The sequence below is a fragment of the Dactylosporangium sp. NPDC005555 genome (assembly GCF_040605635.1).
GTDB lineage: Bacteria > Actinomycetota > Actinomycetes > Mycobacteriales > Micromonosporaceae > Dactylosporangium.
The window spans coordinates 1-57405 of the sequence record NZ_JBEXDG010000049.1 but is presented as its reverse complement, the minus strand read 5'-3'; the positions used below and the strand labels follow the sequence as shown (position 1 = coordinate 57405).

Annotated in this window: 49 protein-coding genes, 2 pseudogenes and 1 CRISPR repeat array (1 of these 52 only partly in view); of the genes and pseudogenes, 23 read left to right on the top strand and 28 right to left on the bottom strand. The window is 70.9% G+C overall.

Translation table 11 applies throughout. From position 1 onward, the window contains the following. The 4 genes in view from ABZS58_RS37965 to ABZS58_RS37950 are tightly spaced (at most 14 nt apart) and all read right to left on the bottom strand, a layout consistent with a single transcriptional unit that may run on beyond the window. A protein-coding gene (locus tag ABZS58_RS37965; protein WP_354788289.1) for a polysaccharide biosynthesis tyrosine autokinase crosses the window boundary here: on the bottom strand, positions 1 to 277 show its beginning. The gene continues 1145 nt to the left of window position 1, outside the view; 277 of the gene's 1422 nt are visible here — the first part of the coding sequence; the start codon lies at positions 275 to 277; its stop codon lies beyond the left edge, outside the window. Then, the gene (locus tag ABZS58_RS37960; protein WP_354788288.1) at positions 268 to 1689 is read right to left on the bottom strand and encodes a lipopolysaccharide biosynthesis protein; all 1422 of its coding nucleotides are present in this window, start codon (positions 1687 to 1689) and stop codon (positions 268 to 270) included. The genes ABZS58_RS37965 and ABZS58_RS37960 overlap by 10 nt, the downstream gene beginning before the upstream one ends. A 14-nt stretch (positions 1690 to 1703) precedes the next feature. Next, positions 1704 to 2867, bottom strand: coding sequence for a UDP-N-acetylglucosamine 2-epimerase (non-hydrolyzing) (gene wecB / locus ABZS58_RS37955; protein WP_354788286.1), 1164 nt, complete (start codon positions 2865 to 2867; stop codon positions 1704 to 1706). Further along, positions 2864 to 4111 (bottom strand): glycosyltransferase, encoded by a 1248-nt coding sequence (locus ABZS58_RS37950; protein WP_354788285.1) that lies wholly within the window; start codon positions 4109 to 4111, stop codon positions 2864 to 2866. The genes wecB and ABZS58_RS37950 overlap by 4 nt, the downstream gene beginning before the upstream one ends. 79 nt (positions 4112 to 4190) lie before the next feature. Between ABZS58_RS37950 and ABZS58_RS37945 the strand changes: the two genes are divergently transcribed. Together ABZS58_RS37945 and ABZS58_RS37940 are read left to right on the top strand one after the other, a co-directional pair. After that, positions 4191 to 5273, top strand: a complete 1083-nt coding sequence (locus ABZS58_RS37945) for a glycosyltransferase (RefSeq protein WP_354788284.1) — start codon at positions 4191 to 4193, stop codon at positions 5271 to 5273. Beyond that, complete coding sequence (locus tag ABZS58_RS37940) at positions 5270 to 6508, top strand: glycosyltransferase (RefSeq protein WP_354788283.1); 1239 nt, start codon at positions 5270 to 5272, stop codon at positions 6506 to 6508. The genes ABZS58_RS37945 and ABZS58_RS37940 overlap by 4 nt, the downstream gene beginning before the upstream one ends. 120 nt (positions 6509 to 6628) lie before the next feature. Here ABZS58_RS37940 and ABZS58_RS37935 read toward each other — a convergent pair whose 3' ends face one another. Continuing rightward, a complete protein-coding gene (locus ABZS58_RS37935; RefSeq protein WP_354788282.1) occupies positions 6629 to 7252 on the bottom strand; it encodes a hypothetical protein in 624 nt (207 codons plus the stop codon). A gap of 25 nt (positions 7253 to 7277) precedes the next feature. Beyond that, complete coding sequence (locus ABZS58_RS37930; protein WP_354788281.1) at positions 7278 to 9140, bottom strand: DUF4012 domain-containing protein; 1863 nt, start codon at positions 9138 to 9140, stop codon at positions 7278 to 7280. Between the two features lie 159 nt (positions 9141 to 9299). On the opposite strand from ABZS58_RS37930, the gene ABZS58_RS37925 reads away from it, so the two are divergent. From ABZS58_RS37925 to ABZS58_RS37910, 4 genes and pseudogenes are all read left to right on the top strand, one after another. After that, positions 9300 to 10361 carry a polysaccharide biosynthesis protein gene (locus ABZS58_RS37925; protein WP_354788280.1) on the top strand — a complete coding sequence of 354 codons (1062 nt, stop codon included), beginning with the start codon at positions 9300 to 9302 and terminating at the stop codon, positions 10359 to 10361. After that, positions 10358 to 11476 carry an NAD-dependent epimerase/dehydratase family protein gene (locus ABZS58_RS37920; RefSeq protein ID WP_354788279.1) on the top strand — a complete coding sequence of 373 codons (1119 nt, stop codon included), beginning with the start codon at positions 10358 to 10360 and terminating at the stop codon, positions 11474 to 11476. The genes ABZS58_RS37925 and ABZS58_RS37920 overlap by 4 nt, the downstream gene beginning before the upstream one ends. Next, positions 11473 to 12720: a glycosyltransferase family 4 protein gene (locus ABZS58_RS37915; RefSeq protein ID WP_354788278.1), complete on the top strand. Its 1248-nt coding sequence runs from the start codon at positions 11473 to 11475 to the stop codon at positions 12718 to 12720. Before ABZS58_RS37920 ends, ABZS58_RS37915 begins: the two co-directional genes overlap by 4 nt. Before the next feature lie 3 nt (positions 12721 to 12723). Beyond that, positions 12724 to 13698 (top strand): annotated as a pseudogene (locus ABZS58_RS37910) (O-antigen ligase family protein); the annotation flags it as partial. Positions 13699 to 13808: 110 nt separating this feature from the next. On the opposite strand, the gene ABZS58_RS37905 reads toward ABZS58_RS37910, so the two are convergent. Beyond that, positions 13809 to 14543: an acyltransferase gene (locus ABZS58_RS37905; protein WP_354788277.1), complete on the bottom strand. Its 735-nt coding sequence runs from the start codon at positions 14541 to 14543 to the stop codon at positions 13809 to 13811. Between the two features lie 191 nt (positions 14544 to 14734). On the opposite strand from ABZS58_RS37905, the gene ABZS58_RS37900 reads away from it, so the two are divergent. Continuing rightward, positions 14735 to 15034 (top strand): helix-turn-helix domain-containing protein, encoded by a 300-nt coding sequence (locus ABZS58_RS37900; RefSeq protein WP_354788276.1) that lies wholly within the window; start codon positions 14735 to 14737, stop codon positions 15032 to 15034. A 53-nt stretch (positions 15035 to 15087) separates the two neighbouring features. Here the strand turns inward: ABZS58_RS37900 and ABZS58_RS37895 are convergent, their stop codons facing one another. Next, positions 15088 to 16548: a glycosyl hydrolase family 18 protein gene (locus ABZS58_RS37895; protein ID WP_354788274.1), complete on the bottom strand. Its 1461-nt coding sequence runs from the start codon at positions 16546 to 16548 to the stop codon at positions 15088 to 15090. A gap of 235 nt (positions 16549 to 16783) precedes the next feature. Here ABZS58_RS37895 and ABZS58_RS37890 point away from each other — a divergent pair, with 235 nt between their 5' ends. Further along, positions 16784 to 17815: a Gfo/Idh/MocA family oxidoreductase gene (locus tag ABZS58_RS37890; protein WP_354788272.1), complete on the top strand. Its 1032-nt coding sequence runs from the start codon at positions 16784 to 16786 to the stop codon at positions 17813 to 17815. 148 nt (positions 17816 to 17963) lie between these two features. On the opposite strand, the gene ABZS58_RS37885 is transcribed toward ABZS58_RS37890, so the two are convergent. The 4 genes from ABZS58_RS37885 to ABZS58_RS37870 all read right to left on the bottom strand — a co-directional run bounded on the left by ABZS58_RS37885 (position 17964) and on the right by ABZS58_RS37870 (position 22443). Continuing rightward, the gene (locus ABZS58_RS37885; RefSeq protein WP_354788271.1) at positions 17964 to 18521 is read right to left on the bottom strand and encodes an SMI1/KNR4 family protein; all 558 of its coding nucleotides are present in this window, start codon (positions 18519 to 18521) and stop codon (positions 17964 to 17966) included. Between the two features lie 89 nt (positions 18522 to 18610). Beyond that, entirely contained in the window at positions 18611 to 19303 is a 693-nt protein-coding gene (locus tag ABZS58_RS37880) for a DUF4253 domain-containing protein (protein WP_354788270.1), read from the bottom strand. 26 nt (positions 19304 to 19329) lie between these two features. After that, positions 19330 to 21912: an MMPL family transporter gene (locus tag ABZS58_RS37875; RefSeq protein ID WP_354788269.1), complete on the bottom strand. Its 2583-nt coding sequence runs from the start codon at positions 21910 to 21912 to the stop codon at positions 19330 to 19332. Between the two features lie 21 nt (positions 21913 to 21933). Beyond that, positions 21934 to 22443, bottom strand: a complete 510-nt coding sequence (locus ABZS58_RS37870; protein ID WP_354788267.1) for a hypothetical protein — start codon at positions 22441 to 22443, stop codon at positions 21934 to 21936. A gap of 289 nt (positions 22444 to 22732) precedes the next feature. Then, a CRISPR array of direct repeats spans positions 22733 to 23139; the repeat unit is 28 nt; unit sequence GGACCATCCCCGCGTGCGCGGGGAGCAG. Positions 23140 to 23312: 173 nt separating this feature from the next. Between ABZS58_RS37870 and ABZS58_RS37865 the strand changes: the two are divergent. Then, positions 23313 to 24002, top strand: a pseudogene (locus tag ABZS58_RS37865) (IS6 family transposase). A 223-nt stretch (positions 24003 to 24225) separates the two neighbouring features. Here the strand turns inward: ABZS58_RS37865 and ABZS58_RS37860 are convergent. Together ABZS58_RS37860 and ABZS58_RS37855 are read right to left on the bottom strand one after the other, a co-directional pair. Then, positions 24226 to 24843, bottom strand: a complete 618-nt coding sequence (locus ABZS58_RS37860) for a hypothetical protein (RefSeq protein WP_354788266.1) — start codon at positions 24841 to 24843, stop codon at positions 24226 to 24228. A gap of 66 nt (positions 24844 to 24909) precedes the next feature. Beyond that, positions 24910 to 25698 carry an SDR family NAD(P)-dependent oxidoreductase gene (locus ABZS58_RS37855; RefSeq protein WP_354788319.1) on the bottom strand — a complete coding sequence of 263 codons (789 nt, stop codon included), beginning with the start codon at positions 25696 to 25698 and terminating at the stop codon, positions 24910 to 24912. A gap of 232 nt (positions 25699 to 25930) precedes the next feature. On the opposite strand from ABZS58_RS37855, the gene ABZS58_RS37850 reads away from it, so the two are divergent. Beyond that, complete coding sequence (locus ABZS58_RS37850; RefSeq protein WP_354788264.1) at positions 25931 to 27523, top strand: alpha/beta hydrolase; 1593 nt, start codon at positions 25931 to 25933, stop codon at positions 27521 to 27523. A gap of 354 nt (positions 27524 to 27877) precedes the next feature. Here the strand turns inward: ABZS58_RS37850 and ABZS58_RS37845 are convergent, their stop codons facing one another. The 3 genes from ABZS58_RS37845 to ABZS58_RS37835 all read right to left on the bottom strand — a co-directional run bounded on the left by ABZS58_RS37845 (position 27878) and on the right by ABZS58_RS37835 (position 31271). Next, on the bottom strand, positions 27878 to 29143 hold the full coding sequence (locus ABZS58_RS37845; RefSeq protein WP_354788262.1) for an IS1634 family transposase: 1266 nt from the start codon (positions 29141 to 29143) through the stop codon (positions 27878 to 27880). A gap of 123 nt (positions 29144 to 29266) precedes the next feature. Beyond that, positions 29267 to 29698, bottom strand: a complete 432-nt coding sequence (locus tag ABZS58_RS37840; RefSeq protein WP_354788260.1) for a hypothetical protein — start codon at positions 29696 to 29698, stop codon at positions 29267 to 29269. Positions 29699 to 29846: 148 nt separating this feature from the next. Then, positions 29847 to 31271, bottom strand: coding sequence for an NAD(P)/FAD-dependent oxidoreductase (locus ABZS58_RS37835; protein WP_354788258.1), 1425 nt, complete (start codon positions 31269 to 31271; stop codon positions 29847 to 29849). 628 nt (positions 31272 to 31899) lie between these two features. Here ABZS58_RS37835 and ABZS58_RS37830 point away from each other — a divergent pair. Next, complete coding sequence (locus ABZS58_RS37830; protein WP_354788257.1) at positions 31900 to 32658, top strand: SDR family oxidoreductase; 759 nt, start codon at positions 31900 to 31902, stop codon at positions 32656 to 32658. A 501-nt stretch (positions 32659 to 33159) separates the two neighbouring features. Here the strand turns inward: ABZS58_RS37830 and ABZS58_RS37825 are convergent. Next, positions 33160 to 33402 (bottom strand): hypothetical protein, encoded by a 243-nt coding sequence (locus tag ABZS58_RS37825; protein WP_354788255.1) that lies wholly within the window; start codon positions 33400 to 33402, stop codon positions 33160 to 33162. A 397-nt stretch (positions 33403 to 33799) separates the two neighbouring features. On the opposite strand from ABZS58_RS37825, the gene ABZS58_RS37820 reads away from it, so the two are divergent. Continuing rightward, complete coding sequence (locus tag ABZS58_RS37820; protein ID WP_354788254.1) at positions 33800 to 35083, top strand: ROK family transcriptional regulator; 1284 nt, start codon at positions 33800 to 33802, stop codon at positions 35081 to 35083. Between the two features lie 149 nt (positions 35084 to 35232). Here the strand turns inward: ABZS58_RS37820 and ABZS58_RS37815 are convergent, their stop codons facing one another. From ABZS58_RS37815 to ABZS58_RS37800, 4 genes are read right to left on the bottom strand one after another with little or no spacing between them, the layout of a single operon-like run. Continuing rightward, complete coding sequence (locus tag ABZS58_RS37815) at positions 35233 to 36114, bottom strand: ROK family protein (RefSeq protein ID WP_354788252.1); 882 nt, start codon at positions 36112 to 36114, stop codon at positions 35233 to 35235. After that, entirely contained in the window at positions 36111 to 37283 is a 1173-nt protein-coding gene (locus ABZS58_RS37810; RefSeq protein WP_354788251.1) for a sugar ABC transporter permease, read from the bottom strand. The genes ABZS58_RS37815 and ABZS58_RS37810 overlap by 4 nt, the downstream gene beginning before the upstream one ends. Next, positions 37280 to 37999 carry an ATP-binding cassette domain-containing protein gene (locus tag ABZS58_RS37805; RefSeq protein ID WP_354788249.1) on the bottom strand — a complete coding sequence of 240 codons (720 nt, stop codon included), beginning with the start codon at positions 37997 to 37999 and terminating at the stop codon, positions 37280 to 37282. Before ABZS58_RS37805 ends, ABZS58_RS37810 begins: the two co-directional genes overlap by 4 nt. After that, positions 37999 to 39072 carry a sugar ABC transporter substrate-binding protein gene (locus ABZS58_RS37800; protein ID WP_354788247.1) on the bottom strand — a complete coding sequence of 358 codons (1074 nt, stop codon included), beginning with the start codon at positions 39070 to 39072 and terminating at the stop codon, positions 37999 to 38001. The genes ABZS58_RS37805 and ABZS58_RS37800 overlap by 1 nt, the downstream gene beginning before the upstream one ends. A gap of 120 nt (positions 39073 to 39192) precedes the next feature. Here ABZS58_RS37800 and ABZS58_RS37795 point away from each other — a divergent pair, with 120 nt between their 5' ends. Continuing rightward, complete coding sequence (locus ABZS58_RS37795) at positions 39193 to 40392, top strand: ROK family transcriptional regulator (RefSeq protein ID WP_354788246.1); 1200 nt, start codon at positions 39193 to 39195, stop codon at positions 40390 to 40392. Between the two features lie 54 nt (positions 40393 to 40446). Here ABZS58_RS37795 and ABZS58_RS37790 read toward each other — a convergent pair whose 3' ends face one another. Next, on the bottom strand, positions 40447 to 43092 hold the full coding sequence (locus ABZS58_RS37790) for a hypothetical protein (protein ID WP_354788245.1): 2646 nt from the start codon (positions 43090 to 43092) through the stop codon (positions 40447 to 40449). Between the two features lie 76 nt (positions 43093 to 43168). Further along, positions 43169 to 44770, bottom strand: coding sequence for a family 20 glycosylhydrolase (locus tag ABZS58_RS37785; protein WP_354788243.1), 1602 nt, complete (start codon positions 44768 to 44770; stop codon positions 43169 to 43171). Positions 44771 to 44897: 127 nt separating this feature from the next. On the opposite strand from ABZS58_RS37785, the gene ABZS58_RS37780 reads away from it, so the two are divergent. Beyond that, a complete protein-coding gene (locus ABZS58_RS37780) occupies positions 44898 to 45071 on the top strand; it encodes a tyrosine-type recombinase/integrase (RefSeq protein WP_354788242.1) in 174 nt (57 codons plus the stop codon). 133 nt (positions 45072 to 45204) lie between these two features. On the opposite strand, the gene ABZS58_RS37775 is transcribed toward ABZS58_RS37780, so the two are convergent. Both ABZS58_RS37775 and ABZS58_RS37770 read right to left on the bottom strand, forming a co-directional pair. Then, positions 45205 to 46560, bottom strand: a complete 1356-nt coding sequence (locus ABZS58_RS37775) for a glycosyl hydrolase family 8 (protein WP_354788241.1) — start codon at positions 46558 to 46560, stop codon at positions 45205 to 45207. Continuing rightward, positions 46458 to 48026 (bottom strand): carbohydrate-binding protein, encoded by a 1569-nt coding sequence (locus ABZS58_RS37770; protein WP_354788240.1) that lies wholly within the window; start codon positions 48024 to 48026, stop codon positions 46458 to 46460. The genes ABZS58_RS37775 and ABZS58_RS37770 overlap by 103 nt, the downstream gene beginning before the upstream one ends. 338 nt (positions 48027 to 48364) lie before the next feature. Here ABZS58_RS37770 and ABZS58_RS37765 point away from each other — a divergent pair, with 338 nt between their 5' ends. Then, the gene (locus tag ABZS58_RS37765; protein ID WP_354788239.1) at positions 48365 to 48499 is read left to right on the top strand and encodes a hypothetical protein; all 135 of its coding nucleotides are present in this window, start codon (positions 48365 to 48367) and stop codon (positions 48497 to 48499) included. Then, positions 48481 to 48621 (top strand): hypothetical protein, encoded by a 141-nt coding sequence (locus tag ABZS58_RS37760; protein WP_354788238.1) that lies wholly within the window; start codon positions 48481 to 48483, stop codon positions 48619 to 48621. The genes ABZS58_RS37765 and ABZS58_RS37760 overlap by 19 nt, the downstream gene beginning before the upstream one ends. Positions 48622 to 48674: 53 nt before the next feature. Here ABZS58_RS37760 and ABZS58_RS37755 read toward each other — a convergent pair whose 3' ends face one another. Then, entirely contained in the window at positions 48675 to 49454 is a 780-nt protein-coding gene (locus tag ABZS58_RS37755; RefSeq protein ID WP_354788236.1) for a DeoR/GlpR family DNA-binding transcription regulator, read from the bottom strand. 110 nt (positions 49455 to 49564) lie between these two features. Between ABZS58_RS37755 and ABZS58_RS37750 the strand changes: the two genes are divergently transcribed. From ABZS58_RS37750 to ABZS58_RS37730, 5 genes are all read left to right on the top strand, one after another. Further along, the gene (locus ABZS58_RS37750; RefSeq protein WP_354788235.1) at positions 49565 to 50872 is read left to right on the top strand and encodes an alpha-glucosidase/alpha-galactosidase; all 1308 of its coding nucleotides are present in this window, start codon (positions 49565 to 49567) and stop codon (positions 50870 to 50872) included. Between the two features lie 79 nt (positions 50873 to 50951). Continuing rightward, entirely contained in the window at positions 50952 to 51830 is an 879-nt protein-coding gene (locus ABZS58_RS37745) for a sugar isomerase (RefSeq protein ID WP_354788233.1), read from the top strand. 74 nt (positions 51831 to 51904) lie between these two features. Then, positions 51905 to 53233: an ABC transporter substrate-binding protein gene (locus ABZS58_RS37740; protein ID WP_354788231.1), complete on the top strand. Its 1329-nt coding sequence runs from the start codon at positions 51905 to 51907 to the stop codon at positions 53231 to 53233. After that, complete coding sequence (locus tag ABZS58_RS37735) at positions 53230 to 54168, top strand: sugar ABC transporter permease (protein ID WP_354788229.1); 939 nt, start codon at positions 53230 to 53232, stop codon at positions 54166 to 54168. The genes ABZS58_RS37740 and ABZS58_RS37735 overlap by 4 nt, the downstream gene beginning before the upstream one ends. Continuing rightward, a complete protein-coding gene (locus ABZS58_RS37730; protein ID WP_354788228.1) occupies positions 54168 to 55001 on the top strand; it encodes a carbohydrate ABC transporter permease in 834 nt (277 codons plus the stop codon). Before ABZS58_RS37735 ends, ABZS58_RS37730 begins: the two co-directional genes overlap by 1 nt. Here the strand turns inward: ABZS58_RS37730 and ABZS58_RS37725 are convergent. After that, a complete protein-coding gene (locus tag ABZS58_RS37725) occupies positions 54982 to 55932 on the bottom strand; it encodes a sugar kinase (protein ID WP_354788227.1) in 951 nt (316 codons plus the stop codon). The genes ABZS58_RS37730 and ABZS58_RS37725 overlap by 20 nt on opposite strands. Before the next feature lie 271 nt (positions 55933 to 56203). On the opposite strand from ABZS58_RS37725, the gene ABZS58_RS37720 reads away from it, so the two are divergent. After that, a complete protein-coding gene (locus ABZS58_RS37720; protein WP_354788317.1) occupies positions 56204 to 56980 on the top strand; it encodes an endo alpha-1,4 polygalactosaminidase in 777 nt (258 codons plus the stop codon). A 195-nt stretch (positions 56981 to 57175) separates the two neighbouring features. Continuing rightward, positions 57176 to 57405: HAMP domain-containing protein (locus tag ABZS58_RS37715; protein ID WP_354788225.1), on the top strand; the 230-nt coding region annotated here is incomplete at its 3' end.

Sequence of the window (57405 nt, the reverse complement as noted above, 5' to 3'; positions counted from 1 at the left end):
CCAGGCCGATGCGCGGGTCGGCGGCGATCTTGGCGGCCAGCCGGTCGCTGACCAGCAGGCTGGCATAGGACTTGACCCGCTGCTGGGTGAACAGGTTGCCCTGGTAGGCGTCGCTGACCCCGCGGTTGGGTGTGGTGACGAAGAACGTCAGCGACGTCGCGTACCTCGGGGTCTGCGCCGCGCAGTAGATGTAGGCCGCCCCGGCCGCGAGTGCGACCGTGATGGCGACGCACCACCAGCGTTTGAGCACGACCTTGAGATAGCCGGCTACGAACACGTGCGCTCCCTTGCTGGTTGTCCGGGTCCGGTCGGTGCCGGTGCGTAGGCGGGGCCGGGCGCCGGCCCGGCGGTGCGGCGACGGTGACCCGGCTTCCGGGCGACGACGGCGCGGTAGCCGGCGGCGCAGGCCGGCAGGACGGTGACGGCGAACACCGCGGCGCTGCCGAGCGGCACCCCGGCCAGGCCGAGGTCGCGCACCAGGAGTGCCTTGGCGGGCAGCGACAGCAGCAGGTAGGCACCCCAGCCCGCGAGCTGCGGGCGCAGCAGCCCGACGCTGTTCTGCACCATGAACATCGGCGAGACGGCCGCCAGCAGGGCCGGCCACAGGGCGAGCAGGGCGACGACACCGGTCGGCAGGCCGTGGAAGTCCGGCGAGCGGATCCAGGCGGCGAGCAGCGGTTCGCTGGCGGCGACCAGGACGGCCGCCGCCGCGCCCACCAGACCGGCGCCGAGCAGGCACATGCGGCGCGTGGTGCGCCGCACCCAGGGCAGGTCGCCGCGGGCGAGCGCGTCGGCGTTGGCCGGCCACAGCGGAGTGTTGACGACGGTGACGACGAGGTTCAGCAGGATGAACATGCGGACGGTGACGCCGTAGTGCGCGGCGGCCACCGGGCCGAGCCAGCGCGCGACCAGGTAGCCGTCGATGCTGGCGGCGGTGGAGGTCAGCAGCGACAGCGCGAAGTAGCGCACGCTCAGGCGCAGCAACCCACCGGCGGCGCCGGGCTCCAGCACCCACCGTGCGGGCCGCAGGTCGGGCCGGACCCGCGTGAAGTAGTGCACGGTGTTGGCCAGGTTGCCGACGGGCGCGGCGGTCGAGGCGCAGGCGATGAGCGTGAGCGGGCCGGCGCCGGCGGCGGCCGCCCCACCGACCACCAGCACGGTCCAGGCGGCGGTGGCGGCCGACCATCCCGCGCTCCGGGCGGTGTCCTGCATGGCCAGCTGGATCTTGGTGATGAGCGAGAGGGGCAGGTTGACCGCGAACGCGCCGAAACAGACGACGAGGACCGTGGCGGCCTGGGCGCCGAGGCGGGCGTCGGTGACGCCGAACAGCGGGCCGACCGGCACGGCGACGCCGACGGTCATGACGCCGGCCAGCAGCACCGCGCCCGTGCCCGCGAGGGTGAGGTACGCGGCCGCGACGGCGCCGGTCGCGTCCCGCACCCCCGAGGGCGCCGCACGGTGCGCCGCCAGCCGGGTGAGCAGGCTGTTGCCCATGCCGAGGTCGGCGAAGAGGGCCACGCTCGTCAGCGCGGTCACCGCGACCCAGAGGCCGAACAGCGCCGGTCCGAGGTGGTGGAACATGACAGGCGCGACGATCAGCGACGCGACCGAACCGGCGCCCACGGCACCGAACGAGGCCGCGACACCGCTGACGAGCCGGCGGTTCCGGGTCGTCCTCGTCGTCGCCACCGCCTGCCCGACGGTCACCGGCGGCGGCCGGCCGTCTCGAGCTCGGGTGCGTGACGGCGCGGCGCCGGGCGGCGGATCCCGGCCCAGTCGTGGTGCCGGCGCACCGTGGACAGGATGATGCGCAGGACGCGGTGCGACGTGTCGTCGATCAGGTAGTCCGGCGGGCACGCGGCGGGTCCGGCGCCGGTGGTCGCGGACCGCACCGCCTCCACGACGCCGGCCGGGTCGAGGCCGGTGGCGGTGATCGAGCCGGCCTCGAGGGCCTCGGGCCGCTCGATCGAGTCGCGCAACGTGACCGCCGGGAAGCCGAGGATCGCCGACTCCTCGCTCACGGTGCCGCTGTCGGACAGGGTGCACAGCGCCGAGCGCTGCAGGCGGATGTAGTCGAAGAAGCCGAACGGCTCGTGGAAGGTGACGTCGTCGAGGTCGGCGTCGGCCCGGCCGGCGAGGCGGGCCCGGGTCCGTGGGTGGGTGCTCACCAGCAGCGGCAGCCCCCAGGTGCGCCGCACGGCGTCCAGGCTGGCGATCAGGTCGGTCAGCCGGCGCGGGTCGTCGACGTTCTCGGCACGGTGCGCGCTGACCACGAAGTACCTGCCCGGGGTCAGGCCGAGCCGGTCGACGACGGTGCTGGCCTCCACCCGGTCCCGGTAGTGGGTCAGCACTTCGCGCATCGGTGAGCCGGTGAGGTGGACCCGGCGCGGGTGCAGCCCTTCGGCGAGCAGGTTGCGCCGGGCGTGTTCGGTGTAGACGAGGTTGAAGTCGCTGACGTGGTCGACCAGGCGCCGGTTGGTCTCCTCCGGCACGTTGAGGTCGAAGCACCGGTTGCCGGCTTCCATGTGGTACACGGGGATGTGCATGCGGCGGGCGATCACCGCGGCGATGCTGCTGTTGGTGTCGCCGAGGATGAGCACCGCGTCGGGGCGTTCGGCCAGCAGCGCGGCCTCGGTGCCGACCAGCACGTCGGCGAGCATGACGCCGATCGAGTCGGTGCGGATGCCCAGTTCCCGGTCGGGGCGGCGCAGCCCGAGCTCGTCGAAGAACACGCCGTTGAGCTGGTAGTCCCGGTTCTGCCCGGTGTGCACCAGCACGTGCTCGACGGCGTGGTCGAGGCGGTCGATCACCCGGGACAGCCGGATGACCTCGGGCCGGGTGCCGACGATCGTGAGGACCTTGGTCACGCGTGCTCCCTGGTGGTGGCGGGCCCGGAAGCCGGCAGTGCCGCCGGCGGTCCCGGGTCGGTGAGGAACGCGGTCACCGGCTCGCCCCACCGGCGGTAGTCGAACCGGTCGCCGGCGGCGACCGCGGCGGCGCTCAGGTCACGCCACTGCGCGTCGGTGAGCGCGAGGGCCCGGCCGACGGCGGCGGCGACGTCCTCGGTCCGGGTGCTGGCCACGACGACACTGTTGCCGCCGTCTCGGAGCGTGTCGGCGAGGTCGCTGGTCAGGTTGGCCAGCATCGGGCAGCCCGCCGCGAGGGCCTCGGGGACCTTCGACGGGTAGCCGGCGTCGGCGTAGCCGCCGGGCGGCCGGACCAGGACCGAACAGTGCGACGCGGCGAGCAGCTCGAGGACGCGCCGGTGCGGCACCCGGCCGGCGAACTCGACCCGGTCGCCGGCCGCCGCGAGGGTGCCGGCGCGCAGGTCCGAGCCGCCGGTCGCGTCGGACGCGTCGAGCCCGGCGACGACGAGCCGGACGGGTCCCGGCCCGGCGGCGACGGCGGCGACGACGGTGTCCAGGAGGTCCTTGGCGCCGGGGGTTCCGGCGTACAGCAGCCGCAGCCCGGTGGCCAGGGACGGTGGCCGGGGTGGCGGGAACGCGGCGCAGTCCACCAGCGGCGGCACCCGCAGCACCGGGACGCGGCGGGCCGCGAAGCGCTGCTCCAGCGCGCGGGACGGCACCACGACGCCGTCGGCGAGCCGGCCGGTCAGGGCGGCGGCCCAGCGGTGACGCAGGAACCGCGGGTCCCATCGGCCGTGCCGGAACTGGTGCGGGTCGTGGCGTTCGGTGACGTCGACGGTGACCGGGCAGCGCAACGCGATCCGCAGTGCCGCCCACAGCCCGACGGTGAGCAGTGCGAGGGGCACCAGTGCCGCCGTCACGTCGCCGGGGCGGACCCCGGCGCGCCGCAGCGCGACGAGGACGCGCACCGGGCGGGCCGAGCGCAGCAGCAGCCGGCCGATTCGCGACGGCACCGGACCGCCCAAGGTCACGACCGTGAGTCCGGCGGTGTCCGGGGTACCGGCCGCGACGGTGCCGGCGGCGCCGTCGGTCGGCAGGGCCGTCGCGTCGTTGGCGACGGTGACCCGCCCACCGGCGTGGCAGACCGACCGCGCGAGGTGGAACAGCCGGTTCGCTGTCGCCTCGCCCTGCGGGAACCTGCTCGCGCTGATCGCGAGCAGGTGCGTCGGCCGGCGGGTGCTCATAAACAGCTACTATGAGTGTTTGTAGAGATACTTTGCGCTATTTCGGTCAAGATGTCGCTATGTTCGTTGGAGCGACGCCGTGACGCGGCCGGTCATCGTGCAGCACTACGCCGGCGTTCCCGGCGCCAGCGGGCCGGCCACCGCCGCCGAGCGGATCCTCAGGTCGCGCCTGGCCATGCAGTACCAGTTCGTGCCGATGCGGCAGCTGCGCGGCAACGGTCTCGTGGACGTCCAGCTGATCCGGGCCTGGACCCGTATGCTGCGCGAGCGGCGCCCCGACATCGTGCACATCCGGGGACTGCAGAACGAGGGCTTCCACGCCGCCGTCGCCACCCGCCTCGCCGGTTGCCCCCGCGTCCTGGTGACCGTCCACGGCACCGTGCGCGACCTGCAGTTCGGGCAGCGGGGCCTGCGCCGCAGGGCGTTGACCCAGCTCGCCGAGCCGTTCACGCTGCGCTGCGCCACCCACGTGGCCACGGTGAGCCAGCGGGCCGCGCACCGCGGCTTCCTGGAGCAGTTCGCCGGCAAGTTCGCCGGGGTCGTGCCCAACGGCGTGCCGGTGCCGAAGCCCAGCAGCCGCCGGCGGACCGCCGCCCGGCGCCAGCACCGCTTCACCGCGAACGACTTCGTGATGGTCACGGCGTCCAGACTGACCTGGGAGAAGGGGTACCGCTCCCTGGCCAATGCGATGCGGCTGCTGCCGCGCACCGAGCACCGCCGCCACCTGCTGGTCCTCGGCGACGGCGCGGACGCGGCGGGGATCCGCGCCGACTTCGCCTCCGTCACCGGCACCGAGGTCCGCTTCATCGGCCAGTGCAACGACGTGGCCTCCTATCTGGCGGCCGCCGACGTCTTCGTCTTCCCGACGCTGCACGAGAACCTGTCCAACGCCCTGCTCGAGGCGATGGCGCACGGCCTGCCCGCGGTCGCCACCGCAGTGGGCGGCAACGTGGAGATCCTCAGGCGCGGCGGCGGGCTGCTGGTGCCGGCCCAGGCGCCGGTCGCCATCGCCAACGCCGTCACCCAGCTCGAACGCGACCCCGCGGCACGGGAGCGGCTCGGCTCGCACGCCCGGCAGGTGGTCCGCGACCACTACAGCCTCGACCACATGATCGACACGCTCGACGGCCTCTACCGGCGGATGCTGGTGGACCGGCCGTGACCCCGGGCGCGCCGCCGGCGGTGACCCTGCTCGGGTTCACCGTCGGGGACGCCATGATGCGCGAGGTGCTGCGCCGCGAGCCGGCCATGCCGGTGCAGACGCACGCCTTCGCCTGGGCCGTCCTGGACGCGCTGCGCGCGGCGGAGTGCCGCACCACGGTGCTGTCCGTCCCGCCGGTGTCGACGTACCCGCGCTATCCGCAGCTGCTGTTCCGGGGCGGTACCCTGGCGGAGGACACCGCGGAGGACACCGCAGGGGACACTGTGGACGGTGCGCTGATCCCGTTCGTGAACCTGCCGCTGGTGCGGCACGCCACCCGCTTCGTCGGTGGCTGCCTGACCGGACTGCCCGCCCTGCGCCGCTGGCGCAGCACCGTGCTGCTCGTGCACGGCGTGCACTCACCGTTCCTCTGGCTCGGCGTGCTGGCCCGCGCGGTGACCGGCACCCGTGTCGTCGCGGTCCTGACCGACGCGCCCGGCGTCCGCCTACCGGGCGAGCACCGGGTGCTGACCGCGCTGCGCCGCCTCGACGTCGCCGTGGTCCGCGCGGCGCTGCGCCGCTACGACGGCGTCGTGTCCGTCACCGAGGACCTCGCCCGCGACTTCGCGCCAGGCCGCAGATCGCTGCTCATGGAGGGCATCCTGAGCCGCCGCCCCGAGCCGCCGGCACCCGCCGCCGGGAAGCCGGGGGCGACGTTCGACATCGCCTACGCGGGCGGGCTGAGCCGTGACTACGGCGTGGACCGTCTCGTCGAGGCGGTGCGCGGGATGCCCGATCCCGGCGTCCGGCTGCTGCTGTTCGGCCGCGGCCCGCTCGACCCCTGGCTGCGCCGGCAGGCCGCGGCCGATCCGCGCATCGCCGCACCCGAGTTCGTGCCGCGCGAGTCGCTGGCGGAGCGGCTGCGCACCGCCCGGGTCCTGGTGAACCCCCGCCCGGCCGGCGGGGACCTGGCCCGTTACGGGTTCCCGTCGAAGCTGCTGGAATACCTGGCCACCGGCGTACCCGTGGTCACCACCGCACTGCCGTGCATCCCGGAGGCGTACCGCGCCGGCATGATCTTCGCCGAGACGGACACGGCCGCCGGTCTCGCCGGCGCGATCGCCCGGGTGCGGGCGCTGCCGGCCGCCGACGCCGCGGCCATCGGCGCGAAGGGCCGTGAACTGCTCCACGACCGGTGCGGCCCGGCGCGGCAGGGACAGCGGCTGCGCCGGTTCTTCGAGGAGCTCGGCCGGTAGGCACCGCTGCTTCGCGGAGGTCGGCCGGCAGGCATCGCGTGGCCGCGCCGGTGCGGGCTCGCGGACACGGCCGTGGTGCGGGCACGGGGGCACCGGTGCGGCGCCCCCGTGCCCGAGCGGTCACTGCGCCGTGCGGCGCCGCCTCGACTGGCGCACCAGGACCGCGCCGAGCAGGATCGCGACGAACCCCGTCGACAGCAGCCCGGCCCAGTGCCCGGCTCCCGGCCCGGTGACCGCCAGCGAGTCGCTCGACGAGGACGACGACCCGGCCCGGATGATCACCTCGGCGGTGAGCAGGTTGCCGGTGATCGAGCCGGTCGCCGTGAGCACGTACCGGCCGACCTCGCGGGCCCGCACGGCCAGCAGGAAGGCGCCGAGACCGTCGGCGACGACCGTCTCCTGCGTGGTCCCGGCTGCCTGTACGGCCACCGGGGCCGCCTCCGGCACACCGGCGACGTCCGCCAGCCCGGCCGTGCGGACGGTGCCGGTGCCCTCGGTGTAGGCCGCACCGGTGGCGCTCTCCGTCAGCCTGAAGCGCTCGATCGTCACGGTGATGGTCTCGCCGGGCCTGAAGCCGGAGCCGCCGAACGACACGGATCCACCGGCGGTGACCACGGACTTGTTGACGCCACCGGTGACCGCCGTCGGCGGATAGTTCGGATCGGCGGCGTGCGCGGCCGCTGGCACACCCAGCAGCCCGGCCGCGACGACGACCGCCGCGGTGAACAGACGAACTTGCATCATGGTGCATCCCTCAGGGTAGGCAGGTTCAGCAGGTGGACGTCACCGGTGCCTGGCCGGGGCCCGGTGCCGGTGCGGTGCGGATGGTCCAGCCGTTGACGGTCGGGGTCGTCCACAGTTGTGGTGTCAGCGCTTGCGTCTGCCTCCCTTCGGCGGTGCCGGCGTCCAGCAGGGCCACCAGCGTCCGGGTGGCCCCCGGCGCGATGTCGACGGTCGCCATGCTGACCTGACGGGACCGCTCGAATCCGCTGGCGACCGCGATCTGCCGGCCGTCCAGCCGTGCCTCGGCGAGGCCGCCGCCGGTCGGCGCGAACAGCGACACGTTGAGCCGCATCGTGTACGGGTCACCGGCGAGTCCCAGTCCGAGCACGTAGGCGGGCAGGCCGGACGGCGGCACCTGGGAGGTGAACGTGGTCTCCACCCGCAGCATCCGGCGGTTGCGTTCGGTCACGCAGGCGACGGGCGTGAGCGCGACGGTGGTGCGCAGGTAGTAGTTCAGCTTCGCGCCGCTGCCGTCGTTGAGGAAGATCCCGACGTTGGGCCCGGCCTCGTCGCGCAGCGGCAGCCGGCCGGCGACCGGCAGCCGCTCGATCTGCGCCTGCTCGCCGGGGTGCGCGCTCCACAGCAGCAGGCGGCGTTCCTGCGCCATCTGCAGCACCGCGGACAGCGCCGCACGCGGGTCGAGGCGGCCGCTCACCACGGTGTCGAAGACGGCGCGGGCCGCGTCGGCGAAGTAGTCGTTCTTCTCGGCCGGCGAGCCCGGCCGCGTGTAGGCGTCCGAGAGCAGCAGCCGCACCGCGTTGGCCGACGACAGCCGCCCGTCGGCGCCGGCCCCGGCCCGGAAGGTCACCGGTCCGGTGGCGCGCAGCAGGTACGACAGGGCGACCGGGTCCAGCGCGATGGCGCCGTCGACCGGCCGGCCGCCCCGCCGGCGGTGCATCTCCGCGGCGAGCGCCGCGGCGGTCGGGAAGTCCGGCGTGAGGTTGACGTTGGCCGCGAACCTGCCGATCCGGTCGCCGTACAGCGCTTTCAGCTGCGGGTCGAGCGGCAGGACCGGGGCGTCGAAGGGCCGTGTCATGTTCGCATTGCCCTGCTCGACGATCGACAGCGCACCACCGGCGAACCGGACCACCATCCACGCGCCCGGCATCCCGCCGGTGGCACGCAGTTCGGCCGGGTTCTGGAACAGCACCAGCCAGGTCCGCGGCTGGTCGGCACCGAGGACCGCGGGCAGCACCCGCAGCAGCGCCGCGCCGGCCGAGACCAGCGCCGCGGCGCGGTCGAGCTGTTGCTGGACGGTGCGCACCGGAGCCCGCAGCTGCGGCAGGAGCGCGTCCGGGTCGATCCGGGCGACCCGTGTGTGCGCCTGCCGGGCGGCGGCCTCCGCCCGGTCCAGGGAGCCCGCGGCCGTCAGGCCACCGGAAAGACCGCCGGTCGGGTCACGGGGCAGGCCAGCGCCGGTCAGCCGGTGCGTCGTGTCGAGGACGGCGGGCAGGACGTCGGTGGCGACCTGGTCGAGCGCGGTGACGACGTCGGTGACGGCGGCGAGGTCCACACCGAGACCGGGAAGCCGGGTGCCGGCGCGCCAGCCGGGGCCGCCGACCTCGTGGCGGGCCGCGGCGGTCTCCCGGCGCAGCGCCGCGACGAGGGCCCGGGCCTCGTCCGGGTCGGCGCTCATCACGGCGTGCTGCAGCGTCGCGGTGAGGTCGGCGGCGCGGCGCAGGTGGGTGTAGGTGCGGGCGGCGTGCGCGCCGAGGCCGCCCACGACGGCGATCGGCACCAGGGTCAGCGGAACCAGCGCCGCGATGATCCGGTGACGGCGCTCGACCGCCCGCAGCAGCCGGCCGGTCACCGTCATGGTGTCCGGCCGGTCAAACAGGCGAAGCGCCATGTAGCCCGCATATCGCCACGGTACTGGTATATGGGACGTACGTGATCGTTTCTGCGGAAGCCTAGATAGCGCGCTTTCAGTACAGACCAGCATTTCCGGGTGTAAAGCCTGAAAATATGCAAAAGTATGCGAACCAGATCGTCGGGGGGTGGAGTTGACATGAGCGCGGCAACGTCCGGTCGCCGGTTCCTCATCACTGGAGGCACGGGCTCGTTCGGGCAGGCCATGGTCGCCCGCCTGCTGGCCAGCGACGTCGAGGAGGTCCGGGTCCTCAGCCGCGACGAGACGAAGCAGTCCGTGATGCGGGACCGCTTCAACGACCCCCGGCTGCGCTGCCACCTCGGCGACATCCGCGACCCCGACAGCGTGCTGCTCGCCTCGCGCGGCGTCGACTACGCGTATCACGCCGCCGCGCTCAAGCAGGTGCCGTCCTGCGAGTTCTTCCCGCTCGAGGCGGTGCGCACCAACGTGCTCGGCAGCGCCAACCTGGTCGAGGCGTGCGAGCGCAACGGCGTGCGCACCGTCGTGCTGCTCAGCACCGACAAGGCCGTGCGCCCCGTCAACGCGATGGGCATGAGCAAGGCCATCATGGAGAAGCTCAGCCGCGCGCACGGCCGCGGCAGCCGCGACGCCGGCACCGTGGTGACGATCGTGCGCTACGGCAACGTCATGTATTCCCGCGGCTCGGTCATCCCGCTGTTCATCGAGCAGATCAAGACCGGGCGGCCGCTGACCGTCACCGACCCGCGGATGACACGCTTCCTCATGTCGATCGAGGAGTCCGTCGGGCTCGTCGAGCACGCGTTCACCCACGGCCGTCCCGGCGACCTGTTCGTGCGCAAGGCCGGCGCCGCCACCATCGGCGACCTCGCCGAGGCCGTCGCCAACCTCTTCGGCGCCCCCGTCGCGACCGCCGTCATCGGCGCCCGGCACGGCGAGCGGCAGCACGAGACCCTGGCCACCGCCGAGGAGCTCGCCCACGCCGAGGACCACGGCGAGTACTACCGCATCCCGGTCGACGGCCGTGACCTCAACTACGTGCTGCACCAGAGCAACGGGCACGGGCACACCAACGGGCACGCCCTCAACGGCGCCCCGTCCGACTACGACTCCAGCAACGCCCGCCGGTTCACCGTCGCGGAGCTCGAGACGCTCCTGATGTCCCTGCCGGAGATCCGCGCCGAGCTGGCCATGTCCCGCGCCCTGATCGGTGTCGCGTGAGCGACCCGTTGAGCGGCATGGCGGGGGACGTGGCGGTTGTCGGGGCGTCGGGGTTCCTGGGCTGGCACCTGCGGGTTCTGATGCGCGCGAGGGGCCACCCGGAGCCCCGGATCGTCACCCGCGCCGACCTCACCGGCCCGCCCGAGCGGCTGGCCGGCCTGCTGGAGGGCGCCGGTCGCGTCTACCACCTGGCCGGCGCGTGCCGCGGCGAGCCGGCCGACGTCCGCGACGGCAACACCACGCCCGCCCGCCACCTCGCCGCCGCCGTCCGCCGGTGCGCGCGGCCGCCGGCCGAGGTCGTCTACGCCAACTCCGTCCAGGCCGGCAACGGCACCCCGTACGGCGACGCGAAGCAGGAGGCGGCGGCGCTGCTGCGGGCGGCCGTTTCCGCCACCGGCGGCGCCCTGCGCGACGTCGCGCTGCCCAACCTGTTCGGCGAGCACGGCAGGCCGTTCCACAACTCCGTCGTCGCCACGTTCTGCCGGCAGCTCGCCGACGGGCAGCCGCCCACCGTCCACGGCGACCGCGAGCTCGACCTGCTGCACGCGACCGACGCCGCCGCGCATCTGCTCGACCCGGACCAGCCGCCGGCACCGTGCGTGCGCACCGGCGTCCGGGACCTCGCCGACCGCCTCGGCCGCTTCGCCGCCGGCTACAGCGGCAGCGCGATCCCGCACCTGGCGGACAGCTTCGACGTCCGGCTGTTCAACGCGTACCGCTCGCACGCCACCGGGCGGCACGGCCTGCCCCGCAACCGCGACGGCCGCGGCGAGCTCTACGAGGCGGCCAGGACCACCGGCGCCGGCGGACAGGTCTTCGTCTCCACCACCGTGCCGGGGCAGACCCGCGGGCAGCACTTCCACCTCGACAAGATCGAGCGGTTCGTCGTGCTCAGCGGCACCGCGGAGATCAGGCTCCGCCGGGTCCTCGACGACACCGTCGTGCGGATCCGGGTCAGCGGCGACGACCCGCACGCGGTCGACATGCCGGCCAAGTGGGCCCACAGCATCACCAACGTCGGCACCGGCGAGCTGCTCACCCTGTTCTGGGCCAACGAGGTCTTCGACCCCGACCACCCGGACACCTTCCCGGAAGCGGTCGACCCGCACCGATGAGGATCGGCATCGTCTCGCAGTGGTTCCCGCCCGAGCCCGCGTTCATCCCCGGCAGCCTCGCCGGTGAGCTCGCCCGCCGCGGCCACGACGTCCGGGTGCTCACCGGGTTTCCCAACTATCCCGGCGGCGTGCTGTACCCGGGCTTCCGGCAACGGTGGCGGCACCGGCAGCGGCAGGACGGCGTGACCGTGCGCCGGGTGCCGCTGTTCGCCAGCCACGACAACTCCGGGCTGCGGCGTGCCGCCAACTACCTGTCGTTCGCCGCCAGCAGCTCAGCGGCGGCGCTGCCCTACCTGCGCGACGCGGACGTGCTCTACGTCTACCACCCGCCCGCGACCGCGGCCGCCGCCGCGCTGCTCGTGCACCTCGCCCGGCGTACCCCGCTGGTCCTGCACGTCCAGGACGTCTGGCCCGACGCCGTCACGGCCTCGACGATGGCCCCCTCGGGCACCGCGGGCCGGCTGCTGCACGGCGCCCTCGGCACCGTCATGCGGCACCTGTACGCGACGGCCGCGGCGGTCGTCGTCATCGCGCCGGGCCTGCGCGACCTGCTGATCGACCGCGGCGTCGACCCGGCCAAGGTGCACACCTCGCTGAACTGGACCGACGAGACGGTGTTCCGCCCGGCACCGCCCGCCGCTGCCGGGGACCTCGTGCGGCCCGGACGGTGCACGGTCATGTACGCCGGCAACCTCGGGCACTTCCAGGGCCTGGACACCGCGGTGCGAGCCGCCCGCGCGACCGACCGCGACGGCGTCGACCTGCTGCTGGTCGGCTCCGGCGTCCAGGAGACCCGGCTGCGTGCGCTCGCGGCGGACCTCGGCACCGGCAACGTCCGGTTCGCCGGCCGCCGCCCCGCCGCGCACGTCGCCGGGCTGCACGCGTCGGCGGACTTCCAGCTCGTCAGCCTCCGCGCGCTGCCCCTGCTCAGTGCGGTCATCCCGTCGAAGCTGCCGGCGGCGCTGGCGTGCGCCGCCCCGGTCATCGTCAGCGCGGCGGGCGACGCGGCGAACATCGTGCACGACGCCGGAGCCGGCCTGGTGTGCCCGCCCGAGGACACCGACGCGCTCGCGCAACGGTTCCTGGACGCCGCCGCGATGCCCGTCGACGGGCGCCGCGCCGCGGGGGAGCGGGCCCGGGTGGCGTACCAGACGGACATGCGCATGCAGCTCGGCGTCGACCGCATCGAGCGGCTGCTGACCTCGGCCGCGCGGCGGGACACGCCTGTCGTGACCGGGCGGTGAGCGATGCCGGCACCGACCCTGCGCGCCCTGGCCCGGAGCGGTCCCACGGACTTCCGCACCATCTGGGCCAGCACCGACCACCGGTGGGCGGTCCTCGCCGCGGTGGTCGGCGGGGCCAGCGTCGTCGAGCCGACCCTGACGCTGCGCTGGGGCGCCGCGGCCTGCGCCGTCGTGCTCCTGCTGCACCTGCGGCAGCTGCGGCCGGCGTTGCCGGACGTGGCGGCGGCCGCGCTCACCCTGTACGCGACCATGTCGCTGAACTGGACGGTGGACGCCGCCGGCACGCTGCTCGCCGTGCAGAACCAGTGGGCGACGCTGGCCGTGTTCGTCACCGTGCGGCTGGTCGTCACCGACGCGGCGAAGCTGCGCTGCGTCGTGGCCGGCTACGTGGCCGGCGCCGTCTACGGCGTCGCCCTGATCGTGGTGCAGAACCTGCACGTGCTGACCCTGTCCCGGACCTCCGGCGCGCGGTACGGCATCGACGGCCTGAACTACAACTACCTCGGCTACGCGCTCGCGATCGGCGCCGTGATGATCGTGATCCTGAGCCGCATGGTGGCCCGCCCGGCCGTCCGGTTCCCGCTCGTGCTGCCGCTGGCCGGCCTCACGCTCGGCGTCGTGTGGTGCGGATCGCGGGCCGCGTTCCTCGGCATGGCCTTCGCGGCCGTCTGGCTGCTGGTGTGGCGCACCGTCAGGCGCATCGGCGTCGGGGTGCTCGCCACCGCCATGGCGGGGCTCGCCCTCGCGGTGGCCGGCGGGTCCATCGACGACACCCTCAACGCCCTGGACGGGGTTTCGGGCCGCGCCACCGGTGACATCGCCGGCCGGCTGACGACCTGGCCGATCGCCCGCGAGCTCATGGCCGAGCACTTCTGGTTCGGGCTCGGCTCGGCGTCGTTCCGGTTCGTCAACCCGTTCGGCATCGGCGCGCACAACGTCGTCCTCGAGCTCGGCTCAGGGCTCGGCGCGGTCGGCGTGGTGCTGTTCCTGTCGACGGTCTACGCCACGGTCGTGCACGCGACCCGCGACGCCGACGCGGCGGTGCGCACCCCGCTGGTCGGCGCGTTCATTCTCGTGTCGGGGCCGATCTACATGTCGGGGCACTGGGAGCTGTCGCCGGCGGCCTGGGTCGCGCTCGCCATCTGCTCCCGCCTGCCGCTGCTGCGCCCGGCGCCATCATCGGCGGCGGATCCGGCCTCGGCGGTGCCGTCGAAGCGCGTCAGCGCGGCGAGCTCCGCCGGGGTCAGCCGGCGGTCCGGCGGGTAGAGCCGGCGCTCGTGCTCGGCGATCGTGCCGACCGGCCAGCGCAGCCGGATCACCCGGGCGGGGTTGCCGGCGACGATCGCATACGGCGGCACCGACCGGGTCACCACCGCGCCCGCGCCCACGACCGCCCCGCGGCCGACGGTGACGCCGGACAGGATCACGGCCCGGGTGCCGACCCAGACGTCGTCGCCGATCGTCACGCCCCGGTCGAGGTCGTCGTCGCCGGCGCCCTTCGCGGCCGCGGTCATCGGCACGCCGACCTGGTCGACCTTGTGGTTGCCGCCGCGGACGGTCACCTCCGGGCCGAACATCACGTGGTCGCCGATACGGATCCGGGACCGGGCGGCGATCAGGATCGGCCGGTAGCCGAGATCGACGCCGCTGCCGACCTCGATCGTCTCGTACGTGTACACGCCGTCGGGGTCGAACGTGAAACCGGTGCCACGGGCGGCGAAGCGGTCCACGGTGGCATATCCCCGCAGGGCTCGGCGGGTGCGGCGGGCCGCGGACCAGAGCCCGTCGAACACCACCGCCGTGTGCCGCAGCGGCCGGCTCACGCGTCCAGCGAAGCGCACCCCGCACCATCCAGTCGCATTCGTTGCATTCGGTGCAAACAGGCTACCGCTGTCCTCGGCGGATCACCGGCGAACCGGGCGCTGCCCGCCGACGCGGTGGGCCGGGCGGGCTTTACTGTGACCCAAGACATAGGCATGCTTGAATGGTGGCGAATGTCATCGCAACGGGGTCGATGGGCGATGTGCCGGGATCGGGTGCCGAGCGGCTGCGTGCGTTGCGCGGGGAGCTGACCGAGCGGCTGATGGAGGCGCATCGTGCGGCCGGCGAACCCTCGTACAGTGTGATCGCGGACCAGGTCGGGGTCTCCAAGGCCACCGTGGGCCGGCTGCTGAACGGGGTGGGGGAGCGGTCGCCGAAATGGCACCACATCGACAACATGCTCGAGGTGTTCGGGCGTAGTGACCGGGACGTCGAGCGGCTGCGGGAGCTGTGGATCGAGATCCGCCGCCTGGAGAAGCCGACCGGCGGCTGAAACGCCGAACCGCCGCAGCCCCGGGAGGCTGCGGCGGTTCAGTTACCAGCTGACTATCCGAGACCGTTGCGCATGGCGGTGATGAGCTCGCCGTTGCTGGTGTCGCCGGAGAACTCCCAGAAGAAGGCTCCGCCGAGACCCTGGTTCTTGGCGTAGGTCATCTTGCCGGCGATGGTGGACGGGGTGTCGTAGCTCCACCAGTTGCTGCCGCACTTGGCGTACGCGGTGCCGCCGACGGTGCCGGTGGCCGGGCAGCTGTTCTTGAGGACCTTGTAGTCCTCGATGCCCGCCTCGTACGTGCCGGGCGCCGCACCGGTGGCGCTACCGCCGGGCGCGGCCTGCGTGACGCCGGTCCAGCCGCGGCCGTAGAAGCCGATGCCGAGCAGCATCTTGCTGGCCGGGACGCCCTTGCTCTTCAGCTTCTGGATTGCCGCGTCGGACCAGAAGCCCTGCGTCGGGATGCCCGTGTAGGAGTTCAGCGGCGAGTGGGGAGCCGTCGGACCCTGCGGGGCGAACGCGCCGAAGTAGTCGTACGTCATCGGGAAGACGAGGTTGAGCTTGGAGATGCCGGCCGCGTAGTCGGCGGCGTCGAGCTTGCCACCGTTGGAGCCGTCGGCCGAGATCGCCGAGGTGACCAGGAAGTTCTGGCCGAACTTGTTCCGCAGCGCGGTGATGACGTTGTTGTAGCTGGCCGGGCCGCTGGAGTCGCAGCTGAGACCACAGGCGTTCGGATACTCCCAGTCGATGTCGATGCCGTCGAAGACGTCGGCCCAGCGGGAGTCCTTGATCAGGTTGTAGCAGGAGTTCGCGAACGCGGTCGGGTTCGCCGCCGCCTGCGTGAAGCCCGCCGACCAGGTCCAGCCGCCGAACGACCAGATCACCTTGATGTTCGGGTATGCCCGCTTGAGCTTGCGCAGCTGGTTGAAGTTGCCGCGCAGCGCGCCGGCGTCCCACGTGTCGGCGACGCCGTCGACCGAGTCGGCCGCCGTGTACGCCTTGTCGTAGTCGGCGTAGCTGTCACCGATGGAGCACTGGCCGCCGGTCGTGTTGCCGAACGCGTAGAGGATGTGCGTCAGCTTCGCCGCGGAGCCGCTGGTGACGATGTTCTTGACGTGGTAGTTGCGGCCGTAGATGCCCCACTCGGCGAAGTAGCCGACGAGGGCCTTGCCGCCCGGCTGTGTCGGCGGCTGCGAGGTGGGCGGCTGCGAGGTGGGAGGCTTGCTCGTCACTGGCGGGGTGGTGGGGTTTGTGCCGCCACCGCAGACGCCGTTGTCGGCCCAGACGCCCCATTCGCCGCTGGCGGTCGGCACCTCGTTCGTGGTCCACCACTTGGCGGTGTAGTTGTGGCCCTGGTAGGAGGCGACATTGTCCTTGACGTAGACGGCCGAGGCGCTCCATGCCGGGGCACAGGCAGCGGCGGCGTTTGCCTGGACCAGTGGCACGACAGCGGTCGCTCCGGCCACGGCGGCGACGACGGCCCCGACCAGGAGGACCTGGCGAAGGGATCGTTTCACGTTCACCTCACCTAACAGTTAGGAAACTTTGTTAATTGGTTCCTGTGACGGTAGACACATCCATGACCTTCAGTCAAGCGGCGATCAAATATTCAGGGATGGCGATGGAACCCGGCGCCCCGGTCGCGCCCGGACCGTTCGCGGGCCAGGCGGCTCGGCGGACACCGGGCGACGCCACCCGGAGGCGGTGTAGCTTCGCGGTGAGCACTCAGTACAGCCGAACCGAAGGACGAACGTGAGCACCTCATTGCCCAGCGCACGGACCATCGACCCCATGGCGGCGCCGCCGATCAAGTGGGGCATCATCGCGCCCGGCTGGATCGCGGGCCAGTTCGCCGGCGCGCTCCACCGGCACTCGAAGTCCACGGTGACCGCGGTCGGTTCGAGCTCGGCCGAGCGCGCCAAGGCGTTCGCCGCGCAGCACGGCGCCGCCCGCGCGTACGGCTCCTACGAGGCGCTCGTCGCCGACGACGACATCGACGCCGTGTACGTGGCGTCACCACACAGCCACCACTTCGAGCAGGCCCGGCTGGCGCTGCAGGCCGGCAAGCCGGTCCTCATCGAGAAGGCCTTCACCCAGAACGCCGCGCAGGCGGCGCAGCTCATCGAGCTCGCCCGCGGCTCGGGCCTGCTGCTGATGGAGGCCATGTGGAGCCGCTTCCTGCCGCACTACGACATCGTGCGGCAGCTCATCGCCGACGGCACGCTCGGTGACGTCCAGACGGTGATCAGCGACCACGGCCAGCACTTCGACATCGAGCCGACCCACCGGCTGCTCAACCCGGCACTGGCCGGCGGCGCCCTGCTGGACCTCGGCATCTACCCGATCTCGTTCACGTCGTTCGTCCTCGGCGTGCCGGACGGGATCCAGGCGACCGGCACCATGACGACGACCGGCGTCGACGCCCAGGTCTCCGCGGTGCTGCGCACCGGCAGCGCGCACGGCATCATCTCCACGACCCAGACCGCGGCGTCACCGACCACGGCCAGCATCTCCGGCACCGCCGGGCGGATCGAGCTCAGCGGCCCGTTCTACCAGCCGCAGTCCGTGCGCTTCACCGACCTCGCCGGCGCCACCCGGGAGTCCGCGCCGCCCACCACCATCACCGGCCACGAGGGCCTGGTCCACCAGGCGGCGCACTTCGCGGAACTGCTGACGACGGGCGCCACCGAATCGCCGCTGCTGCCGCTGAGCGAAACGCTCTCGATCATGCAGACCATGGACGAGATCCGCCGCCAGATCGGCCTCGTCTACCCCAACGAGTAACGCGACCGCGCCGCCGGGGGCCGGTGCCCCCCGGCGGCACTGTGCTCAGCCGGCCGTGCAGGCGGAGCCGTTCAGCGTGACTGGACGGTCCGCTCCTGCTCGCCGCCGCCCCGATCGCCCTGATCCTCGTGGGCACATCGAGTGTGCGTCAGTTCTCGAAGTAGTCAGCGACCTCGGTGACCATTTCGAGGACGCTTGTCCATCGTGGACTGTGAGCGCCTGCCGAGTCGCGGAAGTAGGGGACGACACAGCCGTGGAGAGGTCCGGCCCGCAGGTCGATGAACAGTCCGACGCCCCCACCGTTGAGCGCGAACGGCAGTCGCGACGGAAGCCAGAACGCTCCGTTCGGCGTCCCGGCCGGCTCATTCTCGTACCGCTCCACCAGATGCTGATACTCGAGATCCGAGAAGTTGGTCGTCAGGAAGGCGATGTTCAGCAGCTGTTCGCGCCATTCGATCACCTTGTCGATGGGCATCGGCAGATACGAGTCGGGAATGAGGACCCGTAGGCCTGCTGCGACCACGTCGACCCCGTCGCTGCAGCGCCACCATGCGTGAAGGTCGGCCGGGATCGGCAGCCGCAATCTCCGCTCGAGGGCGTCGACTTTCCGGGGAGGCGGCGGCGGCCGAAATGTAGCGTAGAACTCCGGATCCCCGTCCTCGATCAGGTTGAGTATCCGCTGCCAGTATTCATCAACGGTTGCCATGGCGCGCCCCGTTCCCGCCGGCCTGTTCCTGCCCAGTGTCGCACAGTTGACGTGCTGTTTCTGTGAGCCTGTCGGCTGGGGTCAGCGCATCACGGCCGGTCGTACAGCGTCCAGTGATCCAGCTGCATGAGGGCGCGGGCATAGGCGCGGACCGATGTGCCGGCGGTGAGCCCGGCGACAGCGACATGTTCGGCCGCGAGCCGCTCGGCGTCGGCGACCTCGGTGGGCGGGCGGGAAACCGTGAACCCGCAGGCGAGACCGATGACGGTGGGAGCCGCTGCGTACCGGTCGTGCCATTGCCGGGCCGCGGCCACCATCAGTTCCGGTGGCTGCCCCAGTAGGGCGTACGCGTCCAGGTACGCGAACGCCGCCCACGGCTCGGGCCGGGGGACGATGACCAGCGCTTCGGGACTGCCGAACGACGCCACGTCGTAGGCGGCGAGGTCGTAACCCTCGTCGCCGGTCCCGAGCATCCCCGGGTCCCGGTCCCGTGCCCCGGGCAGCTGCGATCCCGGCCGCTGCGTCAGGCAGGCCTCGACGTCGAAGGCCGCCGCTCGGGCGATCACCTCGCCGGGGCTGATCGCGTGATGGAACTGAGGGTCCGTGACCAGAAACGGTTCGAGGACGAGGACCGGACAATGGTCCCGCAACCCGGCCCGCGCCGAGCGCCACATCTGCTGAGCGTCACCCGCGACGTCAACCACGATCACCGTCTCATCGTGGATGCCGTGCTGCCTGGCGCTGTGCCCCTCCAGGCCGGCGGCTCGCAGAATCTGCTGCACCCCATGGATGCTACGGGCGTCCGGTCTCAGGCGTCGGTCGAGGCCCGCTGGGCGCCGCTCATCGCGGGCTCGCCGGCCGGCGGCAGGGTCAGCTCCTTCAGGCCGATCCGCTGGTGCAGGCGCCGTAGGGGCGCGGGGGACCACCAGTTCCACCGGCCGAGCAGCGTCATCGTGGCCGGGACGAGCAGGCACCGCACGACGGTCGCGTCGATGAGGACGGCCGTGGTGAGGCCGAGGCCGATCTGCTCGATGCTGCCCATCTGCGCGGCGGCGAAGCAGCCGAACACGATGACCATGAGCAGCGCGGCGGACGTGATGACCCTGCCGGTGTGCTGCAGCCCGCGCCGGACGGCGGTGTCCGTGTCGTCGCCGCCGTCGACGTACTCCTTGATCCGCCCGAGCAGGAACACCTCGTAGTCCATGGACAGCGCGAACGCGAACCCGAAGAGGATGACCACGACGAACGGGTCCAGCCCGCCGACGGTGAGCGTGCCGAGCACACCGGACAGCCAGCCGTGCTCGAACACGGCCACCATCACGCCGAGCGAGACGACGTTGGCCAGGATCGCCTTCACTGGCACCACCAGCGATCCCGTCATCGCGAACAGCAGCACGAGCATCGCGGTCAGCGTGATGCCGAGGGCCAGGGGCAGGTCGTCGATGATCAGTCCGATGAGGTCGACCAGTACCGCGGCGTCACCGGTCACCCAGGACTGCACCCCGGCGGGCCGGTCCGCCCGGATGCGGCCCACGAGCTCCTGCGCGGCGTCGTCCTGCGCCCCGCCGCGGAGGCTCAGCTGCACGGCGGAGAGACCGGCGCCGACAGGTTTCGCCGGCTGCACCTTGCCGACCGCCGGGTCGTTCGCCCAGCGGGCGGCGTACGCGTCGAGGTCCGCGGCGCCGGTCCGCGCGACGAGGGTGACCGTCGGCGCGAACGCCCGGCCGAAGCGGGTCTTGAGCTCGTCGGCGACCCGGACCGACTCGATGCCACGCGGGATGCCGTCCTGCCCCGGCAGCTTCACCGTCGCGGACAGCAGCGGCAGACCGGCGGCGAGCAGCAGCGCCGCGGTGACCACGGCGACGAGCGCGGCGCGACGCTGTACCAGCGCGGCGAGGACGGCGAAGAAGCCCTTCCCCGACGCGTCGCCCTCCTCGGCGCTGCGGCGGGCGGGCTTGAGCCTGCGGCGGGCCAGCCCGATGAGGGCGGCGGTGAACGTCAGCGACACCAGCATCGCGACGAGGGCGATCGACACCCCGGCGGCGCCGAGCGCGGTCAGCTGCCGCACCGAGAACGCCAGCAGACCGGCGAGGGCAGCCGCGACGGTGAGCGCGCTGAACAGGATCGTGCGTCCGGCGGTCGCCCATGCCCGGCCGATGGCGACGTCGGGGGCGAACCCGGCGGCGAGCTCCTCGCGGTAGCGGGCGACGAGCAGCAGCCCGTAGTCGACGGACAGGCCCAGCCCGAGCAGCGACGCGACGGTCAGGGCGTTGGAGTCGACGTCGGTGAACGTGGTGAACGCGTACAGCACCGGGAAGACGGAGGCGACGGACACGACCGCGGCGAGGACCGGCACACCGGCGGCGATGAGGCCGCCGAACACGATGACGAGCACGACGAGGGTCAGCGGCAGCGACAGCAGCTCGGCCCGGGTCCGGTCCTCGTCGAGGGTCCGCCCGGCGTCGCGGCTGATCGCGGCGGAGCCACCGACGCGGACGTCAGCGCCCGCCGGCAGCTCGCCCTCCAGGCGGACGAGCTCGGCCTCGACGCGGTCGACCGCGTCGTTGCGGGTCGGCTTGTCGACCTTCTCCAGCGTCGCCACGACGAGCAGCGCGCGGCCGTCGGCGGACACGGCGGTCGCGTCGACCTGCCGGACGTGTCCGACGCCGCGCAGCCGGGCGGTGGCCGCGTCGACGGCGGCCCGGACGTCCGCCGCTGCCGGGTCGACGCCGTCCACCAGGCCGACCACCTGCCCGGCGGAGTCCTCGGCGGTGCTGAGCAGGTCGTACGCCTCGATCGACTCGACCTTCTTGCGCACGGTGTTGCCTTCGGAGATGGCGTTGAGCAGGGGCCCGGCGGCCAGGACGCCACCGATGACCGCGACCAGCCACACGCCCAGCACCCACCAGCGCCGCCGGAAGCACCAGCTGCCCACCCTCGCCATGAACCCGTCGGCCATCCGCCCGTCCTCTCGTCCCAGTGGGACAAACCTGCCAGACGCCGCTTCAGGTTGCTCCGCCGGGGCGGTCGCCCGGTGCCGCGTCGCGGAAGGACGCAGCAGCATCGGCGTGACCGCGATCAGTCCCACCGCGAGCAACGTGATCACCGCCTGGGCGACCCGCGCCGTGGTGCCGCCACCGGCGTCCAGCCCGTAGGTGGCGTAGCCGTTCGCGGCGGCGTCGCTGACCAGCACCGCGATTCCCAGGTACAGCCCGGCGGGCCGGCGCAACGCGAGCAGCACCGCAGCGAGCGGATCGAGGACGGTCAGCGCGACGAAGTACCCGGCCAGCCAGGCCGGCGCCCACGGGTACCCGCCGGTCGCCAGCTGCACGAGGTGCGCGACTGTCCCGTAGGCGAACACGGCTACCGCCGTCATCCGGACCTTCTGCATGGCGACCATCGTCGCCGGTCGTCAGCGCCCTGCTCGCGCGGGCACGCTCAGCAGGGCCGCGTAGCCGACGAGGAACAGGACGACGGCGTTGAGGCAGTGCCACAGGAAGTGGGTGCCGACCGGGACCGACCCGCACAGCGGACCGTCGACGGTCCGCAGCGTCAGCGACACCGCGAACACCCCTGCGGCCGACAGCAGGACCCGCCCGGTGGCGCCGCGGGCCGCGACACCGAACCCGACGAGGGCGAGCAGCGCCGGCAGGTACCCGCCGAGGGTCGAGCCCGCGCCGGCGAACAGCGCCAGATCGACGACGGCGGCGAAGACCACGAACCCGGGCGCGGCGAGCCAGGCGAGGGCCCAGCGGATCCCCCACCGCCAGTGCACCAGGACGGTCACCGCGACGAGGATGAAGACCAGGATCGACAGGCTGTCCAGTGCCGCAGTCGGTGCCGTCGCCGCCATGTGGAACGTCCAGCTGCACACTCCGACGACCGCGATCAGCCCCGGCAGCACCCGGATGCCGCGCGGCACCGCAGAGCCGCAATCAGGAACGCTGCGTTGCTGACGGCGTTGAGCGGCTCGCCCCACAGCCCGGGCGCCGTCCGCTCACAGTACGAGTCGACGTACACGCCACCGAGTCTTCCCGGCTTGCACCACCGTGAAGTGCCCAGCAGGCAAACCCAGCATGTCGGGGGTGATCGGTAGCGGTCAGCCGGCCACTGCGCCGAGCTGGTCGAGACGGCCGGTCTCCAGGTGTGCGACGTCGCCGCCGGAGTCGAGGGCGGCGTCGAGCAGCATGGCGAGGGAGGTGCCGAGCGGCGGACCATCTCCGCGTGCGCGGGGAGCAGGTCTCGTACTCGCGCATGCGGTCCTTGAGTTCCGGACCATCCCCGCGTGCGCGGGGAGCAGCGCCTGATGTTCACCCTCCAGCTGGCCGGCGTCCTGCTCCCCGCGGGACCATCCCCGCGTGCGCGGGGAGCAGAGGACGCTGTGAAGGAACGCGGGGCCGACTACGGGACCATCCCCGCGTGCGCGGGGAGCAGGTAGTGCGGGTTCGGTCCGATGGCCCTGGTCCCGGGACCATCCCCGCGTGCGCGGGGAGCAGTCCTGGACTCCTACCGGACCGGTGGCCGCGCCAGGACCATCCCCGCGTGCGCGGGGAGCAGGCCGCGCTTGCGGCCGCCGGCATCACCGCCGGCGGACCATCCCCGCGTGCGCGGGGAGCAGATCGCGTGCCGCGTGGCCTCGAAGCCGAGCCGCGGGTTGCCGGTGGTGCGGAACACGATGCGGGGCAGCACGCCGGCGAGGGCGAAGGCGTCCTCGAGGCGCCGTTGCATTGAGCGTTGGCAAGATCGAGGCAGACTTGAACAGTGAAGGCATCGACCCGACCTGACCCGTGGCTGCCTCCGAAATCGGCGTTCGCCGGGTTCCGGTTCCCGCCCGAGGTCATCGTGGTCGCGGTGCGCTGGTATCTGCGGTTCAACCTGCCCTACCGGGACGTGGAGGAGTTGCTGGTCGAGCGCGGCGTGGAGGTCGACCACGTCACGGCCTACCGGTGGGTGCAGCGGTTCACGCCGCTGTTCGCCGACGCCGCCCGGTTCTGCCGCCATTCACCAGGCGATAGGTGGCACGTTGATGAGACCTAGGTCAAGGTCAACGGAGTTTGGCGGTACGTGTACCGGGCGGTCGACCAGTACGGCCAGGTCATCGACGTGCTGGTCTCGGCGCGTCGGGACGCCGACGCGGCCCGGCGGTTCTTCCGGCGAGCGCTGTCGGTATTGAAGGTGACCCCCAGCGAGGTGGTCACCGACGCCGCCGCGGTCTACCCTGCCGTGCTCGACGAACTGGTCCCGTCCGCGTGGCACCACGTCGAGCAGTACGCCAACAATCCGATCGAGGCTGATCACAGTCGGCTCAAACAGCGGTTGAGACCGATGCGCGGACTACGAACGGACAAGACAGCGCAGGTGATCATCGCCGGACACGCCTTCATGCAGAACCTTCGACGCGGCCACTACGAACTCGCTGTCGACTCCCCGCCGGCTACGCGAGTCGCCGCAGCGTTCGTCGAACTCGCCCACGCGATCTGACCGCGGACCCGACACGGGTCAACCGCGTCCGTCGATCCCACAACGCCGTTCGGCGCCGTTCGGCGAGGCGGTGCGGCGCTATGACGCCGGCTGGGCGACTCAGCCGGGCTCCTGGATCCCCGCCGACGCGGAGCGCCTTGTCTACGGCGGCCCGGACCCCGACCTCGATGCGTAGTGTGCCGCCGCGCCGGTTTCAGACCGTGCGGGACGGCACTGCCGTTCCCTAGCCCAGGATCTCGCCGGCCCCGCCGGCAACGGCCTGCACGGCAGACAGGTATGCCTTCATGTCGGTTGCCTCCAGCCCGCTGCCTGCGACCACGACGGTGCTGCCGACGAGCAACGTCGGGTACAAAATCGACTGCTCTTGTGCATACGCCTTGGCCCGCTCGGCGTTGGTGAACTCCACGTAGATCGCCTGCTGGACGCGGTGCGGAAGGGAGGCATCGGCGGTCTTGTAGCAGTCGAACTGCTTGAAAAACTTCCCGTCGGACCTGAACGCCTCGTCCAGACCGGTCGAGTTGTCATCCCACTTGCCGATCGGGCAGTCGGGATCCTTCATCAGCCGCTCATTGGTGAGGCTCGCCACCTTGTCGTAGCTCAGCCCGCCGCCGTTCCCGGCGGCCGGGGTGGGCTCGTCGCCGCCGCAGGCATTGATGGTCATGATGACGGCGGTGGCGCCGAGTGCGGCGAGGATGCGCCGGATCTGCACGATGAGCTCCTTGGACCATGTGGTGGCTACCGCGGAGGTGTCGGGCGTCGAGCCGGTCGGCCCGCGCCGCATGACGGAGATCATCGATCTATTGGCGTGCCCGGTCTGTCGTGAACCGGTCAGCGTCGGCAACCCGGCACTGAGACCACCCGCCCGCACCGGGCGGCTGGTCAGCGGTTCGTCGAAGGGCCGGCGGAGTCACCAGGGGATGACGCCGTCGTCGTTGAAGAACGAGCCGGTCGGGCCACCGTCGGGCAGCGCGGCAAGGCGAATCGGTGTGGCCGCGGCCTCCTGAGCAGGACGCCCTTGGTAACCGGTGAAATCGGTTGCGACCAGGCCCGGGCAGGCGGCGTTGATGAGGATGTCCGTGCCGGCGAACTGTCGCGCGTAATGCACGGTGACGGCGTTGAGGTACGACTTCGTCGGCGAGTAGGCCGCCATGATCGGGCCGACTTCGATGTTCGGGTCCGCCTGCCAGGTCACCGACCCGACGCTGCTGGAGATGTTGACGATGGGCGGCGACGATGCGCGCCGCAACAACGGCAGCATCGCGTTGGTCACCCGGATCACACCGTAGACGTTGGTGTCCACGACCTTGCGGACGACGTCGAGGTCGAGCGTGGTCGGATCCTGCACCCACCCCGGTCCCATCTCTCCGGAGATGCCGGCGTTGTTGACGAGAACGTCCAGGCGTCCGCTCTGGCGTTCGATCAGTACCGCGGCCTCGGCGACGCTCACGTCACTGGTGACGTCCAGCGGGACCGGGAACGCGTCCACTCCGGTGGCGTGCAGCAGCTTCACGGCCGCCTCGCCCCGACCCTTGTCGCGAGCTACTCGACGGTGGCCATCTCCAGGTCGCGTCAGGTCCTTCCACAACGAAACCGTCCAAGGTGGCGAGGTCGGCTGGGACTTTGTCGGGGGCACCCACCCGGGTGCGGGCCATACGAGCTTGGCGGGCCGGAGCGGCGGCCAAGCGAATTCGGTCATAGCGGCGGGCAACTTCCACGTCCGGCAGCGGAAATCACCCTTGCTGGACTCGAGCGTCCGACGCAACTCCCAGGGTGCTCTTCTTTTCGAGGTGCCGTTTCTTCAGTCGTGCGCTTCGCAGCATTCTGCGAGCAGTGCCGACCCTTTCCGCGGTCTACCGTGGTCTTGATCGGGTGGAGCGATGAGTCGTGCGAAGTCCGTGCGTGTGCCACTTCGCAATGAGGGGGGAATTGTGGATCGAAAGATCGCGAAGGGCCTCGCCCTCTTCATCACCGCGGCGACGGTGGCGGTCGCACCTGCGGCGAGCGGCGCCGCAGCGAGGACCGAAGTGGATTCGGCACCGGCCGTCAAGATCACGTGGGAGCCCTGCGGGGTGCCTGACCCGCAAGGGGCCGGCGCTGAGTGCGGCCTGCTCGACGTGCCGCTGGACTACGGCAAGCCGAACGGCACGAAGATCCAGATTGCCGTCTCGCGGATCAGGTCGACGGTCGCCGCCAAGGACTACCGAGGCGTCATTCTGGGTCTTCCGGGTGGCCCCGGTAATCCAGGGCTGTGCACGTCGTCCGACTGCGTCCCCACCGCCGTCGGGGCTGCCTACGACTGGATCGGCTTCGACCCGCGGGGCGTCGGCTCCAGTGTCCCCGCGCTGTCCTGCGACAGCGACTACTTCGACCCGCCGCGCCCGGAGTACGTCCCGCTCAGCCGGGACATCGAGCGGACCTGGCTCCACCGATCGAAGAGCTACGCCGACGCCTGCCGTGCGTCCGGCGGCGCGCTGCTGGACCACATGACCACACGGGACACGGCCAAGGACGTGGAGTCGATCCGCAAGGCGCTCGGCGTCGGCCGGATCAACCTGTACGGCATCTCCTACGGCACCTACATCGGCCAGGTGTACGGCACGCTGTACCCGGAGAAGGTGCGCCGCATGGTGCTCGACAGCAACATCGACCCGCGCAAGGTCTGGTACCAGGCCGCCCTCGATCAGGACGTGAACTTCGAACGCAACCTGCGCCTGTGGTTCGAGTGGGTGGCCAGGTTCGACGACGTCTACCACCTCGGCAGGACCGCCGACCAGGTCAGACAGCGCTGGTACGTGGAGCAGGACAAGCTGCGCACGGCGCCGGCCGGCGGTGTCGTCGGCCCGGCCGAGTTCACCGACATCTTCATCTACGCCGGCTACTTCCAGTTCATGTGGCCGACCCTGGCCGAGTTGTTCGCCGGCTCCGTCCACGACCCCGGCGCCCAGCTGCTGGTCGAAGCGTACGAGAGTTCCTTCCGTCCGGCCGACGACAAGGTCTTCGCGGCCTACAACGCGGTGCAGTGCACCGACGCCAGGTGGCCGCGCAGCTGGAACGCATGGCGGCGCGACAACTGGCGCACGTTCCGCAGCGCACCGTTCGCTACCTGGTACAACGCCTGGTACAACGCGCCGTGCCTGTTCTGGCCCGGCCAGATCTCCGAGCCGGTCGAGGTCGACGGTTCGAAGGTCAGGAGCGTGCTGTTCGTCGGTGGCACGCTGGACGCGGTCACGCCGTTCGAGGGCAGCCTCGAGGCGCGGCGCCGCTTCCCGAACGGCTCGCTGCTGGCGGAGGTCGGCCAGACCACGCACGTCAACTCGTTCAACGGCAACCCGTGCATCACCAGCGCCATCGCCGATTATCTCGCGACGGGCAAGCTGCCGCCGCGCAAGCCCGGCAACCGAGCTGACGCGACCTGCACCGTCCTGCCGCCGCCGGACCCGACCGCGACGTCTCCGCAGACGACGATGCTGCCGGCCGGCAATCCGGCGATGCGCGCGCTGCTGTCCGCCGTACGCCGCTGAGGTCTGCCCGTCAACGTTCTGTGGCTCCGCGGGGCATGCCGCCGACGGTGCCTCTCCGGCACCTCGTGGTACTTGTTCCCACTAGGAGTCGTCGACCGCTCCGGGTCTCCGTCGCGACGTCATGCCGGCGGTATGAATTTTCACGGTCCGGGTTGTGACCAGGTCCCTGGAGCGTCGGTGTCACGTGACGCATGCTCGGGAGACGGCAACCCCGGCCGTCAGTCTGGAGCTGCATCCCGGGTTCCGCAGTTCGTGGTCACACGCGAGTCTGAATTCTGGGCTTGAGCTGCGGAAATGCCGGTGGGGCCGGGAGGTGGCGTGTGTCTACGCGGTCCCGGCCTGTTCCGGTGGTGTTCAGGTGGGGTTGAAGGTGGTGACCCGGGCTGGCGGTTGGATGGAAAGCGCCTGGTAGATGGCCTTCTGGCCGGGGTTGAGTGGGGTGGTCTGGGTGACGGTGCCGGCGGGGCCGGCGAGGGTCACCTGGGTGATTCGCCCGAGTTGCCGGTTGATGTTTCGCCAGGTTTCACCGCTGCCGCGTTCAGCGACCCGGGTCAGCAGCAGCGCCAGCCAGCAGATCAGGACGTGGGCGCGGATGCGGTGTTCGAGGCGGTGGAAGACCGGGCGGAGCAGCAGCTGGGTCTTGAGGTCGCGGAAGCCGCGTTCGGCTTCGAGGAGGTTCTTGTAGCCCAGCGCGACATCCTCGGCGCTGATGTGCGGGTCCGAGGTCGCGATGAGGTACTTGCCGTCCAGCCGCGCCTCGGTCTTCACCTTGCCGGCGTTGACTTTCAGCCGGCCGTTGGCCTGCTGGGTCAGCCACCGGCCCAGCGTCGGGTGGTCCCGCAGCGCGCACTCGGCGCGGACGTGGGCGGCCTCGTTGCGGGTCCGGGCCTTGTCGTTCTTGGGGCGTCGGGCGTCGCGGGCGCGTTGCTCGGCGATCCGGGCGAGTTCCGCGGTGATCCGGGCGAGTTCCGCGGTGATCCGGGCGATCGCCTCGTCACGTTGGGCCTGATCCCGTTGCGCCTGTTCGGGGTTGTGGCAGATGACGAACCGCACGTCGGTCGCGTCGAGGCGGATCTCCTTGACCCGCAGGTTGTCCCGCACCTGTTGGTAGCGGCCCTGCCGGGCGAGGACCTGCTCGACGAGGGGGTTGCCGTCACGCATCCGCCTCCCGGCGATGTAGTGCCCGCCGGCGCGGCGCAGGTAGGCGAGGTTGTCCGCGGAGGTGAACCCGCGGTCCACCACGGTGATGACCCGGCCGAGTTTCCAGTCGCGCAGATCGTCGCAGACCTCGGCCAGGACGGCCTGGTCGTTGTTGTTGCCGGGCCAGCACCAGCAGCGGACCGGGATGCCTTCCTTCGTCACGGCCAGGCCGATGACGATCTGCGGCAGATCGTGGCGGTGGTCCTTGGAGTGGCCGTAGCGGCGGAACGCGTCCTCGCCGTCGTCTTCGGTGTCGCGTTCGAAGTAGGTGGAGGTGGTGTCGAAGAACAACACGTCGACCTCCAGGTTGAGCAGGTTCGACACGGCGAAGAACACCGTCTCCTGCACGACCGCGTGAGCACCCGCGTCAGCGTCGATGAGCAGGTCCATCGCCCGATACGCCTGATCGGCGTCCATCATGGACAGTCCCGGGACGCGACGTCGCAGCTGGCCCAGTCCGCCGCGGCCAGCTTCGACGCCGGCGCAACCGCCCGGTTGGCGACCAACGCGAACAACACCCGCTCGACCCGGCACCTGGCCTCGTTACTCGAACACCATGAACCGGACCGAGGCGAGTTCGTCGACGCCGTGCCGGCGGAGCAGGCCGTCGCGGCGGGTCAGGCCGCTGCGGCGAAGCGCGTCGTCGAGCACCTTGCCGTCGGCGACCAGCAGTCGCGGCGGGTGGTCGATCAGCTTGGCGAAGAGCGGCCGGTAGCGCAGCCGGGTGGTGAGCCGGTGCGCGAGCAGGACCGTGATCAGGGTCGCCGCGCCGGCCAGGTAACCCGCGTCATGCGCGTTGGGCACCCGGCCGACGATGGCTCCGGCGGCGACGGCCGCGACGAAGTCGAACGCCGACATCTCGGCCGGCGTCCGGCGTTCACTGACGCGGAAGCAGACCACGGCAGTGGCGTACAGCAGTAGGGTCTTGGCCACGACCCACCACACGTCGTACGGAGACCCGAACACTTTCGACACGGCCCTCGCTACCCGGACCGAAGGACGGCAAACGCCGCACGGCTGTCGGGCGACCGCCCATCGTCCGGCTGGCTGAGTCATCGCACTGGCCTCGCCTCACCTGGCTCAGCCGATCACGCGGTGGCCGCTCGCCGGTGGCGTGTGGGCGTCACAGGCCGCACTGCTCGAGCAGGTACAGCCAGATTTCGCTGACGGTCGGGAACGGCGGGACGGCGTGCCACAGCTGGTCGAGGGGAACCTCGGCGTTCACCGCGATGGTGGCCGAGTGCAGCATGTCGGCGACGTCTGAGGCGACGAAGGTGCCCCCGAGCAGTACCCGGCGGTCGGCGTCGACAACCAGCTTCGCCCGGCCGGTGTAGCCGACGCCGCGGACCATGGCGCCGGCGACATCGCCGATCTCGTACTCCGCGGTCCGCACGGTGAAGCCGTCGGCGCGGGCCTGGGCTTCGGTCCGCCCGACCGTGCTGACCTGCGGCTCGGTGAACACGACCTGAGGGGCGCCACGGTCGTCGGCGGTGTCGCGCAACCCCGGCGCGTCGTCGGACGTGCCGGCGGCTCGCGCGGCGATCACGTCGCCGCATACCCGGGCCTGGTACTTGCCCATGTGGGTGAGCAGACTGCGGCCGTTGACGTCCCCGACGGCGTACAGCCAGCCGTCGGTGATGGCATTGGCTCGCATGCTGGCGTCGACGTGGATCGGGCCGTCCGCTGGCAGGCCGATCGTGTCCAGGCCGATGTCGTCGACCGCCGGACGGCGGCCCGCGCCGACAAGGATCTCATCAGCGTCGATCTGTGCGCCGTCGTCGGTGTGCACGGTCACCGGCCCGCCCGGGACCGGCCGCTCGACGCGGACGGCCGTGCGGCCGAACCGCACGTCGATGCCCGACTCCCGCAACGAGCGCGCCACCAGGTCACCGGCGAACGGCTCGGCCCGGGCCAGCAGCCGCTCCCCGCGCACGAGCATGGTCGTCTCCTGCGCGCCGAGGGAGTGCAGCGCCTGGGACATCTCGCACGCCACCGGCCCAGCGCCGATCACGACCAGCCGCTTGGGCACCTGCTGGACGCTGGTCGCCTCCCGGTTGGTCCATGGGCGGGCCTGCGCCAACCCGGGCACGCCGGGAACCGCCGGGTTGCTGCCGGTGGCGATGACGGCAGCGTGCCGGGCCCGCAGCACGTGCGTGCCACCCTCCGGCGTCGTGACCTCGGCCCGCAACGGCCCGGCCAACCGCCCGTGGCCCCGCACGAACATCGCCGGGAACTTCTCGATCAGGTTCACCTCATGGGCGTCGTCGCGGCGGGACACCGTCTCGTCGCGACGGGCCAGCACCGCGGCGGCGTCGATCGGGCTCCGCAACCGCAGCCCCGGCATCCGGTCGACCTCGGCCGCCAACTCCATCGGCCACAGCAGCGCCTTGCTCGGAATACACGCGTAGTACTCGCACTCACCACCGGCCAGACGATCCTCGACCACGGCCGCGGTCAGACCACCCCGTACAGCACGCGCGGCGACAGTCATCCCAACCGGCCCCGCACCGATCACAACCACGTCGACGACATCATTCTTATCTGCCATTACACACCCTCCGGTGTCGAACGAGATGCCCCGGTGGGGCTTCCCCAGCAGGCTGATTCGAACCCGTGATCGCGAGCCGGCATGGACAGTCCGCAGATCAGATCTCCATTCCCCGTACCGTCCGGCATGCACGCGGCGAGCAGCAGACGCGACTTCCCCTTGCCTTCACCCCGTTCGCGCTGCCGGCGCATGCAGTGCGGAGGGACATGATCTCCCGCCATCTGGCCTTATCCGACATCGACCGATGGATTGATGACGTCCTCGCGGCCAGCGTGGATTCGGTCGATCCGGTGTCGCCCGACACAACGTTTTCGTGCCTCGATGCCGTTGATGCTTATGGCGAGGTGACCCTGCTGCCCTTACCCGACGAGACCTGGAAAACCTCGGTCGCACTACGGTGGTGCCCATGGCGCTTGTGTGAACGGTGGTGCGGAAGCGACCACGTTGCGACGCCGGGCGCTGTGCTCCGATCAGGGACGGCGTGGGGTTCGCCCCGGCCTCTGTGGGTAGTTCTCGGCGTGGTTGGTCAACATGTTTGCTGATCGTTCATCGTCGGGTCGCTGACGTTGTGGACCGCAACGGGTGCGGCTCGCCTTGACAAGAGATCCAGCGACGGAAGGTCGACGAGATGACGACAACTGAGCAGGGGAGAGGCGCGGTGATCGTCACCGGCGCGAGCCGGGGTATCGGCGCCGCGATCGCCCAGAAACTGGCCGGGGACGGGTACGGCGTGGTGGTCAACTACGCGGCGGACACGGCCGGCGCCGAGTCGGTGGTCTCCGCCATCCGTGGACGCGGCGGCCGGGCCATTGCCGTGCGCGCGGACGTAGCGGCACCGGGCGACGTCGCGGACCTGTTCGACCGGGCGCAACAGGAGATGGGGCCGCTGGCCGCGCTGGTCAACAACGCCGGGACAACCGGCGAGCAGGCACGCATCGACGAGCAGGACGCAGGTCACCTGGCCCGCCTGATGCAGATCAACGTCGTGGGCCCCATGGTCTGTGCCAAGCACGCCGTGCAGGCGATGTCGACCGCGCACGGTGGCACCGGCGGCTCCATCGTCAACATCGCCTCGGTCGCCGCCCAGGCGCCTCCCGGCATATCAGGATTCGTGGCGTACGAGGCCACCAAGGGCGCCGTGGTGACGTTCAGTCGTGGCCTGTCGAACGAGGTCGCCCCCGAAGGGATCCGTGTCAACAGCGTCTCGCCAGGCGTTATCGACACGAAGATGACAGCGGCGACCCTAGGTGCGAAGCAGGCCGCCGCGAGCAGCCCGCTCGGTCGCGTGGGCCGGCCCGACGAGATCGCCGATACTGTGTCGTGGCTGGTCTCGCCGGCGGCATCGTATGTCACCGGCACCGATATCACCGTCTCCGGCGGCCTTTGACCGGCGCCGACTGCGTCGAACGATGCCTCCTCTCCAACAGACGCCCGCGCTGGAACCGGGCCTCCAACTGACGGCCCGTTCCAGCGCGGGCGTCGCACCGTGCCGTCGGCGTAGATGCAATCGGGTGGGCAACCCCGGCCGCCCGACCTTGGGTCGGTCTGCACACAACTGGGTGAGATGAGGAGGAGGAGGCGAACCTCTTGATCTGGCCGGCCACCGTCCCGTCGGGTGAGGGCAGTGACCTGGCAGGGGCGTGACGAAGACCGGCCCGGGGGTCGAGGGAGTTGCTCCCGGTGACGAGGTCGTCGGCTTCGCCGACGAGCGAGCAGTCAAGTCGAGTACGTGGTCGTGCCAGCGCAGAATCTGGCGGCTACGTTGCAAGCAACAGGACAACTGTTGTCCCGATCCCGCAGGTGGAGCGCCCGAGTTCGATCTTGCGGGAAGTCTTGCGACCAGTGATCTTGAAGATCGCTCATGCAACAGCGCCCTCAGGCCTGCGCCTCAGACGTCTTCGTCGAAACGAGTGCCGCGACGTGGGTCAGCGACCCGTCGGCCGGTCGAGTCGACAGCCCCCTCATCAACACGCCCGCCACGGGAGTCGTGCACCTGGCGACTCTGCCTCTCCTCCGCCGCCCGGCGCGCCGCATCGCGCGCCTCGGCTTCCGGCCCGTACGGATCTCTGCCGTGCGGATCGGCGTCATGCGCCGTCATCACGCTCACCCCCAAACGGTGCGTCACCGTCATCGACCGACCTTACCCAGCCTGATCTTCGGTATTCCCGCTCAACCAGGCGGTGCGTCCTGTCAGGCCGCGATCCGCGCGTTGACGTTGGCGTTCGGGACCGGGTCCAGTCCGATGAGAGCGTGTGCGTCATTCGTGTCGAGCATGGTCCGGTCCATTTGACGGGGTGGTGCGGTTCGGCCGAATGCACGCTTGGTCGACCAAGCTTTGGCACCGAACTCGGTCTTCGGATGGGTTACGGCATGCGGTGTTGGTGGGAGCAACACCGAGATGGGCGCATTGGCCGAGCGCAAACACGGGGTGGGGTTCTCGGTACGCTGTGGCCTTGGACTGCGGCGCCCGCCGGTCCTGTTTTCGGGCTCGACTGTTGGCACATCCGAGCCGATGTCGGAGGTTTCGCGTGGTTCTGCAGGATCCATCGCCCAACCTTGGCATCCTGTTGCGGTACGTCCATCTGGACGGCGCGGTCTCCCGTGCAGCGTTGGCCGAGAGGATGGGCTTGAACCGCAGCACCATTATGGCGCTGACGGCCGAACTGATCGCTGTCGGCTTGGTCCGAGAGGAGACGCCGGCCGGCGCCGGCCGGCGTGGGCGCCCGTCGTTGGTGGTGCGCCCCGAGCCCAACCGGGTACACGTGCTGGCCTTCGATGTCGCCGTGGACCGGGTGACTGCGGCCAGGGTGGATCTGGGCGGGACCGTACTCGACCGGCTCGAGGCGGTACGACCACGGGCCGGTGCTGATCTTGACTGGGTCGTGGACGTGCTGGCCCGCTTCGGCCGTCGGTTGCACCGCTCTGCGCCGGCCAGTTCGGCCTGCGTCGGGATCGGCGCATCGTACTGCGGCATGATTCGGCCCTATGACGGCATGGTGCGCTTCGGCCCTGACCTGGGTTGGGTGGACCAGGCATTCGGCGCCGAACTCTCCCGGCGGCTCGGACTGGGCCTGCCGGTGGCCGTGGGTAACGAGGCACACCTGGGCGCCCTGGCCGAACAGCAGCGCGGTGTCGGTATCGGCCTGCAGAACCTGATCTATCTGCACGGCGATGTGGGCGTTGGGGGCGGGATCATCGTCGGGGGCAAGTTGCTCGATGGAGATGGCGGCTACGGCTGTGAGGTGGGCCACATGGTGATCAACCCGTACGACGGGCGGGCATGTGGTTGCGGCTCGCGGGGTTGTTTCGAGGCTGAGGTGGGCGAACGAGCCCTGCTCGACACCGCAGGCAGGCCCGCCACGCAGTTCGGCCGCGACGCCGTACGGGCTGTGGTCGATGACGCCGACCGGGGCGATCCGGCCGCGCTGGAATCGGTGCGGCGCATCGGGGACTGGCTCGGCATCGGCGTGGCCAATCTTATCAACTTGTTCAACCCGGCCATGGTGATCTTCGGCGGGATGCTGCGCGAGGTCTACCCGGCCGCGTCGGCGCAGGTGCGTGCCCGGATCGCGATCAACGTTCTGCCGGTGGCCCGCGAGCGGGTACGACTGCGCACCTCGGGTCTGGGCAACGACGCGACCCTTGTCGGCGCCGCCGAACTCGGCTTTGTCCCGCTACTGGCCGATCCGCAGCACCTGCTCGCCTTCGTTACGGCCGCGACGCCGGCCCGCACGGGCACACGCGACAGTCAACTGCTTCGGACAACCACCGAAGGGACCGAAATTAGACGGTCTATTCCAAGGGGTCAGTGATCGTAGGCGATCAGGGATCGCATGGTCGTAGACGTCCCGCTCGTGCCCGCTCAGGGCGATTGGGCCTGCCCCGTTATGGCGGACATCTGAGATCAGGAGCCTGCGGGCTCCGGAAGGATGTCCAGCATCATGGACCTACCCCGATCGGATCACGCCAGGGCCAGGGCCAGGGCCAGGGCACCGACGAGCGGGGCGTCGTCGACGAAGGTGGCGGTCGTCAGGTGTGGCGGGAAGGGCACCGAGCGGGTGAGGGCTGTCGCCACCCGCGGGAGGATGTGCGGGGCGGCACCCATCAGGCCGCCGCCGATGACGACGCGTTGCGGGTCGAGGGTGACGCAGAGGTTGGCGATCGTCCGGGACAGGGTGTCCAGTGCCTCGTCCAGCAGTTCGCCGACGCCGGGTTCGGCGTGCAGGTCGAACAGTTCGGCAGCGGTCACCTCCCGGCCGAGCAGCGCTGAGCCACGGCGGGCCAGGGCGCTGCCGGAGACCGCCTCCTCCAGCGGGGCGTGGCCGTCGGCGAAGGCCGGGGCGGAGGCGGAGTCGCGCAGGTAGCCGATCTCGCCCGCGGCGCCGTGGGCACCGGGCAGGACCCGGCCGCCGGCCACCAGTGCGGCGGCCAGACCGGTGCCCAGGTTGACGTAGAGGCCGATGTCGACGCCGCGGAGGGCTCCCCAGCGCAGCTCGGCGGCGGCGCCGGCGTTGACGTCGTTGTCGATCGCGACGGGGGTGTCACCGAACTCGGTACGCAGGAGCCGTGGCAGTGCCATGCCGTCCCATCCGGGCACGTTCGGGGCCAGACGGACCACGTCGTCGCGGACCACGCCGAAGGTCGAGACCCCCACCGCTGCCGGGGTGCTGAGCAGTTCCCGCGCTGCCGTCAGGGTGCGCTCGACGACCTGCAGCGCCCCCGCGGCGCCCTGGGTGGGCAGGCGCATCATGGTGTGCGGGCGGCCGTCGGGCGCGTCGACGGCCGCCGTTCCCAGCGCGACCTTGGTGCCACCGAAGTCGATCGCCAGTACGTGCCGCGTCACCTGGGCTGCCCCCGCCGGGCGAGCGAGTCGATCGCCACGGCTATGGCGAGTACCGCGGCGGTGACCATGTACCGCACCGAGGAGTCGACGCTGAGCAGCAGCATGCCGTTGGTGATCGACTGGATCACCAGGATCCCCAGCAGCGCGGCGTAGGCCCGGCCCCGGCCGCCGAACAGCGACGTGCCGCCGATGACCGCCGCGGCGATCGCCATGAGCAGGGTGTCGCTGCCGCCGGAGCTCTGGTTGACCGCGGCGAGCCGGCTGGCCGCGAGAATCCCGCCGAACGCGGCCAGGGTGGACCCGGCGACGAACGCGAGGACACGGATCCGGGTGATGTCGATACCGGCCCGGCGCGCCGCCTCGGCGTTGCCGCCGACCGCGTACATGTGACGGCCGAAGACGGTGTGCCGCAGCATCAGGTCCAGGCACACGACCAGGGTGCCGAAGATGACGAGCAGCAGCGGCACCCCGCGGTCGGCCGACAACACCAGCACCACCACCGCGAGGACGGCGGCCAGGCCGGCCAGCCGCAGGGTCAGCCACAGGCCGGAGGTGACCGGCAGGTCGGCCTCGCGGCGCAGCCGCCGGTTGACCAGTGCGCCGGCGCTCCAGCCGGCGACGATGAGCGCCGCCACCAGCCAGCCGGCCCACGGCGGCAGCCAGGTGCCGCTCAACCGCGCGAGAAACCCGTCGAACGGCAGGTTGATCGTCCCGCCGCGGCCCAGCAGGTACAGCATCAGGCCCTGCCAGCCGATCAGCCCGGCGAGCGTGACGACGAACGAGGGCATCCGCAGCTTGGTGAGCATCCAGCCGTGCAGCAGGCCGACCAGCACGGCGCAGCCGAGCGCCGCGGCGACCGCGACCAGCGGGTTCCAGCCGTGGCGCACGGACAGGATCGTCATGACCACCGCGCACAGGCCGCTGACCGAGCCGGCCGACAGGTCGATCTCGCCGAGCAGGATCACCATGATGATGCCGAGTGAGATGGTGCCGGTGGCCGCCATCTGCAGGGCCAGGTTGGTGAGGTTCTCCGCCGACAGGAAGTGCTCGTTGAGGGACCCGAACACGACCGCGATCAGGATCAGGCCGCCGACGACCGGCCATGCGCCGAGGTCGGCACGCGTCGCCGCGCGCAACGGTCGCAGCGGCTTGACGAGTGTCGTGGTCATGCGGCGCCTCCGGTGATGGCGGCGACGACGGCCTCCGGGGTGGACGCCGCGGTGCTGAACTCGCCGGCGTTGCGGCCCAGCCGGAGCACCACGATCCGGTCGCTCACCGCCCGGACGTCGGCCAGGTTGTGGGAGATGACGAGCACCGCCAGCCCCCGGTCGCGCAGGCGGCGGATCAGGTCGAGCACCTGCGCGGTCTGTTCGACGCCGAGCGCGGCGGTCGGCTCGTCGAGGATCACGACCCGCGGCTCGCCGATGAGCGCCCGGGCGATGGCGACGGACTGCCGCTGGCCGCCGGAGAGCATCGCGACGGGCACCCGGATGTCACGGATCCGGACGTCCAGCGAGGACAGCAGGTCCCGTGCCGAGCGCTCCATCCGGATGTGGTTGAGCACCGTCCAGCGACGGCGTTCGGCGCCGAGGAACAGGTTGCCGACGACGTCGAGGTTCTCGCAGAGCGCGAGGTCCTGGTGGACGGTCGACACGCCGAGCTGCTGCGCCTCGTGCGGGCTGGCGATCCGGACCGGGCGGCCGTCCTGCTCGATCGCCCCGTCGTCCGCGGTGACGACGCCGGAGAGGACCTTGACGAGGGTCGACTTGCCGGCGCCGTTGTCGCCCACCAGGGCGACCACCTCGCCGTCCGGCAGGTCCAGGCTCACCCCGTCGAGAGCCTGGACCGCACCGTAGCGTTTGCTGATGTTCGAGGCGGCGAGCACTACTGGATTCCCGCCTTGGTGCACGCCGGGACGACCGGGCCGGTGCAGATGTCGGACGCCTTGTAGAAGCCGTCCTTGACGATGGTGTCCTTGATCCGGTCCGCGGTGACCGCGATCGGGTCGAGCAGGAACGCGGGGATGTCCGCGGTGCCGTTGGCGACCTTCGTCGGCGCGGCCGGCTTCTCGCCCTTGGCGAGCGCGACGGCCAGTTCCGCGGACTTCTCCGCCTCCTGACGGATGTCGAGGTAGATGGTCATGTACTGCTCTCCGGTCAGGATCCGTTGCACCGCCGCGAGTTCCGCGTCCTGGCCGGTGATCGGTGGCAGGGTCGGGTAGCCGGCGCGCTTCATCGCCGCGATCGCACCGCCGGCCATGCCGTCGTTGGCGGACAGGACCCCGACGATGGTGTCCCGGCCGAGCGCGGTGATGGCCTGCTCCATCTCCTGCTGGGCCTTGTCCGGGCTCCAGTCGGGCGTGTCGAACTCGCGGCCGATCTGGACCTTGCCGTCGAGGACCTTGTGCGCACCGGTCTTGTAGTCGGCCGAGCTGGGGTCGGTCGGGGCGCCGTTGAGCATGACGATCTTGCCCTTGTCGGCCGTCCCGGCCTTGGTCAGCGCGTCGAGCAGGGCCTGGCCCTGCATCTCGCCGACCCGGACGTTGTTGAAGGAGACGTAGTACTCGTAGCTGATCTCGGAGATCAACCGGTCGTACGCGATGACCGGCACCTTCTTCTGCTTGGCCTGGTTCACCAGCGACGCGACCGCGCTGGCGTCGACGGCGTCGAGCACCAGCACGTCGGCGCCCTGGGCCAGGGCGGCCTCCACCTGCTGCTGTTGCTTAGCGGCGTCCTGGTCGGCGTTGGCGTAGAGCAGCTTGCAGTCGGCGCACAGCGCCTTCACCTTGGCCTCGAACAGCGGCCGGTCGAACGCCTCGTATCGGGTCGTCTTGGACTCCGGCAGGAACAACGCGATCGTCGGCGCGTCGTCGCCGGTCGGCTTGTCTGTGGCGTTGCCGCCGCACCCGCTGACAACGGCGGCCGCGATGACGACTGCGACGAACCATCTGGCTCTCACGGAGGGACACCTTTCCTGAGAAGGGTTCTGCAAGCATGCTGAGCCACCCGGCGGACCTTGGCAAGGTCCTTTACGAATTTGATAAATGACCTTTCTTAATTGGTATGGCACGCTGGTCAGGTGCAGACCACCGGCACCGCGAGCACGACCAGCGTGCTGCGGGTGATGAACGAGCGCGCCGTCTTCGCTGAGATCTTCCGGCTGGGCAGGGTGTCGCGCCCCGAGCTGGCCCAGCACACCGGGCTGTCCAAACCCACCGTGGCCGTGGCGCTCACCAACCTCGAACGCGCCGGGCTGCTGCGCCAGGTCGGGATGCGCGCGGGGGCGGCCGGACGCTCCGCGGTGCTGTACGAGGTGCGCCCCGAAGCGGGCTGGGTGTTCGCGGTCGACGTCGGCCGCTCGTACGTCCGCGTCGGCCTGGCCAACCTGGTCGGCACGGTCGTCGCGCGCAAGGACGAGTCGTCGCGGGGCACCCGCGCCCGCGACCTCGTCGCGCAGCTCACCCGCCTCGCCGAGGAAATGGTCGCCACGGCTGGCATCACGCGCAACGACATCACGCTCGCCGTCTTCGGTACCCCCGGCATCCACGACAAGGCGACCGGCGCCCTGCACCTGGCACCGAACCTGCCCGGCTGGGACCGGCGCGGGAGCGTCGAGCGGCTGGCGGGCATCGCCGGCTCGACGTATGTGGTGGAGAATGACGTCGACCTGGCGGCCGTCGGGGAGGCGAGCTACGGTCTCGGCCGCGGTGTCCAGCATTTCGTCTACGTCTCCATCGGCACCGGCACCGGCATGGGCATCATGATCGACGGCAAGCTGTACCGCGGGTTCCGCGGCGCGGCCGGCGAGATCGGCTACCTGCCGGTCGGTGAGGGCGACCCCCTGCTGGACGCGCCCGCCGCGCGACGCCGCGGCATGTTCGAGTCGGTGGCCTCGGCCGACGGTGTGGTCGCGCTGGCGCAGCGGATGGGCCTGCACGACGCGGCAAACGCGAAGGACGTCTTCGGCGCCGCCCGTGCCGGCGACGAGACCGCGCGGCTGGTCGTGTCCAGAGTGGTGGACCATGTCAGCCACGCGCTCGCCGGGATCACGGCGGTGCTCGATCCGGAACTCGTCGTCCTCGGCGGCGGCGTCGGCAGCCAGCCCGGCGACCTGCTCACCGGCCCGGTCGCCGAGCGGCTCCGCAACCTCGTCGCGCTGCATCCGCCCCGCATCGAGGTCTCCACACTCGGCACGGACGCCGTCCTGCTCGGCGCGCTCGCCGTCGGTCTGACCGAGGCGCGCGACCTGGTCCTCGAACGGACGGCACGCGCCCGCTGACACCGACGACGCCGGGGGCGGCGGGCCTCTGACCCCCCGCCCCCGGACTCCGGATCAGGGCACCGGCACCGAGACCGCCGGGACGTTGTAGCCGCGCACCCGCAGAAAGGCGGGCGACCCGCCCAGGTCGGCGGTGGCGTAGACCGCCGTGACCTGGGTCGACTCGCCGGGGAAGAGCGAGACGTAGTTGTCGGTGTAGGAGACCGGCACGACCTCGTTGCCGCCGTTGCCGGCGGTCACCTCCGGGCGTACGAAGAACGCGATGTTGGTCGGGCTCGTGTTGGTCAACGTGATCGTGACCGTCTCCTGCCCGCCGGCGACCGATCGGGATACGCCCGTGGTGACGCCGGTGTTGGCGGCGAGGCTGTTCAGCCCGGTGAGGTTGGCGTAGGTCTTGACGCTGGTGGAGTACCAGTTCTTCTTGTTGCCCAGCGCGTCGGCTGTGGTGGAGTACCAGTAGAGGTTGTTGCTGACGGTCGTGCCGCTGGAGTCCTTCAGCTGGAGGCGGACGAAGTAGGTCGACGTCAGTCCGGTGATCGCCGGCAGCGTCAGGATCGGCGCGGAGGCGTTCGCGGGCGCGCTGACCGCGACGCTGGTGGTGTACTTCTGGGTCAGGTCCGGGACGTTGTACACCGTGGCGGTGGCGGTCAGCCCGGTCCTGCCGGTGAGGGTGGAGTTCACGACATATGCGTTGCGGCTGAAGTAGTCGTAGGCGATGTGGACCGACTCGGTGGCCTTCTTGGTGCCGTAGAACGATCCGCCCGGCTTGAAGTAGTAGTCGTACAGGTTCCAGTGCAGCGCCGGCCACGCGTTGTTCTGCATCCACCAGATGCTGCCGAACGACTGGGTGTGCTGCTGGGCGCTCCACGCCTCGAAGAACGAGCGGGTGTTCTCGTAGTTCATCACCTCGGACTTCCTCGAGTAGTCCGCGGCGCTGGTCGTGGTGCCGTACCGCCGGTTGAGGGCAGTGGTGTAGACGTCGGTGTTGTCGAAGACGCTGCCGCCCCGGCCTGCGTGGTAGTTCCAGACCGCGTTGCCGACCGGCCAGGTCTGTGCCGGGGTGAGGAACCGCGAGAGGCTCTCCAGCGGCGGCGGCGCCTCGGTGCCCTCCTCACCGGTGGTCCCGAACGCCGAGCCCTGGCGGGTGAGGTCCCACCACAGCACCGGCGGCTCCCATTTGTAGGGGCCGTCCATCTTCATGCCCGCGTTCGCGTTGGACCAGGTCGCGACGTTGTCCACGGTCGGGTTCTGCCAGTGCAGGCCGGCGGCGATGTTCTTGTACGCGGTCAGATGCGCCGCCGTCGGCGGCTGGTCGCTGCCGTAGTTCCACATGAACGTGCTGGCGTGCGCGCGCAGGGCCCGCATCTGGGTGTTGAGCGATGCCTGGGCGACGGTGGTCTGCTCCGCCGTCCAACCGCTGTCGTTCTCCCAGGCGCTGCAGCAGACGAATCCCGGCATGATCATGATGCCGGCCGCGTCGGCGAGGTCATAGAACTCCTGGTTGCCGAGCGTCCCTTCGAGGCGGATCGTGTTGAGGCCCATGCCCTTCACGTAGTCGACGTGCGCCTTGTTCGTCCTGGTGTCCCACCGTTGCAGCAGGTCCCAGACGTACCCGCCGCCGCGGAACAGGATCGGCTGGCCGTTGACCTTGTACCCGACGAAGGAGGTGCCCTGCACCGTCGTGCGGTAGTCGGTGAACTGCCGGACGCCGAAATTGATCGTCTTGCTGTCGGACGCCGCCCCGGAAACGCTTGCCGCCGTCGTGACCTGGTACAGCTCGGGGCTGCCGAATTGGTACGGCCACCACAGCACGGGGTTGACGACGTGCAGCTGCGGGTGACCGGCGGGATCGAAGACGAGCTCGCGGCGCTCGCCCGCCGCCAGTGTCACGGTCTGGCTCGCCGTGATCGTCGGCTGGCCCGGCTTGCTGATGGTGGCGGTGACGGTCGTGGTGACCGGCGCCGCCGTCGCGTTGATCGCGTCGGCGTAGACGGTGAGGTCGGCCGCATTGGTGGCGGGCAGTGGCAGGACGGTTTTGACGTACGGGTCACGGACGGCGACCGGACCCGTCGTGTCGACGAACGTGCGGCCCCAGATACCGGCGTTCATGTCGGGCGCCTCAGGGTTCCAGTCGACGGTGCACACCGACAGGTCGGCGCAGGCGTGCCGCGGCGGGGTCACCCGGATCGCGATGGCGTTCAACGCGCCGGGCACGATGGCGCCGGTGACGTTGTATTCGTGCGAGACGAACGTGCCGACGGCGTTCGCGTCGAGCTGCGTGCCGTTGAGCCAGACCTGGGCGCGGTAGCTCAGGCCCTGCAGCCGCAGCCAGTAGACCTGCCCGGGGCTCGCGGCCGCGGCGGTGAACTGGCCGCGGTACCACCAGTCCTGGCCGGTCAGGTCCGGCACGGACTGCAGGTTCGTGCCGGCGTAGATGTTGGTGTAGACGTTGTTCGCCACCAGCCCGGCCAGCACGGTCGAGGGCAGGGTGACCGGGCTCCAGCCGGCGGTCGGGTAGCCGACCTGGGAGATCGTGGCGCCGGTGTCGGCCAGGCCGGTGGCGGAGCGCAGGGCCCAGCCCGAGGTCAGCTCGGTGGAGCCCACGGCGGCGGCCGAGGCGCCGCCGGGGCCGAGCGCACCGATGGTCAGGACCGAGGTCACGGTGAGCAGGAGCGTGGCCAGCGCTCGACGATACATCATCCGATTTCGTGACAATTTGCACCTCCGACGGGTATGCGGAGCCGCAAGCCCGGTGGCGTTGCGGCCCCGCCGGCGGTTACGAGCCGCTCGGCCAGGTGACCTGGGCCGAGTGGTAGTAGTTGATGCCCATGACGTTCCAGCGTGGTCCCTGCGCACCGAGGCGCTGCTTGAACGCGGTGAGGTTGTGCGTGCTCCATGGCGACCAGCCCAGTTCGGCGATCGCGGGCAGCCGCGGGAAGGCCATGTACTCGATGTCGGCCGTGGTCACGAGCGTTTCTGACCACAGCGGTGCCTCGACGCCGAGCACGGCGGTCTCGCCGGCACCGGTGAGGTAGGCGCCCGGGTTCCATTCGTACGCCGTGTTCACGTCGATGAGACCGGCCCACTTCTGACCGAGCCTCGTGTTGTTGCGGTACTTCATGTCCAGGTAGGTCTTGTTGGCCGGGGACATGACCACCTTGGTACCGTTCGCCACCGCCGCGGCCAGCGGCGCATTGCTGGTGGTGGTGCCCCAGAACTGGGCCACCGTCGAGGGCAGCGGGGTCGCGTTGGCCACGTCGTGCCATCCGACGACGGTCTTGCCGTGCGCGGCGACGATCTGCTGTACCCGGTTGATGAAGTACGAGTAGTCGGCCGCGGTGGTGGAGCTGGCCTCGTCGCCGCCGATGTGCACGTACGGGCCCGGGGTCAGCGCGGCGATCTCCCCGATCACCTGGTCGATGAACGTGTACGTCAGCTCCAGCGGCACGCACAGCGAACTGAACCCGACCTGCGTGCCCGTGTACCGGGCCGGCGCCACGCCGTCGCAGTTGAGCTGCGCGTACGAGGCGAGCGCGGCATTGGTGTGCCCGGGCATGTCGATCTCGGGAATGACCGTGATGTACCGGTCGGCCGCGTAGTTCACGATCGCCGTGTAGTCCGCCTGGGTGTAGTAGCCGCCCGGCCCGCCGCCGACCTGCGTGCCGCCGCCGTAGGTCGCCAGATTCGGCCAGGAGTTGATGGCGATGCGCCAGCCCTGGTCGTCGGACAGGTGCAGGTGCAGCACGTTGATCTTGTACAACGCGAGCTGGTCGAGGTACCGCTGGACCTGGGCCACGGTGAAGAAGTGCCGCGCCACGTCGAGCATCGCACCGCGGTGCGCGAACCGCGGGTGGTCGACGATCTGCCCGCCCGGCACCGGCCACGGTCCGGACTGGAGTGTCGCCGCGTCGGCGGTCACGGGCAGCAGCTGCCGCAGCGTCTGCACGCCGCGGAACAGCCCGGCGGGCTGGTTCGCCCGGATGGTGATCGCGCTCGCGGTGACGTCGAGTTGGTAGCCCTCGGCGCCGACGCTGGGCGGCGCACCGGTGAGCAGCAGGGCGATCCCGTCGGCCGGGCCGGCGACGGTGGTGACGACCGGCAGCGGCAGCCCGGTCGAGACCCGCAGCCGGGCTGCGAGCTGGTTGGCGATGGCCGCCGCCGGTGCGGAACCGGGCGCGGCGTAGATGGTGGTGGACGCGGTGATGCCGTGGCTGACCCCGGGCGTGGCGGTAGCCGTGACCGGGACCGGGACGACCGAGCTGAACGCGACAGCGGTCGCGGCGGCGGCGGGAGCGGTGGTGGCGGACAGGAGGGCGGCGACAACGCCGAGGCCGGCGAGGGCCCCGCCGAGTCGTCGTGGCAGGGAGGGGGTGGCCATGACGGTCCTCTCGCAGAACGCACCAGCCTGCGGGCGGGCTCGCACCCACCAGCAGGTATTTGCATTTGACGATCCCCAGTCCAGCCAGGATGGCATGGGCCCGAGCAAGAGGCAAGGTGCTTTACAAATGGCGCCCGGGTCACGCGACGACGACACCAAGAAGATCCTCGACGCGTGTAAGGGCGAGTCGTTCGTGAATCTGCGGGACGAGGCTCTGATCCGGCTGTACTGCAACACCGGCGCCCGCCTGTCGGAGGTCGGGAATCTGCTGCTGACCGATCTCGACCTGAACACCGAGTGAGCGACCGGGCGCGGGGCCGCGACGCCCAGCGCGGGCCGCGCCGGGCGACCGGCGTCGCCGCCGTCCCATCCCCGCCGATGCACACGTGGTCGGGTCCGGTGCCCAGCGGGGACACCGGACCCGACAGTTGCGATCAGGGCGCCCAGAAGTTGCCGCTGACGACGATCATCACCTGGAGCTGGATGCTCGTCGAGTAGTAGTCGTCGCTGGTGAACGACGTGTTGACCATCTTGGTCCACAGCGCGTCGAGCCACGTCTGGCTGCCGGAGTCAGTGAGCGCCGCCACCGCGAACGGTGCGAAGAACGCCGGCTCACTGCCGGAGGAGATCGCCGTGCCGCTCAACGAGTAGCCGACGGCGATGCTGTTCGGGTTGCCGCCGGTCTTGCCCCGCACCCAGGTGTTGAGCTTGCGGGCCGAGGCGAGCGAGGCGGCGTTGCCACTGGTCACCGCATCCGTGCCGATACGCCACGGGGTGCGGCAGGAGTTCCAGAAGTACTTGCCGTCGTTCGGGTCCTCGAGCACCTCGCCGGGCGCCGGCCGCGCCGTGGTGTTGGTGTCGACGACGAAGTCGGGCAGCAGTCCGGTGCTCGACGCGTACCGGCTCTGCAGGTCGGTGATGAGGCTCTGGTGCGCGGTGCGGATGGTGTCCCACGCCGTGTCACCGGTGGCCGTCTTGAATGCGCGGAAGTGGTCGATCATGAAGTCGGACGGCCGGGTGGTCCAGTAGAGGCTGTCGCCCGGGGTGCTCCAGTCGCCGAGGAGCAGCAGATGGGTCGTGGGGTTGACCTCGTTGGCCTTGATCGCATTGATGTGCCTGATGGCCAACTGCTTGTAGTTGTAGGTTCCGGCGCTGCCCCACTGCTTGTCGGCCAGAAGCAGCCCGTACGCGACGTCGAGATCCCCGTCGGTCGCCGAGTCCGAACCGTTGACGCTCTTGCAGGCCGTGTCCTGCTCAGCTGCGAGCAGATCGGGGTTGTGCACGGACGGATGGGCCAACATGTATTTGACCAGCCCGTCGAAGACGGTCTTCGCGTTCGGGTCGGCGCCGGCCATGGTGGCCACGATCGCCATGCCGTAGCCCTGCGCCTCGGCGACATAGGGGTGATCGGCGTCCGGCGAGATGATTTCGTACCAACCGTTGCCGCAGTTCTGCCTGACGAACGCGGCCTTCCACTTGTTGTAGTAGGTGACGACCGCCTGGTCCACAGTGGACTGCGTGCCGCTCGGCCTGAGCGTGCCGCTCACATAGGGGAAGAGGTGACTGCCGAAGGGCACGGCCGGACCGCCCGGCGGCGGTCCGGTGTCCACGGCGACGCTGAGCTTGTCGACGTTGGGCCCGCCGTTGGCGGTGGTCGCGGTGGCGCGGATCGTGTTCGTGCCGGCGTTCACCGCTGCCGTGACCGTCTTGGTCTGCCAGGTGTCCCAGTTGCCGGTACCGGGGAAGGACAGTGCGCCGGAGACCACCGTGCCGTTGACGGAGATGTCCATCGGCCGCCGCTGCCGCAGGCCCGGTCGCGGTTGACCGACCAGAACGTCAGGCGGGCCAGGTGGTGCTGTTGCGCGTACGCCAGAATCGTCTGGAAGTCGGCGAGCGTGACGGTCTCGTCGGTCTCGTCGGTCTTGCCGTTCATCGACGAGATGCCGATCCTCGTGTAGGCCACGGCATCGCTGTAGCCGTAGGCGTTCTTGACGGCGTTCTTCAGGCCGTCGGCGGCACTGACCGACGCGGCGCCCATCGTGCCGCTGTGCCCGCCGAAGTCGAACGGCATGATGGTCCAGCCGTCATTGTTCAGGCCGGCCGCGGCGCCCTTGTTGATGAGATCGACGCCGTCGGAGTCCGGCCCGGTCGGGGTCGTGCCGAACGTGACGAACGTCTTGATGCCGGGGTTGCATCCGCCGTCGGAGAGCATGAAGGCGAGCGTGAAGAACTTGATGCCGGTCGCCGACATCACCGAGGTCGGGCTCTGCGGGTTGCCCCAGCCGAAGTACTCGTACGGCGCGACGGCCATGTCGTACGCGACGACGCCGACGTTGTCGGTCGAGGCACCCCACGACAGGTTGATGCTGTTCTCGGTGATGGTGCCGCAGGCGGGCTGTCCGGGCGCGGTCGGCGGTGCGGTGTCGCCGGGGACGCCGGTGCTGAGCCGGTCGACGTTGGGCCCGCCGTTGGCGGTCGTGGCGATGGCCCGGATCCGGTTGGTACCGGCGGAGAGGCCGACGGTCAACGTCACCGTCTGCCAGGTGTCCCAGTTGCCGGTGCTCGGGAACGACAGGGCACTGCGCACGAGGGTGCCGTTGACCGTCACGTCCATCGGCCGGTCGACGCTCGCGCCGTTCGCGACACCGTTCGCGTATCGGATGGCGACGCTCACGTTGCCCGCGGTGGCGGCCGGGATCGACCATTCGACGTAGCTTCCGACGATGTTGTCGTAGTTCACGAAGCCGGTGCCGGTGAACCCGGTGTGGTTGGACTCGACCGCGCCCTGTGAGACGGTCGCGTTCTCCGCCTGGTAGTCCGACGTCGGCGGCGCGACGTCGACGTCGCGCCGGTCGACGTTGGGGCCGCCGTTGACGGTCGTCGCGACGGCACGGATCCTGTTGGTGCCGGCGTTCACCGCAGCGGTGATGGTCTTGGTCTGCCACGTGTCCCAGTTGCCGGTGCCCGGGAACGACAGCGAGGTGGCGACCGCCGTGCCGTTGACGCTGACGTCCATCGGCCGGTCGGTTGTGGTGCCGTTGGCGAAGCGCAGCCCGATCGTCGCGGTGCCCGCCGTGGCGGCGTTGACGGTCCACTCGACGTAGCTGCCGGTCGCGTTGTCGTAATTGACGAATCCTGTTCCGGTGAAGCCGGTGTGGTTGGACTCCACGGCGCCGCCGGAGATGGTGGCGCTCTCTGCCTCATACCGGGTCGCGGCGGCCTGCGCCGGTTCCGCCAGCGGAAGGATCGCGGCCACCACTGCTGTCTACTGCAGCGCGACGAAGAGCGGCTCCATCGACTGACGCAAGCTGTTCCGGTGGTCGCATGACCGCATCGGGCCTGCCCTCGCCGATGTGGCCCTATGACGGCGCATCGATACAATCTCCAGCACGGGTGGCGTGCGGGGGATTGACCCGCCGGCTCAAACACCTGGCCGCCACCGCCGGTGTCCGGATGCCAAGGATGCATCCGCACATCTGCGCCACACGTTCGTCACGACCATGCTCGACGCCGGCGTCAGCCTCCGCGACGTGCAGATCGCCGCCCGCCACGCCGACCCGCGAACGACGATGCAGTACGACAGGCCCCACCCAGATGGCCCAGTGGGGTGCCGACAAGATCTGCTCGTCGTGCTACCGGTGGGCGAAGAGCAAGCTCGGGGGAGCCGACGCCCCGCCCTCGCTGGGCATGGGCAACATGCAGGAAGGGTCATGGGACGCGGTGAAGTGAACCGGCTCCGCGACGGCGAGCAGCCGTTCCACAGCTGGGGGCTGTCGAAGCGGCAGGCCGCCGCCGTCACCACGGGAGGGAAGGGGCTGCTGATCATCCGCGCCTACTGCGGCGACGGCTGACGCGCTGAACACCACGCGACCGGGTCAGGTGCCGCTGCGTTGGCCACCGGTGGTCAGGCCGCGACGACGACCTCGGTGCCGGCCCGGCGGATCGCCTCCACGTGGTCGTGGTCGGCGCCGGCGTCGGTCACCAGGACGGCCACGTCGGTGATGACGCAGATGCGGGCCAGGCAGTTGCGGCCGACCTTGGAGCCGTCGGCGACCACCACGACCCGGTCGGCGCGGCGGATCATCGCCGCGTTGGTGTGGGCCTCGATCTCGTCGTGGGTGGTCAGGCCGCCGCGGGCGCTGATGCCGTCGACGCCGACGACGGCGACCTCCATGTTGAGGCCGGACAGTGCCTGGTCGGCGATCGGGCCGACCAGCTCGTAGGACTGGGTGCGGGAGACGCCGCCGGTCATGATGAGCTTGAGCCGGGGGCGCAGGGCCAGCTCGGAGGCGATGTTGAGGGCGTTGGTCACGACCGTGAGGTCGACCCGCTCGGCGAGCAGGCGGGCCAGGATGTGGGTGGTGGTGCCGCCGGTGAGGCCGAGCGTCAGGGGTCCGCGGGGCAGCAGGGCGGCGGCCCGCTGGGCGATGAGGGCCTTCTCCTCGCGGTGCTGCCCGACCCGGTAGCGCACCGGCAGCTCATAGGCCATGTCCACGGCGACGGCGCCGCCGTGGGTGCGTGACAGCAGCTTCTGGTCTTCGAGGACCTGCAGGTCGCGGCGGATGGTGGCGGCCGAGACGCCGAACTCCTCGGCGAGCTCACCCGCGTCGACGGAGCCGAGACCCGACACGCGTTCGAGGATGGCCGACACGCGGTCGGCCCGGCGCAGGGAACTCTGCGGCATGGAGGCTCCGATTCCAACAATGATCAAACGCGCAGTCAGGATAGTTCGTTTCCGTCTGGAACGTCAAAGAACCTTGCGCGCTTCTGTGCCGCCTGCGGACAATCCGAACCATGACTGTGATCACGTTCCTCGGCGCGGGCAGTGTGGTGTTCACCCGAGAGCTGCTCGCCGACCTGCTCGCGTTCGACGAGTTGCGCGAGGTGACGCTCGCCCTGCACGACATCGACGCGGAGCGGCTGGAGACCGCCGAGGCGATCGCCCGCCGCACCGCCGAGCAGCTCGGCGCCGCACCGAAGATCATCACCAGCCTGGACCGGCGGGCCGCTCTGGACGGCGCCACCTACGTCATCAACGCCATCCAGGTGGGCATGCACGCCGCGACGGTGCGCGACTTCGCGGTCCCGGCGGGATACGGGCTGCGCCAGACCATCGGCGACACGGTCGGCGTCGGCGGGATCTTCCGCGCCCTGCGGACCTTCCCGGTACTCGCCGGCATCGCCGCGGACATGCGTGCGGTGTGCCCGGACGCGTGGCTGCTCAACTACACCAACCCGATGGCGATGAACGTCGCCTACCTGGCCGCGATCGCCCCCGATCTCAACGTGGTCGGCCTGTGCCACTCCGTCTTCTGGACCGTGCACGACCTGTGCGCCCTCATCGACGTGCCGCTCGACGAGGTCGACTACCGTGCCGCGGGCGTCAACCATCAGGCGTGGCTGCTGCGCTGGGAGCACCGCGGCGAGAACCTGTATCCCCGGCTGGACGCCCGCATCGCCGAGGATCCGCAGCTGCGCCGCCGGGTGCGGATGGACATGTACCGCCGGCTCGGCCATTTCCCGACCGAGACCAGCGAGCACTCCGCCGAGTATGTCCCGTGGTACCTGCATCACGACAGCGAGGTGGAGCGGCTGCGTATCCCGGTGGGGGAATACGTGCGCATCAGCGAGGCGAACCTCGCGGACTACACCGCCACCCGCGCCACGGTTCTCGCGGGCGAGCCTCTGGACCTGCACCGGGACGCGACCGAATACGCGCCGCAGGTGATCCACAGCATGCAGACCGGCACCCTGCGCCGCATCCACGCCAACGTCGCCAACCTCGGGCTGATCAGCAACCTGCCGGAGGGGTTCGCGGTGGAGGTGCCGTGCGTCGTGGACCGGCTCGGCGTGCGCCCGGAACGGGTCGGCGCACTGCCACCGCAGTGCGCGGCGGTCAACCGGGGGTTCGTGAGCGTCGGCGAGCTCACCGTGCGGGCGATGCTCGACGGCGACCGGCGCCTGGTCCGGCAGGCGGCGATGGTCGATCCGAACACCGCCGCCGCCCTGACCCTCGAGCAGATCTGGGCGCTGTGCGACGATCTGACCGAGGCGCACGGCGACCTGCTGCCCCCCGCATTGCGTGGGCGGATCGCCTTCTAGGTATCAAACGCGCAATGCAGGATGCTCACTTGTGCAGACGGTCTTGTGGCGCAAATATAAACGAGCATAGTTTCCGTGCATGAACGACACCACCCTGGAAATCGCCAGCCAGCCGGACGTGTGGCGGCGGGGGCTCACGCTGGCCGGTGAGGCCCGCGCTGCCCTCGCCGCGCCGGGCGAGCGGACGCTCGTGCTGGGCTGCGGCACCTCCTGGTTCATCGCGCAGAGCCTGGCCGAGCTGCGGGAGACCGCCGGCTTCGGCGAGACCGACGCCGTCTGCGCGTCCGAGTTCGTCCCGCGCCGCCGGTACGACCGGGTCGTCGCGATCACCCGTTCCGGCACGTCGACCGAGGTGCTCGACGCACTGCGCCGGCTGCCCGCCGGGGTGCACCGGGTGGCGGTGACCGCCGTGGACGGGGAGCCGGTCGACGACCTCACCGACACCCGCATCCTGCTCGACTTCGCCGACGAGCGCAGCGTCGTGCAGACCCGCTTCCCGACGACCGTGCTGGCGATGACCCGGGCGGCCTTCGGCGAGGACCTCGGCCACCTCGTCGCCGACGGCGAGGCCGGCCTCACCGCGCCGCTGCCCGCGGACCCGGCGACGGTCCGCCACCTCGTGTTCCTCGGCACCGGCTGGACCGTCGGGCTGGCCCACGAGGCGGCCCTCAAGGTGCGCGAAGCGGCGCAGGCGTGGTCGGAGTCCTACCCCGCGATGGACTACCGGCACGGCCCGGTCGCCGTCGCCGGACCGCACAGCCTCGTCTGGTCGTTCGGGGCGGTGCCCGGCCCGCTCGACGACGTCGTGCGCGGCGCCGGTGCCGTGCCGTACCGCGACGTCCGGGACCCGCTCGCCCAGCTCCTCCTGGCCCAGCGCTTCGCGGTCGCGCTCGCCGCGCACCGCGGCCTCGACCCCGACCGTCCCCGCCTGCTGACCAGGTCGGTCGTGCTCGCCTGAACCCGCGTTCCATCCCCAGTGCCCCCGCCAGGCACCCGACAGCCCTCGGCAACCCCCACTGAAGAGGTGCAGCGATGACGATCCCCACCCGAGGTATCCGAAGGACCAGACTGCTGGCCGGCGCCGCCGGCGTCGCCCTGTTGCTCGGCGCGTGCAGCGGCGGCTCCAAGGCCGACGACACCAAGGACGCCGCCGAAGGCTACGACCCGGCCGCCCAGGTGACCATCACCTGGTGGACCGGGCAGACCACCGAGGCCGAGGTCGCGGCGGAGCAGCTCGCGGCCGAATACACCAAGGCACACCCGAACGTCACGATCAAGACCTCGACCGGCGCCTCGACCACCGACGACCTGCTCACCAAGCTGTCGGCCGGGTTCACCGGCGGCAGCTACCCCGACATCTCCTACGCCTACGGCAGCTGGGCCGGTGAGCTGGCGACCAGCGGCAAGACCCAGAATCTCGCCAAGTACGTCGCGGACCCCGCCTTCGGGTGGCAGGAGATTCCTGAGGCGGCCCGTACCACGGCCACCTACGACGGCAGGGTCATCGGCGTCCCGGCGCTGGTGGACAACCTCGCCCTCATCTACAACCCGAAACTCTTCGACGACGCCAAGGTTCCATACCCCACCGACCAGTGGTCATGGGACGACTACCGGGCCGCGGCGAAGAAGCTCACGAACGCGGCGCAGAACCAGTACGGCACGGCGTACTCGGTGTCGGGCAGCGAGGACACCACCTGGCACCTGTGGCCGATGCTGTGGCAGCGGGGCGGGAAGATCCTCGACGGCAAGAAGCCGGCGTTCAACTCCGACGCCGGCGTCGGCGCGCTCGAACAGCTGCGGGCGATGGCGGTCGACGACAAGTCGATGTACCTCGACCAGACCGACGAGAAGTACGTGCCGCTGTTCGCCGACGGCCACATCGGCATGATCATGTCGGGTCCGTGGACGCTGCTGGACCTCAAGGAGGCCGGGATCGAGTACGGCGTCGCGCAGCTGCCCGGGTACAACGGTGACCACCAGACCGTGTCCGGCCCAGACCTGTGGGTGCTGTTCGACCATGCCGACGCCAACCGGGCCGGTGCCTCCCGCGACTTCATCAAGTGGTTGACCAGCAAGGAGACCGACGCGAAGTGGAACCTCGCGATCGGTAACCTCCCGCTGCGCTCCAGCGAGCAGGGCACCCCCGAGTTCGCCTCCTACGTCAAGGAGTACCCCGGCGGCCAGAAGTTCTTCGACAACCTGGTCAACGCCAAGCAGGCCCGCCCGACCCTCGCCGGCTACGAGGAGATGTCCCGCAACGTCGGCGACGCGATCGCCAAGGTGCTGCAGGGCGCCGCCAAGCCGAAGGAAGCACTCGACGACGCGGCCAAGAAGTCGGTCGGGGTGTTGGAGGACTCGTGACACTGACGTTCGCGGTCCCCGCTCGCACTGATGCACAGCGGGCGAAGCGGCAGACCCGGCGGCCGGCGATCCGGCGGACGCTCACCGGCTGGGCGTTCGCCGGACCGGCGACGATCATCGTGGTCGGGCTGTCGCTGTTCCCCGCCATCTGGGCGTTCTTCATCTCCCGCACCAAGTGGAACGGCATCGCCGAACCGCAGGACATCGGCTGGCGCAACTACGAGCGGCTCGCGCAGGACCCGGACCTGGCCGCCGCGGCCCAGCACACGCTGGTGCTGACCGTACTGTTCGTGCCCGCGTCGATCCTGCTCGGCCTGCTCATCGCGATCGCGCTCAACCAGCGGATCCGGCTCATCGGGTTCTACCGCACCTGCATCTTCGTGCCCTACGTCGCGTCCGCGGCGGCCACCGGCATCCTGGCCGGCTACGTGTTCAACCCGCAGTTCGGCGCCGCGAACGAGGCACTGCGCCGGCTCGGCCTGCCCACCCAGCAGTTCCTGGAGAACCCGCGGCAGGCGCTGCTGGTCGTGTGCCTCATCGCGTTGTGGGGCGAGGTCGGCTTCACCACCGTCGTGTACCTGGCGGCACTGCAGGACGTGCCGCGGGAACTCGTCGAGGCGGCGACGATGGACGGCGCCGGCCGGTGGCGGATCTTCCGCAGCGTCACGCTGCCGCAGCTGCGCCCGGTCACGCTGTTCACCACGGTCTGGCAGAGCATCACCGCGCTGCAGCTGTTCGACCTGATCTACACCACGACCCGCGGCGGCCCGATGAACAGCACCCAGACGATCGTCTACTACATCTACGAACTGGCGTTCCAGACCCGGCGGCTCGGCTACGGCGCGGCCGTGGCCTACCTGCTGTTCGCGGTGACGCTGCTGCTCACCGCGCTGGTGATCTGGCGCAGCCGGCGCAGCGGCGAGGAGGCGTTCTGATGCGAGCCAAACGCTGGCTGCGGCTGCCCTTCAGTCCGTGGCACCTGCTGCTGATGCCATTGTCCTTGCTGTTCGTTCTGCCGCTGGTACAGATGGTGCTCACGTCGTTCATGACCGATCGGGAGATCAACCGTTTCCCGCCCCGGTTCCTGCCCAGCGGCCTGCATCTGGACGGCTACCGGAAGCTGTTCGAACAGTCGCACATCCTGCTGTGGTTCGGCAACACGGTGCTCGTCGCGGCCGTGTCCGTCGCGTCGCACCTGGTGCTGTGCTCGGCGGCCGGCTACGGCTTCGCCCGGATGCGCTTCGCCGGGCGGGGCGTCGCGTTCGTGGCGATCATCGCGACGGTGATGATCCCGATCCAGCTGCTGATGATCCCGACGTACCTCATGTTCGCCCGGCTCGGCATCGTCGACACCCTCGCGGCGGCGTTCGTGCCGTGGCTGGCATCCGCGTTCGGCATCTTCCTGATGCGGCAGTTCTTCCTGAACCTGCCGGTCGAACTGGAGGAGGCGGCCCGCATCGACGGGTGCGGCGTGTGGCGCACCTTCGTCAGCATCGTGCTGCCACTGGCCCGGCCGGCGCTGGCCACGCTCGCCGTCTTCACCCTGCTGTCCAGCTGGAACGACCTGCTGTGGCCGCTGGTCGCGATCAGCGACGACCACCGCTTCACCCTGCAGGTCGGGCTGGCCAGCTTCCAGGGCACCCGGCGCACCGAGTGGTCCCAGCTGATGGCCGGCAACGTCGTGGCGACCATGCCGCTGATCCTGGCGTTCCTGCTCGCGCAGCGACGGTTCATCGCCACGATGACCTTCAGCGGATTGAAGGGGTGATCTCGTCGATCGTCGCCTGGGCCGCGGTGCCGCCCGCGGCCCGGGTGCTCAGCGAGCCCGCCTGCGCGGCCCAGGCCAGCGCCTCCGGGATGTCCCGGCCGGCCGCGCGGGCGGCCAGGAACCCGGCGTTGAAGCTGTCCCCGGCGCCGGTGGTGTCCACCACGTCGACCGGCAGGCCGGGCGCCGTCGCCGAGCCGACACCCGGCCACCAGGCGCGGCCACCATGGGCGCCGTCCTTGAGCACCACCGCGGTCCCGCCGGCCACCAGCCGGGCCGCGGCGTCGTCGATGGCGGCCTTTTTGTCAGGCCCGTCAGCGTCGGCCGGCTTGCCACCCGTCACCGCGAGCAGTTCCGCCGCATTGGGCAGGAACACGTCGGTCACCGCGAGGATCTCCGCCAACCCCGCCCACCGGCCCGTCGGGTCCCAGTTGGTGTCCAGGGACGTGCTGACCCCCAGCCGCCGGGCCCGGGCGAACACGCCGGCCAGCCCCTCGTGCAGCCGCGGCTGCAGGAACAGCGACGCCACGTGGACATGCCGGGCCGAGGCCAGCAGCTCGTCGGTCACGTCGGCGGGGACCAGCGCCGGGATCGTGCCCGGCAGGGTCAGGATCGCCCGGTCGTCCGGGGCGGACAGGATCACGCTGAGCCCGGTCGGCGTCTTTTCCACGGACTGTGGCAGGAGCAGCTCCACCCCGCGCTCGGTGAGCCGCTCCCGGACGAACGCGCCGAAGACGTCGGTGCCGACGGCCGCCAGCAGCCCCGTGCGCAGCCCGAGGCGGGCGCAGCCGGCCGCGGTAATGGCGGCCGAACCGCCCAGCACCAGGTCGGCCGCGTCGAGCAACTGCTCCTCCTGGCCGAACCGTGGGCGCACGTCACCGCGCAGCACCAGGTCGGGGTTGGCGTCACCGATCACGAGCACGTCGAGCCGCATCGTCACTCCTCGCTCAATGTTCGTATGGACAGTATCAGTTGGCTGATCACGCTCATACGGCGAGCTTTCGCGCAAAAACAGCTATTGACATCCGTCTGTTTGTGCAGTTGAATCGCTCGCACGACGCGATCGAGCCCAGCCGGTAGCGGAGCCCCTCCCAAGTCCGGCACACAGGTCGCCAGGGTGCTGCAGCACCCGAGGCGGGGCAGATCCCGATCCCCTCGGAGTCAGTCCTGTGAGAACCGCACTGCGCCGTGTCGGCGTCCTCGTCCTGGCGGCGACCGCCGTCGTCGGCCTCGGCATCGGCAGCGGCACCGCCGCCGCCGCCACCTACACACTGCCGCCGGTCAACGCCAAGTTCGACTACCAGATCGGCGCCCCCTACACGCCCCCGGCCGGCGTCCAGGTCGTCAGCCGCGACCGGACCGTCGCACCGGCGGCCGGCCTGTACAACATCTGCTACGTCAACGTGTTCCAGACCCAGCCCGACGAGATCGCGTGGTGGCAGGCGAACCACGACGACCTGCTGCTGCGCGACGCCGGCGGCCAGTACGTCATCGACGGCGACTGGGGCGAGAACCTCATCGACGTCTCCACCGCAGCCAAGCGCACCGCCGTGGCCGCGATCGTCAACGGCTGGATCGACGGCTGCGCGGCCAAGGGATTCAAGGCCGTCGAGCCGGACAACATCGACTCCTACGACCGCTCCAACGGCCTGCTCACCAAGGCCAACGCCATCGCCCTGCTGAAGCTGATCGCCACGCACGCGCACGACAAGGGCCTGGCGATCGCCCAGAAGAACACCACCGACCTGGGCACCGCCGGCAAGTCCGCGGGCCTGGACTTCGCCGTCGCCGAGGAGTGCGGCCGCTACAGCGAATGCGGCGACTACACCGCGGTCTACGGCAACAACGTCATCGCCATCGAGTACACGAAGAGCGCCTTCACGAAGGCGTGCCGCAGCCACGGATCCGCGATCTCGATCGTGCTCCGCGACGTCAACGTCACGGCACCGGGCAGCAGTACCTACAAGTACGACGCCTGCTGACCCAGGCGTTCCATGCGGGCGGCAGCGGCTCCGGTCAACCCGGCTACCGGTGCCGCCCGCGCCTGTCGTGCTGTGCGGCGCGGTGATTGCACGATCCCCGACAGTGACCGCCCGCGATCGTCATGGCGAGCTACCGCACATCGCTGCAGGCCGCGCTCGACACTGCCCAGTTCCGGACCGCCCCGTGATGCGCCGATGTGGTCCTGGTTCGCGGTGACCTGGCCACCCTGCCGGCGGGCTGCCGGCGGTGCCACCGGCGTCCGGCTCGACGTGCCGGCGGGTGACGACGAACTGACCCGCCTCGGCGGCACGCTCAACGACATGCTCGCTGCTCTGGACACTGCGCTGCAGCGGGAGCGGCGGTTCGTCAGCGACGCCAGCCACGAGCTGCGCACGCCGCTCACCCTGCTCGCCGCGGAGCTCGA

Excerpts from the sequence above, each read along its gene's own strand:
- ABZS58_RS37950 (WP_354788285.1), bottom strand. The coding sequence starts at position 4,111 with ATGAGCACCCGCCGGCCGACGCACCTGCTCGCGATCAGCGCGAGCAGG.
- ABZS58_RS37755 (WP_354788236.1), bottom strand. The coding sequence starts at position 49,454 with ATGCCGCAGAGTTCCCTGCGCCGGGCCGACCGCGTGTCGGCCATCCTC.
- ABZS58_RS37760 (WP_354788238.1), top strand. The coding sequence starts at position 48,481 with ATGGGACGCGGTGAAGTGAACCGGCTCCGCGACGGCGAGCAGCCGTTC.
- ABZS58_RS37780 (WP_354788242.1), top strand. The coding sequence starts at position 44,898 with ATGGCGCCCGGGTCACGCGACGACGACACCAAGAAGATCCTCGACGCG.
- ABZS58_RS37930 (WP_354788281.1), bottom strand. The coding sequence starts at position 9,140 with ATGGCGCTTCGCCTGTTTGACCGGCCGGACACCATGACGGTGACCGGC.
- ABZS58_RS37885 (WP_354788271.1), bottom strand. The coding sequence starts at position 18,521 with ATGGCAACCGTTGATGAATACTGGCAGCGGATACTCAACCTGATCGAG.
- ABZS58_RS37925 (WP_354788280.1), top strand. The coding sequence starts at position 9,300 with ATGAGCGCGGCAACGTCCGGTCGCCGGTTCCTCATCACTGGAGGCACG.
- ABZS58_RS37855 (WP_354788319.1), bottom strand. The coding sequence starts at position 25,698 with ATGACCGAATTCGCTTGGCCGCCGCTCCGGCCCGCCAAGCTCGTATGG.
- ABZS58_RS37790 (WP_354788245.1), bottom strand. The coding sequence starts at position 43,092 with ATGATGTATCGTCGAGCGCTGGCCACGCTCCTGCTCACCGTGACCTCG.
- ABZS58_RS37830 (WP_354788257.1), top strand. The coding sequence starts at position 31,900 with ATGACGACAACTGAGCAGGGGAGAGGCGCGGTGATCGTCACCGGCGCG.
- ABZS58_RS37875 (WP_354788269.1), bottom strand. The coding sequence starts at position 21,912 with ATGCAGAAGGTCCGGATGACGGCGGTAGCCGTGTTCGCCTACGGGACA.
- ABZS58_RS37765 (WP_354788239.1), top strand. The coding sequence starts at position 48,365 with ATGGCCCAGTGGGGTGCCGACAAGATCTGCTCGTCGTGCTACCGGTGG.
- ABZS58_RS37825 (WP_354788255.1), bottom strand. The coding sequence starts at position 33,402 with ATGACGGTGACGCACCGTTTGGGGGTGAGCGTGATGACGGCGCATGAC.
- ABZS58_RS37775 (WP_354788241.1), bottom strand. The coding sequence starts at position 46,560 with ATGGACATCTCCGTCAACGGCACGGTGGTCTCCGGCGCACTGTCCTTC.
- ABZS58_RS37835 (WP_354788258.1), bottom strand. The coding sequence starts at position 31,271 with ATGGCAGATAAGAATGATGTCGTCGACGTGGTTGTGATCGGTGCGGGG.
- ABZS58_RS37730 (WP_354788228.1), top strand. The coding sequence starts at position 54,168 with ATGCGAGCCAAACGCTGGCTGCGGCTGCCCTTCAGTCCGTGGCACCTG.
- ABZS58_RS37900 (WP_354788276.1), top strand. The coding sequence starts at position 14,735 with ATGGGCGATGTGCCGGGATCGGGTGCCGAGCGGCTGCGTGCGTTGCGC.
- ABZS58_RS37725 (WP_354788227.1), bottom strand. The coding sequence starts at position 55,932 with ATGCGGCTCGACGTGCTCGTGATCGGTGACGCCAACCCCGACCTGGTG.
- ABZS58_RS37915 (WP_354788278.1), top strand. The coding sequence starts at position 11,473 with ATGAGGATCGGCATCGTCTCGCAGTGGTTCCCGCCCGAGCCCGCGTTC.
- ABZS58_RS37845 (WP_354788262.1), bottom strand. The coding sequence starts at position 29,143 with ATGATGGACGCCGATCAGGCGTATCGGGCGATGGACCTGCTCATCGAC.
- ABZS58_RS37750 (WP_354788235.1), top strand. The coding sequence starts at position 49,565 with ATGACTGTGATCACGTTCCTCGGCGCGGGCAGTGTGGTGTTCACCCGA.
- ABZS58_RS37740 (WP_354788231.1), top strand. The coding sequence starts at position 51,905 with ATGACGATCCCCACCCGAGGTATCCGAAGGACCAGACTGCTGGCCGGC.
- ABZS58_RS37810 (WP_354788251.1), bottom strand. The coding sequence starts at position 37,283 with ATGACCACGACACTCGTCAAGCCGCTGCGACCGTTGCGCGCGGCGACG.
- ABZS58_RS37785 (WP_354788243.1), bottom strand. The coding sequence starts at position 44,770 with ATGGCCACCCCCTCCCTGCCACGACGACTCGGCGGGGCCCTCGCCGGC.
- ABZS58_RS37935 (WP_354788282.1), bottom strand. The coding sequence starts at position 7,252 with ATGATGCAAGTTCGTCTGTTCACCGCGGCGGTCGTCGTCGCGGCCGGG.
- ABZS58_RS37745 (WP_354788233.1), top strand. The coding sequence starts at position 50,952 with ATGAACGACACCACCCTGGAAATCGCCAGCCAGCCGGACGTGTGGCGG.